This window comes from Pseudomonas putida group bacterium ESBL64 (genome assembly GCF_045277175.1).
In the GTDB taxonomy this organism is placed as follows: domain Bacteria; phylum Pseudomonadota; class Gammaproteobacteria; order Pseudomonadales; family Pseudomonadaceae; genus Aquipseudomonas; species Aquipseudomonas alloputida.
This window is the reverse complement of the sequence record NZ_CP145799.1, coordinates 687,311-744,668: the sequence shown is the minus strand read 5'-3', so window position 1 is coordinate 744,668 and position 57,358 is coordinate 687,311. Positions and strand designations below refer to the sequence as shown.

At 59.4% G+C, this 57,358-nt stretch carries 52 protein-coding genes and 1 pseudogene (2 of these 53 cut by a window edge); 11 read left to right on the top strand and 42 right to left on the bottom strand.

What is annotated here, in order from left to right:
• Positions 1-640, bottom strand: the 5' portion of a protein-coding gene (locus V6093_RS03360; protein ID WP_029380652.1) for a serine/threonine protein phosphatase. It extends 86 nt beyond the left edge of the window; only the first 640 of its 726 coding nucleotides appear in the window; the start codon lies at positions 638-640; its stop codon lies off the left edge, out of view.
• Positions 641-854: 214 nt separating this feature from the next.
• Between V6093_RS03360 and V6093_RS03355 the strand changes: the two genes are divergently transcribed.
• Together V6093_RS03355 and V6093_RS03350 are read left to right on the top strand one after the other, a co-directional pair.
• Positions 855-1,598, top strand: a complete 744-nt coding sequence (locus tag V6093_RS03355) for a carbon-nitrogen hydrolase family protein (protein WP_108078576.1) — start codon at positions 855-857, stop codon at positions 1,596-1,598.
• The gene (locus V6093_RS03350) at positions 1,595-1,837 is read left to right on the top strand and encodes a hypothetical protein (RefSeq protein ID WP_010953917.1); all 243 of its coding nucleotides are present in this window, start codon (positions 1,595-1,597) and stop codon (positions 1,835-1,837) included. The genes V6093_RS03355 and V6093_RS03350 overlap by 4 nt, the downstream gene beginning before the upstream one ends.
• A 4-nt stretch (positions 1,838-1,841) precedes the next feature.
• Here the strand turns inward: V6093_RS03350 and V6093_RS03345 are convergent, their stop codons facing one another.
• The 9 genes from V6093_RS03345 to V6093_RS03305 form a co-directional block, all read right to left on the bottom strand.
• Positions 1,842-2,342 carry a methylated-DNA--[protein]-cysteine S-methyltransferase gene (locus tag V6093_RS03345; RefSeq protein ID WP_004576657.1) on the bottom strand — a complete coding sequence of 167 codons (501 nt, stop codon included), beginning with the start codon at positions 2,340-2,342 and terminating at the stop codon, positions 1,842-1,844.
• 70 nt (positions 2,343-2,412) lie between these two features.
• Positions 2,413-3,213: a lipopolysaccharide biosynthesis protein gene (locus tag V6093_RS03340; protein WP_179053032.1), complete on the bottom strand. Its 801-nt coding sequence runs from the start codon at positions 3,211-3,213 to the stop codon at positions 2,413-2,415.
• Positions 3,214-3,419: 206 nt separating this feature from the next.
• Positions 3,420-5,060 (bottom strand): fatty acid--CoA ligase, encoded by a 1,641-nt coding sequence (locus V6093_RS03335; protein WP_406669703.1) that lies wholly within the window; start codon positions 5,058-5,060, stop codon positions 3,420-3,422.
• Positions 5,061-5,071: 11 nt separating this feature from the next.
• Positions 5,072-6,850 (bottom strand): acyl-CoA dehydrogenase C-terminal domain-containing protein, encoded by a 1,779-nt coding sequence (locus V6093_RS03330; protein WP_406669702.1) that lies wholly within the window; start codon positions 6,848-6,850, stop codon positions 5,072-5,074.
• Positions 6,843-9,308, bottom strand: a complete 2,466-nt coding sequence (locus V6093_RS03325) for an RND family transporter (protein ID WP_406669701.1) — start codon at positions 9,306-9,308, stop codon at positions 6,843-6,845. Before V6093_RS03325 ends, V6093_RS03330 begins: the two co-directional genes overlap by 8 nt.
• Before the next feature lie 15 nt (positions 9,309-9,323).
• On the bottom strand, positions 9,324-10,319 hold the full coding sequence (locus V6093_RS03320; protein WP_012052442.1) for a YCF48-related protein: 996 nt from the start codon (positions 10,317-10,319) through the stop codon (positions 9,324-9,326).
• A 21-nt stretch (positions 10,320-10,340) separates the two neighbouring features.
• Positions 10,341-11,699 (bottom strand): DUF1329 domain-containing protein, encoded by a 1,359-nt coding sequence (locus V6093_RS03315; RefSeq protein WP_406669700.1) that lies wholly within the window; start codon positions 11,697-11,699, stop codon positions 10,341-10,343.
• A 38-nt stretch (positions 11,700-11,737) separates the two neighbouring features.
• Positions 11,738-13,693, bottom strand: a complete 1,956-nt coding sequence (locus V6093_RS03310) for a DUF1302 domain-containing protein (protein WP_406669699.1) — start codon at positions 13,691-13,693, stop codon at positions 11,738-11,740.
• Between the two features lie 77 nt (positions 13,694-13,770).
• Entirely contained in the window at positions 13,771-14,346 is a 576-nt protein-coding gene (locus tag V6093_RS03305; RefSeq protein ID WP_014860235.1) for an alpha/beta hydrolase, read from the bottom strand.
• Positions 14,347-14,593: 247 nt separating this feature from the next.
• Between V6093_RS03305 and V6093_RS03300 the strand changes: the two genes are divergently transcribed.
• The gene (locus tag V6093_RS03300) at positions 14,594-15,625 is read left to right on the top strand and encodes an AraC family transcriptional regulator (RefSeq protein ID WP_014860237.1); all 1,032 of its coding nucleotides are present in this window, start codon (positions 14,594-14,596) and stop codon (positions 15,623-15,625) included.
• Here V6093_RS03300 and V6093_RS03295 read toward each other — a convergent pair.
• The 6 genes from V6093_RS03295 to V6093_RS03270 form a co-directional block, all read right to left on the bottom strand.
• Positions 15,588-15,920 (bottom strand): Rieske 2Fe-2S domain-containing protein, encoded by a 333-nt coding sequence (locus tag V6093_RS03295; RefSeq protein WP_012052447.1) that lies wholly within the window; start codon positions 15,918-15,920, stop codon positions 15,588-15,590. The genes V6093_RS03300 and V6093_RS03295 overlap by 38 nt on opposite strands.
• The gene (locus V6093_RS03290; RefSeq protein WP_047604891.1) at positions 15,917-16,570 is read right to left on the bottom strand and encodes a DsbA family protein; all 654 of its coding nucleotides are present in this window, start codon (positions 16,568-16,570) and stop codon (positions 15,917-15,919) included. Before V6093_RS03290 ends, V6093_RS03295 begins: the two co-directional genes overlap by 4 nt.
• A gap of 4 nt (positions 16,571-16,574) precedes the next feature.
• A complete protein-coding gene (locus tag V6093_RS03285; protein WP_047604892.1) occupies positions 16,575-17,855 on the bottom strand; it encodes an MFS transporter in 1,281 nt (426 codons plus the stop codon).
• A gap of 127 nt (positions 17,856-17,982) precedes the next feature.
• The gene (locus tag V6093_RS03280; protein ID WP_047604893.1) at positions 17,983-19,035 is read right to left on the bottom strand and encodes a 3-keto-5-aminohexanoate cleavage protein; all 1,053 of its coding nucleotides are present in this window, start codon (positions 19,033-19,035) and stop codon (positions 17,983-17,985) included.
• A gap of 54 nt (positions 19,036-19,089) precedes the next feature.
• On the bottom strand, positions 19,090-19,938 hold the full coding sequence (locus V6093_RS03275; protein ID WP_179053029.1) for a TauD/TfdA family dioxygenase: 849 nt from the start codon (positions 19,936-19,938) through the stop codon (positions 19,090-19,092).
• Positions 19,939-19,951: 13 nt separating this feature from the next.
• Positions 19,952-20,932 carry a quinone oxidoreductase gene (locus V6093_RS03270; protein ID WP_179053028.1) on the bottom strand — a complete coding sequence of 327 codons (981 nt, stop codon included), beginning with the start codon at positions 20,930-20,932 and terminating at the stop codon, positions 19,952-19,954.
• Between the two features lie 228 nt (positions 20,933-21,160).
• On the opposite strand from V6093_RS03270, the gene V6093_RS03265 reads away from it, so the two are divergent.
• Positions 21,161-21,367, top strand: coding sequence for a hypothetical protein (locus V6093_RS03265; RefSeq protein ID WP_003248274.1), 207 nt, complete (start codon positions 21,161-21,163; stop codon positions 21,365-21,367).
• A 42-nt stretch (positions 21,368-21,409) separates the two neighbouring features.
• On the opposite strand, the gene V6093_RS03260 is transcribed toward V6093_RS03265, so the two are convergent.
• Positions 21,410-21,769 carry a hypothetical protein gene (locus V6093_RS03260; protein WP_179053027.1) on the bottom strand — a complete coding sequence of 120 codons (360 nt, stop codon included), beginning with the start codon at positions 21,767-21,769 and terminating at the stop codon, positions 21,410-21,412.
• A gap of 167 nt (positions 21,770-21,936) precedes the next feature.
• Between V6093_RS03260 and V6093_RS03255 the strand changes: the two genes are divergently transcribed.
• Positions 21,937-22,137 (top strand): hypothetical protein, encoded by a 201-nt coding sequence (locus V6093_RS03255; RefSeq protein ID WP_003248269.1) that lies wholly within the window; start codon positions 21,937-21,939, stop codon positions 22,135-22,137.
• A 223-nt stretch (positions 22,138-22,360) separates the two neighbouring features.
• Here V6093_RS03255 and V6093_RS03250 read toward each other — a convergent pair whose 3' ends face one another.
• The 3 genes from V6093_RS03250 to V6093_RS03240 form a co-directional block, all read right to left on the bottom strand.
• A complete protein-coding gene (locus V6093_RS03250) occupies positions 22,361-22,669 on the bottom strand; it encodes a hypothetical protein (protein WP_003248263.1) in 309 nt (102 codons plus the stop codon).
• 199 nt (positions 22,670-22,868) lie between these two features.
• Positions 22,869-23,237 (bottom strand): hypothetical protein, encoded by a 369-nt coding sequence (locus V6093_RS03245; protein ID WP_010953909.1) that lies wholly within the window; start codon positions 23,235-23,237, stop codon positions 22,869-22,871.
• Positions 23,238-23,640: 403 nt separating this feature from the next.
• On the bottom strand, positions 23,641-23,928 hold the full coding sequence (locus V6093_RS03240) for a hypothetical protein (protein WP_012052457.1): 288 nt from the start codon (positions 23,926-23,928) through the stop codon (positions 23,641-23,643).
• Between the two features lie 217 nt (positions 23,929-24,145).
• Here V6093_RS03240 and V6093_RS03235 point away from each other — a divergent pair, with 217 nt between their 5' ends.
• From V6093_RS03235 to V6093_RS03225, 3 genes are all read left to right on the top strand, one after another.
• Positions 24,146-24,673, top strand: a complete 528-nt coding sequence (locus V6093_RS03235; protein ID WP_047604895.1) for a DUF3455 domain-containing protein — start codon at positions 24,146-24,148, stop codon at positions 24,671-24,673.
• 103 nt (positions 24,674-24,776) lie between these two features.
• Positions 24,777-25,325, top strand: a complete 549-nt coding sequence (locus V6093_RS03230; RefSeq protein WP_003248253.1) for a sigma-70 family RNA polymerase sigma factor — start codon at positions 24,777-24,779, stop codon at positions 25,323-25,325.
• The gene (locus tag V6093_RS03225) at positions 25,322-26,014 is read left to right on the top strand and encodes an anti-sigma factor domain-containing protein (protein WP_047604896.1); all 693 of its coding nucleotides are present in this window, start codon (positions 25,322-25,324) and stop codon (positions 26,012-26,014) included. The genes V6093_RS03230 and V6093_RS03225 overlap by 4 nt, the downstream gene beginning before the upstream one ends.
• A 53-nt stretch (positions 26,015-26,067) precedes the next feature.
• On the opposite strand, the gene V6093_RS03220 is transcribed toward V6093_RS03225, so the two are convergent.
• From V6093_RS03220 to V6093_RS03185, 8 genes are all read right to left on the bottom strand, one after another.
• Positions 26,068-26,325: a hypothetical protein gene (locus tag V6093_RS03220; RefSeq protein ID WP_003248248.1), complete on the bottom strand. Its 258-nt coding sequence runs from the start codon at positions 26,323-26,325 to the stop codon at positions 26,068-26,070.
• 390 nt (positions 26,326-26,715) lie between these two features.
• Positions 26,716-28,113 carry an MFS transporter gene (locus V6093_RS03215; RefSeq protein WP_070096537.1) on the bottom strand — a complete coding sequence of 466 codons (1,398 nt, stop codon included), beginning with the start codon at positions 28,111-28,113 and terminating at the stop codon, positions 26,716-26,718.
• Positions 28,114-28,253: 140 nt separating this feature from the next.
• Positions 28,254-28,691 carry a type II 3-dehydroquinate dehydratase gene (gene aroQ, locus V6093_RS03210; protein ID WP_003248245.1) on the bottom strand — a complete coding sequence of 146 codons (438 nt, stop codon included), beginning with the start codon at positions 28,689-28,691 and terminating at the stop codon, positions 28,254-28,256.
• A gap of 4 nt (positions 28,692-28,695) precedes the next feature.
• Positions 28,696-29,514, bottom strand: a complete 819-nt coding sequence (aroE, locus tag V6093_RS03205) for a shikimate dehydrogenase (protein WP_014756512.1) — start codon at positions 29,512-29,514, stop codon at positions 28,696-28,698.
• Positions 29,511-30,743, bottom strand: a complete 1,233-nt coding sequence (locus tag V6093_RS03200) for a CaiB/BaiF CoA-transferase family protein (RefSeq protein WP_047604899.1) — start codon at positions 30,741-30,743, stop codon at positions 29,511-29,513. The genes aroE and V6093_RS03200 overlap by 4 nt, the downstream gene beginning before the upstream one ends.
• Complete coding sequence (locus V6093_RS03195; RefSeq protein WP_019751728.1) at positions 30,740-31,195, bottom strand: MaoC/PaaZ C-terminal domain-containing protein; 456 nt, start codon at positions 31,193-31,195, stop codon at positions 30,740-30,742. The genes V6093_RS03200 and V6093_RS03195 overlap by 4 nt, the downstream gene beginning before the upstream one ends.
• Positions 31,192-31,590, bottom strand: coding sequence for a VOC family protein (locus tag V6093_RS03190; protein WP_060537965.1), 399 nt, complete (start codon positions 31,588-31,590; stop codon positions 31,192-31,194). The genes V6093_RS03195 and V6093_RS03190 overlap by 4 nt, the downstream gene beginning before the upstream one ends.
• Positions 31,587-32,534, bottom strand: coding sequence for a ketopantoate reductase family protein (locus tag V6093_RS03185; protein WP_104961800.1), 948 nt, complete (start codon positions 32,532-32,534; stop codon positions 31,587-31,589). Before V6093_RS03185 ends, V6093_RS03190 begins: the two co-directional genes overlap by 4 nt.
• A 93-nt stretch (positions 32,535-32,627) precedes the next feature.
• On the opposite strand from V6093_RS03185, the gene V6093_RS03180 reads away from it, so the two are divergent.
• From V6093_RS03180 to V6093_RS03170, 3 genes are all read left to right on the top strand, one after another.
• Entirely contained in the window at positions 32,628-33,527 is a 900-nt protein-coding gene (locus V6093_RS03180) for a LysR family transcriptional regulator (protein WP_041168429.1), read from the top strand.
• A gap of 733 nt (positions 33,528-34,260) precedes the next feature.
• Positions 34,261-35,334 (top strand): AAA family ATPase, encoded by a 1,074-nt coding sequence (locus tag V6093_RS03175; RefSeq protein WP_406669698.1) that lies wholly within the window; start codon positions 34,261-34,263, stop codon positions 35,332-35,334.
• 326 nt (positions 35,335-35,660) lie between these two features.
• Entirely contained in the window at positions 35,661-36,257 is a 597-nt protein-coding gene (locus V6093_RS03170) for a hypothetical protein (protein ID WP_265978821.1), read from the top strand.
• A gap of 502 nt (positions 36,258-36,759) precedes the next feature.
• Here V6093_RS03170 and V6093_RS03165 read toward each other — a convergent pair.
• The 14 genes and pseudogenes from V6093_RS03165 to V6093_RS03100 all read right to left on the bottom strand — a co-directional run.
• The gene (locus V6093_RS03165) at positions 36,760-40,566 is read right to left on the bottom strand and encodes an SIR2 family protein (RefSeq protein ID WP_265978823.1); all 3,807 of its coding nucleotides are present in this window, start codon (positions 40,564-40,566) and stop codon (positions 36,760-36,762) included.
• A gap of 370 nt (positions 40,567-40,936) precedes the next feature.
• On the bottom strand, positions 40,937-41,767 hold the full coding sequence (locus tag V6093_RS03160) for a hypothetical protein (RefSeq protein ID WP_265978825.1): 831 nt from the start codon (positions 41,765-41,767) through the stop codon (positions 40,937-40,939).
• Positions 41,768-41,920: 153 nt separating this feature from the next.
• Positions 41,921-42,961, bottom strand: a complete 1,041-nt coding sequence (locus V6093_RS03155; protein ID WP_265978827.1) for a DUF4238 domain-containing protein — start codon at positions 42,959-42,961, stop codon at positions 41,921-41,923.
• Positions 42,962-42,993: 32 nt separating this feature from the next.
• Positions 42,994-43,239 carry a hypothetical protein gene (locus V6093_RS03150; RefSeq protein WP_265978829.1) on the bottom strand — a complete coding sequence of 82 codons (246 nt, stop codon included), beginning with the start codon at positions 43,237-43,239 and terminating at the stop codon, positions 42,994-42,996.
• Positions 43,240-43,556: 317 nt separating this feature from the next.
• Positions 43,557-45,131: a diguanylate cyclase gene (locus tag V6093_RS03145; RefSeq protein ID WP_265978831.1), complete on the bottom strand. Its 1,575-nt coding sequence runs from the start codon at positions 45,129-45,131 to the stop codon at positions 43,557-43,559.
• Between the two features lie 644 nt (positions 45,132-45,775).
• On the bottom strand, positions 45,776-46,396 hold the full coding sequence (locus V6093_RS03140) for a glycoside hydrolase family 19 protein (protein WP_080756800.1): 621 nt from the start codon (positions 46,394-46,396) through the stop codon (positions 45,776-45,778).
• A gap of 47 nt (positions 46,397-46,443) precedes the next feature.
• The gene (locus V6093_RS03135) at positions 46,444-49,791 is read right to left on the bottom strand and encodes a hypothetical protein (RefSeq protein WP_406669697.1); all 3,348 of its coding nucleotides are present in this window, start codon (positions 49,789-49,791) and stop codon (positions 46,444-46,446) included.
• 248 nt (positions 49,792-50,039) lie between these two features.
• Complete coding sequence (locus V6093_RS03130; protein WP_047604904.1) at positions 50,040-50,654, bottom strand: M15 family metallopeptidase; 615 nt, start codon at positions 50,652-50,654, stop codon at positions 50,040-50,042.
• Positions 50,655-51,010: 356 nt separating this feature from the next.
• On the bottom strand, positions 51,011-51,358 hold the full coding sequence (locus V6093_RS03125; RefSeq protein WP_080756801.1) for an NUDIX domain-containing protein: 348 nt from the start codon (positions 51,356-51,358) through the stop codon (positions 51,011-51,013).
• A gap of 328 nt (positions 51,359-51,686) precedes the next feature.
• A pseudogene (locus V6093_RS03120) lies at positions 51,687-52,880 on the bottom strand (transposase); the annotation flags it as partial.
• Between the two features lie 122 nt (positions 52,881-53,002).
• Complete coding sequence (locus V6093_RS03115; protein WP_265978835.1) at positions 53,003-53,431, bottom strand: cupin domain-containing protein; 429 nt, start codon at positions 53,429-53,431, stop codon at positions 53,003-53,005.
• A gap of 100 nt (positions 53,432-53,531) precedes the next feature.
• Positions 53,532-55,916 carry a membrane-bound PQQ-dependent dehydrogenase, glucose/quinate/shikimate family gene (locus V6093_RS03110; protein ID WP_052196263.1) on the bottom strand — a complete coding sequence of 795 codons (2,385 nt, stop codon included), beginning with the start codon at positions 55,914-55,916 and terminating at the stop codon, positions 53,532-53,534.
• A gap of 118 nt (positions 55,917-56,034) precedes the next feature.
• On the bottom strand, positions 56,035-56,799 hold the full coding sequence (locus tag V6093_RS03105; RefSeq protein ID WP_047604905.1) for an SDR family NAD(P)-dependent oxidoreductase: 765 nt from the start codon (positions 56,797-56,799) through the stop codon (positions 56,035-56,037).
• Positions 56,800-56,841: 42 nt separating this feature from the next.
• Positions 56,842-57,358: the 3' portion of a multidrug effflux MFS transporter gene (locus tag V6093_RS03100; RefSeq protein ID WP_223817459.1), read on the bottom strand. Its footprint extends 734 nt past the window's final position; 517 of the gene's 1,251 nt are visible here — the last part of the coding sequence; its start codon lies off the right edge, out of view; it ends in the stop codon at positions 56,842-56,844.

Below are 57,358 nucleotides of genomic sequence, written 5' to 3'. Positions count from 1 at the left end.
AATGGCCGCTGGCCCAGCCCCCCGTGTCCAGGTGCCACACATTGCCTAGCAGCTTGGCCTCCAGCACCGGGGTGTGGCCGACCAGCAGGGCCCGCAGGCCCTGCACCGGTTGGGTGTCTCCCTCTTTAAGGCGCCGACGCGACCACTGGCACACTTGGCGCACCTCAGGGTCGTCATCCAGCTCCAGCCAGGAGCGTAATACCGCCCAGTCGGCAAACGGGCTGTCGGCATGCAGCAGGCCTACCAGCCCGTCCGCACTCTCCACTTCCATGGCAATCGGCAACTGCTCGAACCGCTCCACGAAACGCAGTTGCTCGCGCCGCGGCAAGTCGAGGAACCAGCCCCCCCCGGCGGCGCGGTACATGCCCAGGTCGAGCCGCCCACCGCGCACGCGGGTGATTGCCAAGGCCTCATGATTGCCCTGGACGGCATGGAACCAAGGCTGGGCCAGCCAGTCCAGCGCTGCCTCGCTGTGCGGCCCACGGTCGACCAGGTCACCCACGCTGAACAGGCGGTCCACCGCCGGATCGAACCCTACCGCATCCAGGCATTGTTGCAGGCGCTGGAAGTGGCCATGGATATCGCCCACGGCCAGATCCCGTCCCCGGATATTGGCGATCATCCGCCGAAACCGTGCCATTACAGTGTTCCTCCGCTGGTAGCACCCTGCCCACCTTGGCGCGGGCCGTGCGCATGGCGCTGTCACTGGACAGCATGGCACAAGGTACCGTGGCTGCGCAGGTCGGGGGGCGTTTTGCTGCGCATCCCAGGCTTCCTGAAAAACCCTTCACTGGAACAGGCGTTGGTGCCGATAGTATGCTCGGCACGTCAATCTTCACCAGGGAATGGTTCTGATGAAACTGTGCGCCGTACAACTGGCGTCGCTCAAGGGCGATTTGCCAGGCAACCTCCAGCGCCATCTGGTTTGCATCGAGCAGGCTGCGGCCCTGGGTGCCGAGCTGGTGGTGTTCCCCGAGCTGTCGCTGACCGGCTATGAGCCGAGTGTGGCGCGCCAGGCCGCCCTGCCCGTCACCTCCGCGCGCCTGGACCCGCTGCAGGCAGCCTGCGACCGGCTGGGCATTACGGTTGCCGTGGGCCTGCCATTGCCGACGCCCGACGGCATACGCATCGGCATGCCCATCTTCTGCCCTGAGGCGCCGCGCCAGGCCTATGCCAAGCAGCGCTTGCATGATGATGAGCTGCCTTACTTCACCCCAGGTGATCAGGCATTGCTGCTGGAGGTGGGTGAACACCGGGTGGCACCGGCGATCTGCTACGAATCGATGTTCCTGGCGCATGCCGCCGTGGCCCGCGAGCGCGGTGCTGACCTGTACCTGGTCAGCGTTGCGAAAACCGCCAAGGGTATCCGCGAGGGATACGCGCACTACCCAGAGGTGGCACGTGAGCTGGGCATACCGGTGTTGATGGCCAACTGTGTGGGGCCGGCCGACACCTTCATCGGTGCTGGCGGTTCTGCAGCATGGGACAGCCAGGGGCACTTGCTGGCCAGCCTGGATGACCACAGTGAAGGGCTGATCGTACTCGACACCCGCAGTGCCAGCGCGATCACCCTGCCCTTGGCCCCGTACCTTGCATGATCTATCTGTTTCTAGCGTTGCTGAGTTACGCCTGCACCTACTGCCTGGTCGGCTTGCTGATTCAGGGTCAACTTGCCGATGTGGCCGAGGGTTTGCGCCATCGGCCCGATGCGCCTACGCCCGGCGAGTACCTGCGTGAGGTCGGGCCCCGCGCACGTCAGGCCCGGCGGCAATACACCCTGATCGCCGGTTCGGTGCTGGCTGTGCTGGCCTGCCTGATCGCCAGCGGGTTCGGTTGACGCCTTACAGGTCCAGTGCCAGGCTTTGCCGCCCTTCCAGCGCCAGCAGATACTGCTTGGCCGCCAGGCCACCGGCAAAGCCGGTCAGGCTGCCCGACGCGCCGATTACCCGGTGACAGGGAGCAATGATCGAAATCGGGTTGCGGCCATTGGCAGCGCCAACCGCGCGTACCGCCCTGGGGTTGCCGAGCTGCCGGGCAATGTCGCTGTAGCTGCGGGTTTCGCCGAACGGTATCGCCAGCAACGCGGCCCACACCTGGCGCTGGAACTCAGTACCGGCAAAGTCCAGTGCCAGCTCGAAACGCTGGCGCTTGCCGTCAAAGTACTCGCCCAGCTGGCGCGCGGTTTCCCGCAGTACCGGGCACTGGTCGTCCCGGTGCAGTGCGCCCAGGCGTACGCGGTTTTCCCGCTCCTCTTCCCACAATACGGCTGCCAGGCAATTGCCACGGGCCACAAGGGTCAGCATGCCGACGGGCGATGGCATGATCGTGAATGCGCTGGACATAGCAGGCTCCTGCAAGTTGCGATCGGCCCACTGTACGCATCCACAGTCCTTGATGCACCCGCTTTCTTGCTCAGTTCATTGCGCAGCCGGCAATGTGCCGCGCCTGGCTGAGCGTGACCTTGGGTATCAGCTCAGCGGGAATGCGTGATGTTGCCGACAGGTTGTAGACGTGGAAATGCTCGCTGACCACTTCCCTGGCCATCAGCTTCAACGACGGCAGGATGCGGCTGTCCCAATGCTGATCGAGCCCGCACGGCGAAGACAGGCCTTGGCCGTCCTCGTAAAAGCGCCCGACGCTCTGGTCGAGGTCAACCCCCACCAGCAACACTTCCTCGAAGCCCAGGTGATAGGCCAACTGCAAGGCCACATAAGCCACCGTGCGGGCATCGAAAAAGCCATGGCCCATGTCTTTACTGAAGGCGATCGAGCGGCTGCGTTTGCTCCACAGTGCCCGGTTGCACACGCAACTGTCACCCTGGCCGCGCAAACCGTCCAGCAGGCTCGGCATGTCGGCTTTGTGCAAGGCATAACACTGGGTGTGAGCTGGCACATCGGTACGCGCATACTGCTCTGGCCACAAGGCCAGGCGTTCGCTGTCGCGCACGGCAGTGGCGAACAAGGCCGGCTGTTGCTGGCAAAAGCTTTTGTCGGTGCACACGTAGAAGAAGGGTTTGATGCCGTGTTCGGCGGTCATGGCGACCGAGCCATTCATGGCGATGATGGGCAAGTGCGCAAACTCGCCCAGCGGAAAATGTTTGGCAGAAGCGCCGGAGGCAAGGATTACCACGGGGCCCTGCTGGGAATTGCGACACGCCTCGAAACCGGAGAACGCCCCGCGTTCAGCGCTTGGCTGCGACGGAAGTGTGTTCATCAATGGCATCTTTAACTGGACAGTACAAACCACAATACTGATCCGTGTATATGCCGTGGCCGCTTTTACCTAACTTTACCTGGGTGAACTTACGTCAACCGCCATTCCCTTGTTTGGCGGGGTTTTGGAGCTGCTGAGCGCGCTGGCAAAGACCACGCCAGCAACAGGATGGGGCGCAAGGCGCCCCCAAGCATCGCAAGCCACTTCTATAATGCAGTCTGGCGAATGCGTTTCTTGTCGATCTTGCCGACACTGGTCTTGGGGATCTCGTCCACACACCGCACCTGCCGCGGTACGGCCCATTTGGCCAGGTGCCCGCTGTCAACATACGGCTGCAGGTGCCTGGCCAATGCCGACTGGTCCAACTGCACACCGTCATGACAGACCACCAGAGCCAAAGGTTGTTCCCCCCACTGTGGATCAGGAATACCGATTACCGCGACCGAGGCGACGGACGGGTGCTGGCTGATCAGGTTTTCCAGCGCCACTGAACTGACCCACTCGCCACCGGTCTTGATCACATCCTTGATGCGATCGCGGATGCGCACCACGCCCAGCGGGTCGATACAGGCCAGGTCACCGGTGTGCATCCAGCCCCCCAGCCACAGCGCCGCGCCTTGCTCCGGTTCGTGCAGGTAACCCTGGGTCAGCCAAGGCGCGCGCACCACGATTTCGCCCAGGCTCGCACCATCGTGCGGTACTTCCCTGCCCTCGCTATCGACGATGCGCAGGTCCACCAAGGCAATCGGCACACCGGCATCGATGCGCAGCGGCAGTTGCTGTGCCATGGGCTGTGCCAGCAAGTCGGTGCTCAGGTGGGTGATGCTGAGCAGCGGGCAGCTTTCCGACATGCCGTAGCCACAATGCACACTGATGCCGCGTGCGCTGGCACGCTGGGCCAGGCTCAGCGTCAGGGCGCTGCCGCCCAGCAGCATCTTCCAGCCGGTCAGGTCGGTGCAGCGCCCTTGCTCGCTGTCGAGCATCATCTGCAGCACCGTCGGTACGCAATGGGAGAACGTCACCCCCTCGTCATGGAACAGGCGCACCAGGCGGTTGGGCTCGTAGCGCCCGGGGTAGACCTGCTTGATGCCCAGCGCCGTGGCCACATAGGGCACGCCCCAGGCATGCACGTGGAACATGGGCGTGATCGGCATGTACACATCGCCGGTGCGCAGCAACGGTACCTCCCCACACGCGGCCAAGGTGCCCTGCTCGACCAGGGTATGCAGCACCAGTTGCCGGTGGCTGAAGTACACCCCCTTGGGGTTGCCGGTGGTACCGCTGGTGTAGAACAGTGTGGCCAGCGAGTTTTCGTCGAAGTCGGCAAATTCGAACTGTGGCGCTGCAGCCGCCAGCATGGCTTCGTATTCGCCCAGCAAAGGCACAGTCTGCGCGGCGGCAGCGCCGTCGCTGAGGCGGATGATGCCCTCGACGGTCGGCAGGTCGCCACGCAGCTGCTGTATCAATGGCAGGAAGTCGTCATGCACCAGTACCCACCGATCCTCGGCGTGGTTCATGGTGTAGCGCACCTGCTCGCTGGACAGCCGCAAGTTTACCGTATGCAAGACCGCGCCCAGCATCGGTACGGCAAAGAAACACTCCAGTGCCCGGTGGCTGTCCCAGTCGAGCAATGCCACCGTGTCGCCAGGCTTGACCCCGGCCGTGGTCAGCACGTTGGCCAGCCGTTGGATGCGTGCCAGCAACGTTGTGTAGGTGTAGCGCAGCTTGTCGGCGTAGACGATTTCCTGGTTGGGCTGGTAGCGCACACCCGACAGCAGCAGGCGCTTGATCAGCAGCGGATAGGCATAGGCCTGCTCGGCCCGGGGCATGACGCGAGTGGTGAGCATGTTGGCGGCCATCACAGTTGCACGGCCTCGAGCAGGTACAGGCTATCGCTGCCGGCCCTGACACTGGCGCTGAGCGAGTGGATGCGTGGTAGCAGGCGTGCAAAGTAGAAGCGCGCGGTACCGAGCTTGCTCAGGTGGAACGGCTCAGGTGCCGCTTGGCCCTGGCACACCACAGCCATGCGCGCCCACAGGTAGGCGTAGAAGGTGTAGCCAAACACGTGCAAGTACTCCACCGCCGCCGCGCCAAGCTCGCGTGGGTTGCCTTGGCTGCGGTCGAGCAGCCACGCACTCAGTTCGTCAAGGTTGTGCACGGCCGCCAGCAGTGGCGCACTGAACTCGGCGTGCGCCACTGGCAGCGCCTGGGCAAAGCTGACGATTTCGTCAGACAGGCCACGGTAGGCCTTGCCGCCATCACCAAATAGCTTGCGCCCTACCAGGTCGAGCGCCTGGATGCCATTGGTGCCTTCGTAGATCTGGGTAATGCGGCAGTCACGAATCAACTGCTCCTGGCCCCACTCGCGGATATAGCCGTGGCCACCCAGCACCTGCTGGCCGTGCAGGGTAGTCTCCAGTCCCATGTCGGTGAGGAAGGCTTTGGCTACCGGCGTAAGCAACGCCACCTTGGCCTCGGCTTTGGCGCGTGTAGCCGGGTCGTCGCTGTATTTGGCCAGGTCCAACTGCAACGCCACGTAGGTGGAAAATGCCCGCCCGCCTTCGTTCAGCGCTTTCATGGTCAGCAGCATGCGGCGTACGTCCGGGTGGACGATGATCGGGTCGGCAGACTGCGACGGCGCTTCGACACCCGACGGCGCGCGGCCTTGAAGACGATCACGGGCATAAGCGATGGCCCCCTGATAAGACCGCTCGCCCAGCGCCAGCCCCTGGATACCCACGCCCAGGCGCTCGTAGTTCATCATGGTGAACATGGCATTGAGGCCCTTGTTCGGCTCGCCGACCAGGTAGCCGATGGCGCCGTCGAAGTTCATCACGCAGGTGGCCGAGGCCTTGATGCCCATCTTGTGCTCGATCGAGCCGCAGCTCACTGCATTGGCCTCGCCAAGCACGCCGTCGGCGTCGACCAGCACCTTGGGCACCAGGAACAGCGAGATGCCTTTGGGGCCGGCCGGGGCATCCGGTAACCGCGCCAGCACCAGGTGGATGATGTTCTCGGTCAGGTCCTGCTCGCCGCCAGTAATGAAGACCTTGGTGCCGCTGATGCGGTAGCCGCCGTCGGCGAGGGGGTGTGCCCGGGTGCGGATCAGGCCCAAATCGGTGCCGGCGTGGGGCTCGGTCAGGCACATCGAACCGGCCCAACGCCCTTGGTACATGGGTGGCAAGTACAGCGCCTGCAAAGCCTCACTGGCATGGTTGAGCAGTGCCAGGCAGGCCCCGGCAGTCAGCATCGGGTACAGGCCAAACGACAGGTTGGCGGCATTGAGCATCTCTTCGAGTTGAGCGCCGATCACCTTCGGCATGCCCATGCCGCCGTAGGCCGGGTCGCCCGCCACACCGACCCAGCCGTCAGCGGCAAATGCCCGGTAGGCATCGGCGAAGCCGTCAGGCGTGCGTACCTGGCCAGCCTCCCAGCGGCAGCCCTGCTCGTCGCCACTGCGGTTGAGCGGCGCCACTCGCTCGGCAATCAGCTTGCCGGCCTGCTCGAGGATGGCCCGGGCAGTGTCACCATCGACCACCTCGGCCAGTTCGGGCGTTTGCGCCCACCAGGTGGGGATGTCGAACACTTCGTTGAACAGAAAATCCATGTCGCGCAGTGGCGCAAGGTAATCAGACATGAGGCGAGCACTCGGTTGCTTGGGTTTGCGAAAGCGCCGGCGCCTGGGCATCGGCAGCTGCCGGGGCGCCCTGGCCGCGCAGGAGGAAGTGCGACAGCGCGGGTATCAGCACCAGCGCGCCGAGCATGTTCCACAGGAACATGAAGGTCAGCAGCAGGCCCATGTCGGCCTGGAACTTGATTGGCGACCAGGCCCAGCCGGCTACGCCAGCGGCCAAGGTGATACCGACCAGCCCCACCACCCGACCGGTGAAGGCCAGGGCTTTCTGGTAGGCGTGGGCCAGGCTCAGGCCGGCGCGCTGATAGTGCAACTGCACGCTGAGCAGGTACAGCGCGTAGTCCACGCCAATGCCCACCCCCAGGGCGATCACCGGCAAGGTGGCGACTTTGACGCCGATGCCCATGGCCACCATCAACGCCTCGCACAGCACCGAGGTAAGCATCAGCGGCAGGATTGCCACCAGCGTCGCTCGCCAGCTGCGGAAGGTGACCAGGCAAAACAGGGTCACCGCCAGGTACACCAGCAACAGCATGCGGTGGTTGGCCTCGCGCACCACCTCGTTGGTGGCAGCCTCGATGCCGGCGCTGCCGGCGGCCAGCAGGAATTGGTGGTCAGCATTGCTGTTGGCCTGGGCGAAGCGCTCAGCCGCTACAGCCACCTGGGCCAGCGTGTCGGCGCGGTGGTCCTTGAGGTAGGCGATCACCGGCATCAGCGAACAGTCGTTGTTGAACAGCTCCGGGGCGTTGACCGAGGCTTGCTGGGCGGCGTAGTTGAGCACGTCCTGGTTGCGCTGCAGGCTGTTCAGGCGCGCGTTGCCTTCGTAGGTACCCGCAGTGATCTGGCGCACCGCGTTTGCCAGCGACACGGTGGTCTGCACACCCGGCAGTTGCTGCAGCTCCCAGGCCAGGCGGTCGGCGAGGATCAGTGTCTGGTATTGCAGGCAGCCTTCGGGGGCCGTCTTGACCATGACCGCGAAGGTATCGCTGGACAGTGCGTAATGCTGGGTGATGTAAGCGTTGTCGAGGTTGTAGCGCGAGTCCGCACGCAGCTCGGGGGCGCCACTGTCGAGGTCACCGATTTTCAGCTGGAGGCTACCCCAGGTGCCAAGGGCGGCCAGCACCAGGGCAGCCAGCAATGCAGCGCTGGCCCACTTGCGTTCGGTGAATCGGTCAAGCAGGGCCCACAGCCGGCCGAAGCCACGGTGCTGATCCGCGCGGGCATCGATACGTAGCGCTCGCTCGGCCGCCTTGCGGCCCACACCGACATAGGACAGTGCCACCGGCATCAACAGCAACGAGGTAAAAATCAGCACCGCCACACCAATGCTGGCGGTGATTGCCAGGTCCTGGATCACCGGAATATCGATCAGTATCAGCACCGCAAAGCCCACGGCATCGGCCAGCAGTGCGGTGACCCCGGCCACGAACAGGCGGCGGAAGGTATAGCGGCCGGCAATCTGCCGGTGCGTACCGCGGCCTATGTCCTGAAGGATGCCGTTCATCTTCTGCGCCGCGTGCGACACGCCGATGGCAAAGATCAGGAACGGCACCAGGATCGAATACGGGTCGATGGCATAGCCCAGCCAGGCAACGATACCCAGCTGCCATACCACCGCAGTCAGCGAGCACACCACCACCAGCAAGGTGCTGCGTACACAGCGGGTATAGCAGTAGATGATCACCAGGCTGGTCAGCACAGCCAGCGCAAAGAACGCCATCACCTGGATCAGGCCGTCGATCAGGTCGCCCATCAGCTTGGCGAAGCCGATCACATGAATGCGGTACTGGCCGCTGGCCTGGTACTGACTGCGCAATTGTTCGAGCTTTTGCGAAAAGGCATGGTAGTCCAGGCCTTTGCCGGTGGCTGAGTCCTGGTCCAGCAGCGGCACCACCAGCATGCTCGACTTGAAGTCGCGCGCTACCAGGCTGCCGACGATGTTGGCACGCTCGATGTTCTGCCTTAGCTGTTCGATATCACCGGCTGCGCCTTGATACCCGTCAGGCATGACCGGCCCGCCCTGGAAACCCTCCTCGGTAACCTCGGTCCATCGCACCGCCGGGCTCCACAAGGACTTCACCCATGCCCGGTCCACGCCTTGGCTGAGGAACAGTTCGTCGTTGATATGGCGCAGGGTCTGCAGGTAACCCGGGTCGAAGATGTCGCCGTGGGTGTTCTCTACCACCACCCGTACCGCATTGCCCAATCCGCGCAGCGAAGCGCGGTTTTCCAGGTAGTTCTGTATGTAGGGGTGGCTCTGCGGCAGCATTTTGTCAAAGCTGGGGCGCAGCTCCAGGCGCGTCGCCGCCATGAAGCCCAGCACCAACGTTGCCAGCAGCATGCACAGCAGAAATGGCCAGCGATGGTTGAACACCAGGCGTTCCAGGCAATTGCCCGAGCGTGGGTCGAAATCGGCGAGGTTGCGGATTACCGGAAGCGTATCTTGGCGGGTAGCGGCCATCAGGGTCTTCTCTTGTCAGGGGTGCAGCGTGGGGTTACCGGCCAGGTTGCGCGTGCCCCGCTCGCCCACCAGCACCAGGCCGTTACCGGCATCGCTGACGAGTGCGGTGACTGGGCTGCGGGGGCTGTGGGGTACCGGGCTGAAGCTGGCGCCGTCATCGCGGCTGAGCAGCAGGTCACCGGCCTGGCTGGCAAGCCAGAATTGCCCGTCACGGTCGATACCGGCGGCGGTGAGGCTGGCGTTGATCCCGGTGTCGATCAGTTGCCACTGCTGGCCGCCATCGGTACTGCGGTAGGCGTGGCCGCGCAGGCCGTATATCAGCAGCACGCCGGGCTTGCCGACAGCACCGAACAGGGTGCCGGCGTAGGGTGTGCCAACGCGAGCGAAGCGCTTGCCGTCCCACTTCAGCAACAGGCCCTGCTCGCCCGTGATGAACAACTCGTCGCCCACCGCGGCCAGGCTGGTCAGGTGCAGGCCTTGCGGGTTGTCGCTGTGGTCGAGCCACGGCTGCCAGTGCTTGCCGCCATCCGTGGTGCGAAGCAGCAGGTTGAACACCCCCACCGCGTAGCCCGTGCGGGCATCGCCGAACCACACGTCGAGCAAGGCATTGTCGGTGTCCGCGCCTGGCAGCTGTTCGGCCAGTACCCGGCCGTCCAGCTGTTTTTGCCAGTGCATGCCACCGTCACGGCTGTGCAGGACCACGCCGTCGTGGCCCACCGCCCAGCCCAGTTCGGGCGTGGCGAAGCTCACCGCATTCAGGTCGGCGCTGACCGGCACCTGGGCTTGCTGCCAGTGCCCGCCGTGGTCATCGGAATACAGAATGTGCCCGCGCGGGCCGACCGCGACCAGGCGCTGCCCGGCCAAGGTCACATCACGCAGGGCGCTGCTGCTGGCAAGGGCGCTGGGCATGGCGGGCACATCCAGCACATCGGTGAATGGCGCAGCCAAGGCTGCACCCTGCAGCGCAACCAGGGCCAGCATCACCACGCTGCATCGTTTGAAGACAGACATTGGAACCTCTGCTCCGTGCGTTCAGCGAATGCCGTTGCCGGCCAGCGAATCGGGCGACCATTGGGTTTTCGACAACGGGTCGATGTAACGGATGCCGCCGTAGGCACCGACCACGCCATTGAGGTTGTAGGTGCCGCCGATGAGGTCGTAGATCATGAACGGCGTGGCGTCCGGGGTCTGCTTGTCATAGCTCTGGGTGAGGAAGGCGAACGAACCCCTGTACAGCTGGCCACGGGCGTCGTACTGGTCCGAGGCCAGCGCGATCCAGCTGTCCTCATCAAGGTAGAAGCGGCGCTTGTGGTAGATGTGACGCGCGGCGTCCTTGAGCTTGCCTTCCACCACCCACACGCGGTGTTTTTCCCAGCGTACAAACTGCGGCGCCAGGTGGTTGGGGGTGATCAACTGCTTGACATCGGTGTTGTAGGTCAGCTGGTAGGTGTTGTAAGGCACGTACATCTCCTGCTTGCCGACCAGGGTCCAGTCGTAGCGGTCCAGCGCGCCGTTGAAGACAAACACGTCATCGTAAGTGCCAGAGCCGGAGGTGCCCGGGTTGGGCGTGTCGTAGGCCAGGTTAGGCGCCAGCTTGACCCGGCGCTGGCCCGGCAGGTACTGCCAGGCGCTGCGCGGCTGCACCTGCGGGTTGGCAGCGTCGCGCAGCATCATTGCTTCACCGGCACGGCGTGCGGGCCCGGTGTACACCAGTTTCATCTGGTAATAGGTGTCCTTGGCGCCGATCGGCTTGGCCATGTCCTCATAGATCGGGTAACTGATGTGCGCCTGGCCTGTGGTCGACAATGACGGTTTGCCGGCAGCATCGACGTTCCACGAGTCGTACTTGGCGGTCATGCTCACCCCCTGGTAGCGCAGCAGGAAGTTCCACATGGCCTCGGCGCCGTTCTGCGGAATGGGGAACGGAATGCCCGGCAGCACATTGTCCACGGCAGTGCCGCCCTCCTGGCTTCTGGCGCCGGTGGCGTTCTTGCGGGTGTTGTCCAGCACCGCCTGCGGCAGCGCAACGCTGCGGTGCGTCGGGTACACGTCAACGTGGTAGGTGGGGTAGCGCTTGAGCAGTTCGAGGGTAGTGGCGGTCAGTTGCCCCTTGTACTGATCGGCATTCCTGCCATCGATAACCAGCAACGGCTTCTCGCTGGCAAACGGGTCGGGGCGCATGCTGGCGCCGCTCTGATAGCTGGCCGGCGGGGTAAGCAGGCCGCCTTGGTAGGCCGGGATAGAGCCGTCGGCATTGCCGGCCTTTTCGGCGCCGAGGGTGGTCAGGTTGGTGCCCAGGTGTGCAGCCTGGTCAGGGGAAACGGCAGCCTGGGCGGCGTTGAGCGCGGCCAGCGACAGGCACGAGGCCAGCAGGGTACGTACGAAGGTCATGATGGTTGTCTTCCTGTGTAGGCGGTAGGAAACAGGGCTCAGAAGGTCGTCTTGACGGTCAGGTACAGCGCGCCACGGTCTTCGGTGGTGGCGCCACCGCCGGAGAAGGAGGCGTAGCCGCCGCCGTAGCAGGTGTAATCCTGTTCGCCGTCCAGGGCATTGGGGGTGCTGCCGTCGGTCTGGCCGTCCTTGCAGGCCTTGGTCTCACCGAAGCTGTCGACGTACTTGAGGTCGACGAAGTACTGGTTGTAGATCGCAGCGCTCAAGCCCACCGCGTAATTGCCGGTGTTTTCGGCGCCGCCGCCTTGCACCGGCGATACACCGTCCAGGCCGACGTTGACCGACAACGGCATGCTCAAGTCCATGCCCGGCAACACCTGGTACCAGGTGGGGGTGAAGTTGACGGCGATACCCCAGTTGTCGCGGGTCGCCTTGTCGATGCCGCGGTAGCTGCCCTTGCCTTTGTACAAAGCCTCGTTGTGGCTATCGAGCTTGAGCAGGTTGCTGTAGAACAGCTCACCCAGCAGGGTTGCCGAGTCGAACAGCGGCGTGTCACCCATCGTCATCAGGCCGTTGACGGTGAAATGCAGGGTGTCGCCAGTGGCGCTCAGGCTGTCACCATCCTTGGGCACGTCGTAGACCACCCCGCTGCTGGGCAGGCGCGCCGGCAGTAAACCGAAGCCCCCACCCAGGCCACCTTGGCCGGGGGCACTGACGATTGCCGGGATACTCGCCAGCGGCATGTTGTGGCGGATGTTGAGGTCGCTGCCGACGCTGATGCCGGCCACATCCTTGGACAGGCTCAGGCCATAGATGTCGATGTTATCGGCGTAGGCGAACTGGTAAGTGGTGCTTTGCAGCGAGTTGTACAGGTTACCGACCGCCCCTTGGCGGCTGCCCGGCGGGTTGCCGAAAGGGCCACTGGCCACGGTCATGCCGCGCGCATCGAGCCAGGCCTGAGGCAGAATCTCGGAAGTCTTGCGGTAGTAGAAACCGAGGGTGCCGCCCAGCCATTGCGGCGACCACCTGGCCATGATGCCCCAGTCGCCGCTCTTGCCGGGCGTCAGGTCATGACCGCGACGGAGGGTGGTCAGCGCTCCGCGCACCGGGATCAAGCCCGGGGTGCCGGTGTGGCCGAGCAGGAAGCTCTGCGCGCCCTCGCCTACCACATCGGCGCCGCCATAGTAGGTACCCGCTTCGGGCAAGCGGGCAGCATCCCAGTCGAAGAAGTACTGGGCCCCCAGGGTGAGTTCGGAGTTGACCAGGAACGAGGTCGACAGTTGGTTGCGAGGGACGAACAGCTCCTTGGCCTCGGTGCCTGGCGATGCCGCCAGCTTGGCCAGGTCCAGGCCGGACTGGCCATAGCTCAGCGAATGCACGGGGTTGAGCAGGGTTTCCCCCCAGAACAGGTTGTGCTGGCCCAGCTTGGCGCTGACCTGCGACGCTTCGCCCACGTCACGGCTCATGAATACGAACGCATCCAGCACTTCGCCTGATGGGCCGCTGTAGTATCGCTGGGCGTAGTTGCTCAGGTGCGGGCTGCCCAGGGGTATGCCAGTACCCGGCAGGCCATTGAGGCTGGGGCTGATGCCCGACTGATCACCGTTGCCATTGACGAACGGGTTGCTGTTGGAACCGGTGTTGTCGTAGGCCTTGTCGTACCAGCTGGCAGTGCTGACGCGAAAACCGGTGTTGCCCTGATACACCACATCCAGCTCGGTCAGCAGGTCGACCCGGTTGGTGATGTTGGTGCCGGCCTTGCGGAAGTTGTAGTCACCGTCGTTGCTGTTGGGCGTGCCCAGCATGCGCTTGTCGGCGCTTTCCGTGCGCACGCCATAATTGTATTTGACGGTATTGTCCAAGCGCACGGCCCAGTCTTCATTGCCGGTCTGGACTTCAACGGCCTGGGCGGCGGGCAGCGTGAGCAGGGCGACGGCGCAGGCGAGCAGGCAGCGCTGTGGCTTCACGGCAGGGTGAATGCGGTGTTCTGGCATTACGATGGCTCCACGTATTGTTATTGTTTTTTACGCCGCCCGTCTGTTGCGGGCGTGGCTGGGGCGTCCATGCGTTACTACAGGGTTTCGGCGTCCAGACGGCGGATCAGGGCCTCGGCCAAAGGCCAAGGGCCGAAACCGGAAGCCGGGTTGAGATGGCCGACGGCCCCCAGGTTGACCAGTTCACTGCCCCAACGGTGGGCAAGTTCGCTAACGGCGGCGTAGCTGGCCAGGTGGTCATTGCTGCTGGCCGCGACAATGCTCGGGAACGGCAGCGCCGTGGTTGGCAACGGCGACCAGCCCTGGGCGGCCAGGCTGGCTGGGCTTGGGTAGTGCGCCGGCCATTGGGCGTTGAGGTCTGGCGGTGCAGCCAGCAAAGCCCCCTTGATCGGCCACCGGTAACGTGCGGCCCAGTGGGCGACCATCAGTACGCCGGCACTGTGCGCCACCAGCAGCACCTGGCCGTCGATCTGCTCCAGTTCGCGCTGGATCGCCTCTACCCGGGCGTTGCAGCAAAGGCCGTCAAGCTTCAGCGGCGGTACGCTGCGCACCTTCGCCAGGCGGCTGGCAAGCAGCGTCTGCCAATGATCGGCAACGTGGTCGCGCAGGCCAGGGACGATCAACACGGTGGCAGTGGTTTGCAGTTTTTCCACGGTGAACCTCGTGTGCGGTGTAGCTGTTGAGGTTCACAGTAAACAGCCCTCCCCCCGGGTGCTTCACATTGGGCGTCAGGTACTTTTCATTTGATGACAATGGCCCGAACAGGGCTTTGCTTTTCAATTGATGACACGCAGGCTATAAAACCCGTGCACCTGCAAGCCAAGTGCTTTTTGTCGCAACAGCCTTGTGCTGCTGCCTGAAAGCGCCAGGTTGCCTGAACAATAGGGATAACAATAAAAAATGCCTGCCCTCGTCCGCGCCGCCAGCTTGACCAACTACCTGGAGGTGTCTCGCCACCTGGGTCTGAACCCCCACAAACTGCTGGCACAGGTGGGCCTCAGCGCGGCGTTGCTTGACGACCCCAACCGGCGTATCCCGGTGGCCAGCGTGATCAACCTGCTGGAAGCTTCCGCCAGCGCCAGCCAATGCGAGAGCTTCGGCTTGCGCATGGCCGAACTGCGCCAGTTGTCGGACTTCGGCGAAATCAGCCTGCTGCTCAGCCACCAACGCAACCTGCGCGATGCGCTGCAGGTGATCGTGCAGTACCGCCATCTGCTCAATGACGCGCTGGCCATTCATATCGAAGAAGCTGGCAAGACCGTGGTCATTCGCGAAGAGGTGATCAGCGAGCGCGCGCCCTGTAGCCGCCAGGCCACCGAGCTGGCTATCGGCGTGATGATGCGCTTGTGCGCGGCGCTGCTAGGCACGCACTGGCACCCGATCAGCGCCAATTTCACCCATGCGGCCCCCGCCGACCCCGCCATTCACCGGCGCATTTTCGGCTGCACGCTGGTGTTTGGCAGCGAGTTCAACGGCATCGTCTGCCCTGCCGCCGACCTCGACAGTGCCAGCCCGCAAGCCAACGAAGCCATGGCCCGCCTGGCGCGGCGCTACCTGGACACGCTGCCAGCAGGCAGCGAACCATCGCTGGAGCTGGAGTTGCGCAAGACCATCTACCTGCTGCTGCCCATGGGGCGGGCCACCCTCGAGCAAGTGGCGCAAACCCAGGGCATGAACGTACGCACCCTGCAGCGGCGGCTGGAAGACAGCGGCTTGACCTTCAAGGACCTGATCAACAGCGTGCGACGTGACCTGGTGATGCGCTACCTGGAGAACCCCAGCTATTCGCTGGGTCGCATTGCCGATATGCTCGGCTACTCGATGCCCAGTTCGTTCACCCGCTGGTTCATCGCCCAGTACGGCATGCCGCCGGCCAGCTGGCGGGCAAGCAGTGTCAGCCCTGCTCCCCAAACCCGTCACTATCGAGGGTGATGAATACCGCATCACCCTCCTGCTGCACCGGGTAGCAGGTAACTTTCAACGCCTTGGAATTGACCAGGTAGCCGCTGGCCAGGTCGAAGCGCAGGCCGTGGGCACAGCACTGAATCACCCGCCCTTCCAGGCGCCCACCACACAGCGACGCCCCTTGGTGCGGGCAGCTATCGTCGATGGCATAGAGTGCACCGGCGACATTGAACAACGCTACGCTGCGGCCCTCGCAAGCCAGCAGCACTCGGCCATTGCGCTCCGGCAGTTGGCTGGGGTTCAGGGCGATACGCAGGCTCATGCCTGCACCCCCTCTGACAAGGCGTCGGTCATCGCCGCAAACAGCGCCTCGGCTGGCCGCACCCCGGCAATCAGAGGGCCCAGGTTGAAGCGATAACGTGGCACGGCACTGCCTGCACGCCCTGCACCGTCGAGAAACGGGCTGCCATCATCACGCAAACAATCGATTACCTGCGCGGCCTTGAGCCCGCAACTCTCGGCAATGCCGAGCAATGTGCGGCCATCGCCGAGGTCGCGGCCTTGGTGGAAATAGGCAATGAACAGCCGCTCCAGCAACGCTTGCTGTTGCGACGCGCCAAGCAGACTGCCGGCGCGCTGCATCAACCGGTGGGCGTTGCCGGTGTTTGGCATGCGGCAGATGCGCGAGAAGTCGATGTCCTCGCCCACCACACGGGCAGCGGCGCGCACCTGAGCCTGGCGCTCGCGCACTGCCTGCTCGCTGCCCAGGCGTTGAAGGTAGAACTGCTTGAAGGGTACCCCATTGGCTGGCAGCCCCGGCAGCAACTGCACGCCCTGCCTGTGAACCTGCACTTGCACGTGTGGCTGCTCACGCTGCAACAGCAACAGCGCAGCTTGCAAGTGCCGCTGGCCAATCAGGCACCAGGGGCAGACGAAATCGAAGAACACCTCGACGGACAATTGCTGTTTCACAGTTTCAACTCCTGCAGCGCAGACGATCCATGTCGCGGTGGTAGTGACGCTTGGCAACCAAGAACACAGCCGCCGCTGCAATGCTTGTGAGTGGCACCAACTGCAGCGCCGCCTGAAGCCCGATCAGGTCAGACACCCGACCGGTGATCAGCGGCCCGGTGGCCAGGCCCAGCAGGTTGTTGGCCAAGGTCAGGGTGGCGAATGCCGTGCCATGCACAGCAGCGTGGGTCAGGTTGGCGACCATGGCACTGGACGGGCCATTGGTGCCGGCGGCTATCATCATGCCCAGGCAGATCAGCACCAGTTGCGCGGTACCGGCAGGCAACGCAAAGGCTATGCTCAGCAGCGCGCAACTGCCCAGGCAATAGCCGATGGCCAGGCTGATCTTGCGGTCGGGGCGCTGCCGCCCAAGGCGATCGCAGAGCATGGCGCAGAGAATCATGCCGATACCACTGCACAGCACGATGACGGCGGCGATCGCCCCCGCGCGGTCGGTGCCCATGGCGTAATAGCGGTTCAGGTAGCTGGGCATCCACACGATCAGGGTGCCGCCGACAAACAACTGCAGGCCACTGCCGACATAGGCGGCGATGACCGAACGGCTGCTGTACAGGGTGCGCAGCGGGTGGCTGGCCTTGTCCAGCGCCTGCTGCGCGCACTTGGGCGCAATGCGCCCCTCTTTGACGATGACCGGGTAGAGCATCGCCAGCACCAGGCCGAACAATGCCATGCCGGCGAATGCCCAGCGCCAGCCCAGGTGCTGGGCCAACACCCCGCCCAAGGCCATGCCCAGCACCGAGCCGAACATGCCGCCCGCCATGAACGCCCCGGCCAGCGTCGAGCGCATGTCGCGGGGGAATACCGCGACCACCACGGCAATGCCGACACTGCCATAGGCAGCCTCGCCGACCCCGACCAGAAAGCGCGCAATGAACATTTGCGGGTAGTTTTCCGCCAGGGCACAGCCGAGCGTGGCCAGGCTCCACAGCACGGCCATCAGCACCAGGCTGCGTACCCTGCCGAAACGGTCGGCCAGCAGCGACAACGGGAAGGTCAGCAGGCCGACCATCAGCGCGACGATGCCGCTGAGCAAGCCCAACTGGCTGTCGGTCAATGCCCATTCACCCTTGAGCAGCGGAAACACCGCATTGAGCACCTGGCGCGACATGTAGTCGGAGATCAACAGGCCGAAGGTCAAGGCGAAGACGACCCAGGCATAGCGCCGGGGGATGCTGTTGGCAGTGTCGGTGCCGGAGTCTTCGGCGCTGACGAGATAGGTGGCCATGTTGCCTCCTTGGGTGTGAAACGTGGGTGTTGTTTTTGTTGTTATGGGTAACCGCCAGAACTCACGTTGCTTTTTGTGGCCTCTTCGCAGGTATGCCCGCGAAGAGACCGGGCCTGCCATAACCGCATCAAATGCGCTGCGGCACGCCCTTCTCACCCGCCTGGCGGTTCGGCGCCATGCCATTGGCTTTCAGCGTCTGCTCGATGCTGTCGTACTGCTGCCCGATGCGGTAAATGGCGCGGGCCTCCTTGCCGCTGGCAATCTCGCGCCCCAGCTCATGGGCCACGCGCACGGTCTGCTGGATCTGCTGCACCGAGGTAAAGCGTTTGCCGTGCTGGTCGATGAGGGTGTCTTCATTGCCGCAGCGCGGGTGCAGGCCCATGGCCAGTGCCATGGTGTTGAACGGCAGCACGTTCTTGAGCAACGATTCGGCAGTCAGGGTGCAGCCGTCCGGCGCGCGGTGGATGAAGTTGAAGAAGTTGAACGGGTTGGGGCCGTCGAAACCGCCGCCAATGCCGATCCAGGTCAAATTCAGCGGCCCCATGTAGTCACCTCGGCGCACGATGCGTTCGAGGGTTTCCAGGGCATGCATGCCGGTCAGCTGGAAATGCGGCTGGATATGGCTGGCCTGCAGGCGGCGCAAGTGCTCGCGGACCCAGGCCGGGCCGGCCGGCACGGTCATTTCGCTGTAGGCGGCATGGATTGCGGGGCTGGCCAGCGAGGTGCCTTCAAGGTACTCGGGGTACAGCAACTCCATGATGTTCATCTGCGTGGTGTTGATGGCCACGGTCACCTGATCGGGGCGCGGCGTCAGCTCGGCAAGCATGTGCCGGGTGTCATCCGACAGCCATTTGGCCGCCTCGCCTTCACCTTCCGGGGCGAAGGAAATCGAACCGCCAACTTGAATGATCATCTCCGGCACAGCTTCACGTACCCCGGCGATCAGCTCGTTGAACTTGGACAGGCGCTTGGAGCCTTTGCCGTCCAGCTCACGCACATGCAAGTGCAGCACGGTGGCACCTGCCTCGTAGCAGTCGACGGCCTTCTGCACCTGCTCGTCCATGGTCAGCGGAATGTCTTCAGGGAAGTCTTCGGGCATCCACTCCGGGCCATAAGGGGCGACGGTGATGACCACCTTTTCCATGTTTTCCGGGTGCAACGAATCGTCGAAGAATTGCATGCTGTAGTCCTCGCTATTGTTATTGTGCGGTTACCGCCAGGGACGGCGGCAGGCTTAGAACGTGCGGCTGCCCTTGATCCCGGCACGCTCCATCTTGCGATGGCATGGCGGGTAGTCCATGACGGCGTAATGCTGGGTGCTGCGGTTGTCCCAAATCGCCACGCTGTTGGGCTTCCAGCGCCAGCGCACCTGGTATTCGGGCAGGTAGGCCTGGCTGATCAGGTAACGCAGCAGGTCGCCGGCGCCCGGGTTTGCATCCTGGCCGAAGCGCACCCGCTGCGGGGTGTGGTAGTTGCTGAAGTGGGTGGTGAAGGCGTTGACGAACAGCACCTGCTCGCCCGTTTCCGGGTGGGTGCGTACGACCGGGTGCTCGGCGTCGGGGAACTGCGCCTTGAGTGCCAGCCGTTTGTCCAGCGGCATTGCGGCGCCGAAGCTGGCCTCGATGCTGTGGCGGGCGCGCAGGTCTTCGATTCTGGCCTTTACATCGTTTGGCAGGTTCTCATAGGCCATCACCATGTTCGCCCACAGGGTATCGCCGCCAACCGGCGGGCATTCCACACAGCGCAGCACACACCCCATGGGCGGAGCCTCACGCCAGGTGGCATCGGTGTGCCAGGCATTTTCATAGCGGTCGTTGGGCTGGTCCGGGCGCTTGTAGATCTGCACCAGCCCCGGGTGCTCCGGGTCGCTCCCGGCCACCGGGTGGTCCTCCAGCTCGCCGAAGCGGCGGGCGAAGGCCACGTGCTCGGCACGGCTGAAGTGCTGGTCGCGCAGGAACAGCACACGGTGCTGGAGCAACTGCTGGCGCAACTGGGCGAACAGTTCGTCATCGTGAATCGCATCGGCCAGGTTGACGCCACTCACCTCGGCACCGATCGCGCAGGTCAGTTGTTCAATGTGCATGCTGTTGCCCTCTTCAGATGACGAAGATCGACGAGCCCGTGGTTTTGCGGGCTTCCAGGTCACGGTGGGCCTGTACCGCGTCCTGCAGGGCGTAGTGCTGATTGATTTCGATACGAATGCGCCCGCTGCTGACGTGGTCGAACAATTCGCCGGCCAGGTCAGCCTTTTCTGCCGGATCGGCGATGAAGTCGGCCAGTGCCGGGCGGGTAAGCTGCAGCGAACCCTTGATTGCCAGCAACTGCGGGTCGAACGGCGGGATGGTGCCCGACGCCGTGCCGACGCAAACCATCAGCCCGCGGCGCTTGAGCGAATCGAGCGAGCCGGTGAAGGTGCTCTTGCCGACACTGTCGAACACGACGTTCACCCCTACCCCGTCGGTCAGTTCGCGCACGCGGCTGGCGACGTCTTCGACGCTGTAGTTGATGACGTGGTTGCAGCCATGAGCGCGGGCCACCTCGGCCTTGGCCTCGGTGGATACTGTGCCGATCACGTTCAGCCCAAGCAGCCGCGCCCACTGCGCGACAATCAGGCCCACCCCGCCAGCAGCCGCATGCAGAAGCACGCTGTCACCGGGTTTGAAGTCATACAGCCGGCGTAACAGGTAGGCCGAGGTCAGGCCGCGCATGGTCATGGCGGCAGCAGTCTCGAAGGCAATGGTTTCCGGCAGCTTGATCAGCGCCGCAGCGGGGATCAGGCGCTCGGTGCAATAGGCACCCAAGGTATTGAGGAAACCGGTATAGGTGACCCGGTCACCGACCACCACCTGGGTCACGCCTTCGCCCACCGCCTCCACCACCCCGGCAGCTTCAACGCCGATGCCATTGGGCAGCGCGATTGGGTAAGTGCCGTTACGAAAGTAGGTGTCGGCATAGTTCAGGCCCACCGCCACCTGGCGCAAACGAACCTGCCCGGGGCCGGGCTCGCCAACCTCGGCGTCCTCGTAGCGCAATACCTCGGGGCCACCGGTCTGATGGAAACGTACCACTTTGGACATGCTTGTCTCTCCAATCATCGATCTGGACGTCAGGCGTCAGTGTTGGGTGATTGGACTGTATGCCCTTGGCTTGCGGGGTGCTTCGCATCGGACGACAGCGGGTTTTCATTTGATGACAGCACGTGTCGACGCACCGGTGTTCGGACCAGCGCCTTTATTCATGAGGCTGCTTGATGGTTACCTCTTGCGAGACTAATACTTAAATCTCTGCCTGGGGAGGCACGAAAAATGCAACCAAGATTCGTTATCGTTCCCGCTGTGCCGATCGAAAAGGAATCGTTCCGCGTTGGCAGCCGCTACTACGCCGCTACCGTGTGTGGAGGGTTCGACATTTATGACAATCAGGCAAAGGAACGGCTCAAGCCGAGCTATCCGAGCCGCACGGAGGCGCAGGTGAAATGCGAGCATTTGAACAAGCGGGATGAGTTGGGGTAACTGCAGGAGATCGGGGCGGCTCAACCCGCTCGGGGCACGGGTTCAATCCAGGCATTGCTTGGCAGCCTGGCGTAATTTGTCGCCAGACAGAAAGCTGCCCTTGTAGAAAGTCGCGCGGCTGCCCTCGTGAGCGTCAACCACATCAAGCACATCGTCGCTTGCCACGGCGCTTGGCGCCGTGAGCCGGTAGCCGTGGGCTATCGACTTCTGCGTGGCCTGTGGGGCCAGCGCCTGCCATTTTGGCAGGACACAGGCGGCGTACTGCTGCGGCGATTTTTGGGTCAGTTTGCTGGCAGTGGGTTTGCCGGGGCTTGCGCAACCGGCGAGGCTGGCAACCAACACAGTGGCGATAAAAATACGAATGTCAGGCATTTGCAATCGACCGTTATGGATACGCTGCATTCTAACGGGCGTGACGCCGCGTTACTAATCAACCAAAGTCTTGCTGCAGGACGACGCCCAAGCGGGATCAGTGTAGCGCACCTGATATTTCTGCCAGTAGCCGGGGCACGCCGCAACAGTGAAACTCCCGAGGGACATCACACCACGACTCGGCAGGGCTTCATACCATGCAAACGAACGCCAACCACACTCAGTTCTTCTATCAGAACGGCAAACTCGTCACCCTTAAAACCGGTGAACAGGGCCATAGTATCTTTCGCTCGCCGGACGTCCCCCTTGCCGAGCGACAATCAGACGACACCGACGCCATCGGATTGCTGGCAACTGACGACAAAGGTTCGGTGCTGCAGGTACAGGAGAAAAGCTGAAGCCCTGAGGATACTCCGGCGCCATTGCGAGCCAAACCCGGGGTCAGGGCTTGGCTCCCCTGTACAATACGATGGCTGCTATATCCAGGACCAACACACTGCCGACAACCAGGAACATGATGTACAGATCTTCAGAGAGCATTGCAGTGTCCCCCAGATGCGCCGGTTTCAAAGGGGTATGCAATTACTGATCCCGTCAGCGCATCCGCTAGCGAACTGCGACTCAGCTGAACTTTAACTTGACCACTTTGCTCAGCGCCCAGCCACTGAAGACATAGAACGCATCCAGGTAGAAGCGCCCTGCGTAGTTGGGCAACGGCGTTTGATTCAACAGCACATCTGGCTCGGGCGCAGGAGGAAACAGTGCATAAAAGCCGTTGGGCAGCACTGCCAGTGCCAGCAGCAACAGGTAAGTCGAGGCTTGTAGCAGGGTGGCACGATTACTGGATCTGGCGGACCACTTCAGCCCGTAGTAGGCAACCAGGCCGGCAACAGGCAAAACCCAGAAATGCGTCGGCATCCCAATGAACATTTCGGCGACTACGCTTCTTGCTTCCACCTGCGACTCTCCATCCAAATACAACGATTATTACGGGCGGGGCCGGCAAATGCAAAGCAACGCTGCTCAGGCCATACCGGCTCCACCCGCCCTTTTTGAACGTTGCCGGGCAGGCGATCGGCAGACAAAAAGCCCGCTCTCGACGGCGGGCTATTGGTGTGGGGTTGGATGATTACGCTTTTGAACACATCAGTGCAGCATCCAGCAACCTGCCATGGTCGTACCAGGCATCACGTTGATAGGCCGTGAAGTGGCGCTCGCTTCCCGTGCCCCGCAACTCTACAAGACCTTCTGCCTTGTCGGGGTCAGTGCTTTCGACGAAAAGCCTGACCGCGTTATCACCCTCGACTTCATAGGTTTTCACATTCCCTTGTAGCTCGCCTTTGACGCAGCCCAGATAGGCGGGTGGGCTTTTCACGGTAGTGCCAGCGGTATAATCGTGGCTGTCACGCACATCCGGGTTTTGTGCGCAGCCTGCGACGAACAACGAGGCTGCCCCGATTACCAGTATTGCACCTGCCAGCGATCTTGAGTTTTTCACGCGACACGCTCCTGCAGCCCCATCGAAAACTGGGAAATGTTGCCAAGCAGCCTGCCCTTTTTTGGTTTTTGTCCTGCCCATGTTACTGCGCAACGACAACAGGGCATCAGGTTTGTTTGCTATATAGGGTTCGGGGCGTTTTCCTCACACCCTGCGTTGGCCCCGATTACGCGTAAGGCCTGACCCATAACCGGGGTCAGGGAATGGCATTGAGAAACACATATGTCGCCGCCAGATCCAGTACCAGCACAGCAACCACGCTGAAAATCATGTAATAGCGGTCATCCTGAGTCATCTCTGCGTACTCCGCATGATCAATGTCTCAGGGGTCACAGCAATTCTCGTTCCAGCGCCCAGGTGCAGCCCGCTGACACCGCGCCCGCCAAACAGCGCAATCGCGCAGTCAGTCCTTGATCTGGCATACGCCATTGGCTTTGTTCTTACCGGTATACGAGACGTCAGGCGAGCCGTCCGGGTTGATCGACAACGATACCGTTACCCCGCCACCTTTGGCCTCGAAATAGTTGTCATTGAATTTTTTCAGCGTGGCTTCCTTGCCATTGATGTAGACAGGCCCACCTTTATCGGCATGGACCTCGATATTGCCGGGGCATGTTGCGTTCAACAGCGGAATACCGGCGTGGGCAGCGCCCGATGCGGCAAGCAACAGGCCCAGTAACAAACGCTTCATTTGCAGTGTCCTCGTGGGGTTGTCGGGGGTGCGCGCGTTAAAGCAGTCCTGCGATAGCAAAGAGGCTCATCGCGCGTTCGAGATGGTAGGCAAGCACATGCAGGCTCATCTCGCTACGCATTTTTTTTCATTCAGTGCATCCAGTCCGCCCGTTGGCGGGTATTGCTAGTGGGCGGCCTTTGACTGCCCAGCCCAATGACTTTCAGGAGCACTGTCCATGAACTTCAAATACTCCGCCTGCCTGCTCGCCTGCAGCCTCGCCCTTGCGCTGCAGCCCGCCCACGCCCAGACCACGCTGCCAGAAGCGGTCAAAGTCCCTGATGGCCATCGCGTCCTGCTCGAAACCGTCGGCGTCGGCGAGATCACCTACGAGTGCCGCGACAAGGCCAACACCCCCGGTCAGACCGAATGGACTTTCGTCGGCCCCAAGGCAGTGCTCAATGACCGTGGCGGTAAACAGGTGGGCGACTACTTTGGCCCACCCGCTACCTGGCAGGCCAAGGATGGCTCGAAAGTCACTGGCACCCAGTTGGCAGTGGCACCGGCGGACAAAGGCGCCATCCCCTATCAACTGGTCAAGGCCAACCCGGCCGAAGGCAAAGGCGCCATGCAGGGGGTCAGCTACATCCAGCGCCTGGCCACCCACGGCGGTGTGGCGCCGTCAGTCGACTGCACGGCGCAGAACAAAGGTGCCAGGCAGGTCGTCCAGTACCAGGCTGACTATGTGTTCTGGACAGCCAAGTGACACGCACCTGACCCAACGCCCTGCGAGTGATGATCTACGCTCGATGGCAAGCCCCCCGGCTGGATGGCCGGGGTACTTGCCTTACACAAGGAAGCCACACACGTTGAACTCGCCGGCCACTCCCTTCGACTTCCACCGCTGCCTGTTAGCCTGTGCACAGGGTGACCGGCGGGCCCTGCAGGCGCTCTACGATCACGAAGGCGCGCGCCTGCTGGGTGTTGCCCGGCGTATCGCACGTGACGACGCCACCGCAGAAGACATCGTCCACGATGCGATCATCCGCATCTGGACCCGCGCTGCCAGCTACGACCCGGCGCGCGGCTCGGCTCGAGGCTGGATCTACAGCATTACCCGCCACCTGGCGCTGAATTCGATACGTGATACCCGCCGTGAAACTGTACTGACCGATGCCGACACCGAAACTGCGTCAACATTGCACGGGAGAATTGATGACCTTGACCTCTGGTCCGGCTCAGCAAAGATTTACCGCTGTCTTGAACAACTGCAGCCCGCACCGCAACGCTGCATCCTGCACGCCTACGTGGACGGCTGCAGCCACGCCGAGATAGCCGGTTTATTGGGCGCGCCACTGGGCACTGTCAAGGCCTGGATCAAACGCAGCCTCAAAGCGCTACGGGAGTGCCTGGAATGAAGCCCGATTCTGCCGAAGAACTGGACAGCCTCGCCGGGGAATATGTGCTGGGGACCTTGTCGCCGGAGCAATATGCCGCGGCGGCCGAACGCCTGCGTACCGACCCCGCGCTTCGCGCCGCCGTGGATGCCTGGGAGGCCCGGCTGCTGGAGCTGACCGCGCTGTCTACCCCGCAGCCACCGAGCCCCCGCCTGTGGCGCCGCATCCAGCGCAGCCTCGATGAGCTACCCGCACCGCGCACGCAGGCTCGCTGGTGGCAACGCCTCGGCCTGTGGCAAGGGCTCAGCGCCGCAGGGCTGGCTGCAAGCCTGCTGCTGGCGTTTACCTTGCTGACAACGCCCCCCTCTACCACGCAATACCTGGTGGTGCTGGTGGCGCCGAACAGCCAGGCCCCCGGCTGGGTGGTGCAGGCCAGCGACAGCCACATGATCGAACTGCTGCCGCTGGGCCGGGACACGGTCCCCGACGGCATGGCCCTGCAGTTCTGGACCAAGGGCGAGCAATGGCGTGCTCCGGTTTCGCTTGGCCTGGTCAAACCGGGCGAACCCTATCGAGTTCCGCTGGAAAGTTTGCCACCCTTGGAGGCCAATCAATTGTTCGAGCTGACGCTGGAGAAAGCCGGTGGCTCGCCGACCGGTCTGCCGACAGGGCCGGTGAAGTTCATTGGTCGCGCGGTGAAAGTGATATGACAAGAAAGGGCCGCAGAACGTGACTGCGGCCTTCGCAAGGCTGGAAGCCAGGGTCAGCCGCGGATCACCTCAAGGCGATCCCGCCCAGCCTCTGTGATGGCGTTCTCCCCTTCATCGCTGATGCGATAACGTCCTGACACCATTTTGGTAATTGAGAACCTGACCAGCCCGCTTTGGGACAAGGCTTGGCCTGCTTCGAAGCGCATTGCCTGCTCCAGGTCGAAGATCTTGATCTCTCCGATTTTGTAGCGTGCAAACGCGACCAAGGCGTTATCCAGTTCTTGTTGACTGATCGTTGTAGCGACTTCCATTCGACCTCCCAGGTCATGAGAGCCCCGGTCCGTGGGGGGTGAAGGCAACGAACCGGGTGGCTTGTTGAAGGCGGACCGTACTATGCAGTCACGGAAGTCGCTACTGGCTTTCCATCCATGCTGGATGGGTAGGCAGCACGACACCCACCACACCTACGGTCACTTCAGGCGCCGTCGCTGGCGGCGGAACGCTTACGGCCTTGATCTGCGTCGTCCTGTTCAGTGCCCGCTGCCCTTTACGCCCGTGCGCTTTGGGGCGAAAAGCTGCCGATCGTGAATGACCGCCATCGACCCGTTATCGGTTGTCCGTTCGCTGTAGGTCGTTCATGGCCTAAAGGAACCCGATTCCAACACCTGTCCCCTGATGACGTGGCCGTGAACCCAACACAGCTAAGTACGCAATACCTGTTCACCAGCATTGGCCGGCAGGCGTACTGCATCAACCAACGCGGCGCAAGCAATCAGGCCGATACCGACAAGCGCCCAGCGGAAGTCGCCCACTGTCATCTCGCTTTCACCCCCCCGCAGCATCGTCGAGACCCTCAGCAGCAGGGCCGCAATCGCAACCCCGAGCGCCATCGCCAGTTGGAAGAACATGCTGAACAGCGTCGACGCCTGGCCCATCTGTGCTTTTGGCACCTCGGCAAACCCGATGGCGTTGTAGGTGGTGAACTGCATGGAACGAGACAGCCCGCCAATGAACAGCACCAGCGCCATCCAGTACCACGGCATGTCCTGCTGCAGGAGCAAGCACGCGAGAATGCAACCGACGCCGATCAAGCCATTGACCAGCAGCACTCGACGAAAGCCGTGGCGGCGCAGCAGCCCGGTGGTGAACGGTTTCATCGCGAGGTTGCCGACGAAGATCGCCAGCACCAGCAACCCGGCATCCACCGGCGAATAGCCGAAACCGATCTGCAGCAACAGCGGAATCAGGAACGGCAAGGCGCTGATCGACAGGCGGAACAACGTGCCGCCGATGATGCTGGCGCGGAACGTGGCGATGCCTAGGGTAGCCAGCGGTAGCAGCGGCGCCGGGTGACGCTGGCAATGGCGAATCGACAGCCAGGTCAGCAGAGCCCCCACGGCCACCAGTGCAGCGCCTGTGCCGAGGCCGTCGCCCGACAGCGAGCCGAGCATCTCCAGGCCCAGCAACCAGGTCGCGCAGGCCGAAGCGAGGAAGACGAAGCCGAGCCAGTCGAAACGGCGCGCTTCACTGGCACGCGTGTTGGGGACCAGCCACCATGCCGCTGCGATGGCCAGCAGGCCGAGCGGGATGTTCAGGTAGAAGATCCACGGCCACGACAGGTGGGTGACGATCAACCCGCCAATCGGTGGGCCGAGCACCGGCGCCACCAACCCGGGCCAGGTGATCACCGCAAGCACCTTCACCAGGTCCTGCTTCTCGGTGGTGCGCAGCACCACCAGACGCCCGACCGGTACCATCAGCGCGCCACCGATGCCTTGCAGCACCCGTGCGGCGACGAAAGTTTCCAAGGTTTGTGCCAATCCGCACAGCCACGAGGCCAGGGTGAACAGGCCAATGGCCCCGGCGAACACCTGGCGCGCGCCGAAGCGATCGGCGACCCAGCCGCTGAGCGGGATGAACACCGCCACCGCCAGCAGGTAGGCGCTGATGCCGATGTTCAGGCTGACCGGGTTCTCGGCGAAGTCACGGGCCATCTGCGGCAGCGCGGTGGCGATGACGGTGGCGTCGAGGTTTTCCATGAAGAAGGTGACGGCGACCAGCAAGGCGATGCCGGTGTTGGGGACTGCGGGGGTGGCCAAGGGTTCAGTTCCTTCTGCAAAAGGAGAGTCTCGATTGTAGGAGCGGGTTTACCCGCGAACACCGGCGCAGCCGGTGCCATGCCCCGCTTCACCTGCTTCGCGGGTAAACCCGCTCAGAGCGCCGAGCCATGCGGCCCTGCTCAGACCATGCTCATCGCCGCACGCAGCGCCAGCAGGTAGGTTTCGACACCAAACCCGCAGATCTGCCCGCGCACCACCTCGGCAAATACCGAGTGATGGCGGAACGGCTCCCTGGCATGGATGTTGGACATGTGCACTTCTACCACCGGCACTTCGATAATGGCCAATGCATCACGAATGCCGTAGCTGTAATGCGTCCAGGCACCGGCATTGATCAGCACCGCATCCACCCGGTCCTCATAGGCCTGATGGATGCGTTCGCACAGGGCGCCCTCGAAGTTGCTCTGGAAGCTCACGACCTGCGCCCCCAGCTCTTCGCCCAGGGCTTGCAACGCCTGGTCGATGTCGGCCAGGGTCGCTGTGCCGTACTGGCGCGGGTCGCGCTTGCCGAACATGTTGTGGTTGATGCCATGCAGCATCAGTACATTGGCGACCATCGACCTACTCCAGGGGAATCGTCAGCTGATTGATCACGGCACGTGTGTCGGGCCGCACCCCGCGCCACCAGGCGAACGCCTCGGCGGCCTGCTCCACCAGCATGCCGACGCCATCGGCCAGGCGCGCCTGGCCCTGCTCGCGGGCCAGGCGCAGGAAAGGCGTGAGGCCTTTGCCATAGGCCAGCTCGTAGGCCAAGGCCGCCTCACCCAGCACATCAGCCGGCAGTGGCGGCAAGTCAGCGGTCAGGCTCGCCGAGGTGGCGTTGACCACGATGTCGAACGATTGCCCTTCCAGCGCTTCGTAGCGGCTGATGCGCAGACGCGGGTGATCGAGCTCGTTACGCAGCGCCAGCGCCTTGGCCATGTCCCGGTTGGCGATCACCAGCTCGCGTGGGCCCGCCTGCAGGAACGGCAGCAACGCCCCGCGCACCGCGCCGCCAGCGCCCAGCAGCAGCACACGGCGGTTGCGCAGCGGCTCGCCAAGGTTCTCTTCGATGTCCCGCAGCAAACCGATGCCATCGAAGTTCTCGGCGACGATGCAGCCATCCTCGAACTTCAGCGCATTGGCCGCCCGTGCCAATTGCGCCCGCTCGCTGCGCCGGTCGGCCAGCTCGAAAGCACGCAGCTTGAACGGGGCAGTGATGTTCATGCCCTTCCCGCCTTCGCTACGAAACTGCAGTACCTGGGCTTCGAAGTCGTCCAGCGAGCCCTCGATAGCCCCGTATTCCAGCTGCTGGTTGCTGGCCTGGGCGAACAGGCCATGAATCAGCGGGGACTTGGTGTGGTTGATCGGTCGGCCGATCACTGCGTAGCGGTCGCTCATCGTGCATCTCCGTGGGTAAACAACACGCCATCCGCCTGCAAGGCAATGATTTCTTCAGTGCTGAAGCCAAGCCCAGCGGCCACTTCGGCGTTGTGCTGGCCAAGGTCCGGGGCTACTTGGTGAATCGTGGTGTCGCAGTCGGAAAAGCGGAACGGCAGGTTGGCCAGGCGCAGCGTGCCGTAGCGTGGGTGCTGCTGCTCGATGACCATGTTGCGTGCCTGGATCTGCGGGTCGGCCAGCACTTCGTCGATGCGTTGAACCTTGGCACTGGGGATGTCGATGCCATCGAGCAACGCGAGGATCTCGGCCACCCGACGCGCGCCAACCCAGTCGCGGACCACCGCCAGGATCGCCTCGCGGTGGGCATTGCGGCCGTTGAGGCTGTGGTAGCGGCGGTCGCTGCCGAACCCGGGCGGGCCGCCGTTGGCTTCGAGCATGGCCGCGAAGCGCTGCCAGGCATCGTCGACCTGGGCGGCGATCACCAGGTCGCCGTCGGTGGCGCGGAACACGCCGTACAGGGTCGAAGTGGGCATGTCGTGGCCGGTCTGCTGGGGCAACACAGTGCCACCGGACAGCGTGTAACACTGCACCGCGTATTCGTGCATCGACACCAGGGTGTCGTACAGCGCCATGTCGATGTGCTGGCCTCGGCCACTGCTCATCCGGCCGAGCAGCGCGGCATTGATCGCCGCCACCGCGTGGATGCCGGTGTACATGTCGCCCAGGGAAATACGCAGCAGCGGCGGTGCCTCGCCCGGCACGCCCACCATCTGCATGATCCCGCTCTTGGCCTCGGCGATCAGGCCGAAGCCGGCGCGGTGGGCGTCCGGCCCGGTATGGCCGTAGGCGGAAATCGAGCAGTACACCAGGCGCGGGTTGCGCGCCGACAGCTCGGCGTAGCCCAGGCCCAGCTTGTCCAGGGCGCCGGGGCGGTAGTTCTCGATGAACACGTCGGCCGAATCGGTCAGGCGCTGCATGAACGCCTTGCCGCGCGGGTCTTTCATGTTGACGCTGACGCCCTGCTTGCCCATGTTCAGCTGCAGGAAATAGCCGCTCTGCTGGTCGTCCAGGGTGAACGCATGCTGGCGGCCAGCGTCGCCGCTACCCGGCCGCTCGACCTTGATCACCTCTGCGCCGAGCGCCGCCAGGCAACGGCCGACATAGGGGCCGGCGAGGAAGTGGCTGTAGTCAATGACGCGGATACCCGCCAATGGCAATGCCTGGCTCATGCTACTGCCCTCCGCGGCACCATCAACCGGTGCTCGCCACGTTGCACGACTTCGCCGTGCTGGTTGATCAGTTCCGAAGGCAGCACCACGATGCCCCAGCCAGGTCGGCTGTTGCTCGGGCGCATCGCCCCCACCCGCATGCGCACGTGGAGCACGTCGTTGACCTTGATCGGCAGCACGAAGTCCCAGGTCCAGCCCAGCGACATGCCCGGTAGGAAGCGGTACTCGCACTGGGTCTTCAGGCCGTCGGCGATCGACAGCCCGAACAGGCCGTGGGCGACCAGGCAGCCAAAGTGGCTGGCGTTGGCGTAGGCCTCATCGACATGTACCGGGGTGTGGTCGCCGGTGAGGTCGGCGTAGGCCAGGATGCGTTCGCGGGTCACGGTGTAGGTCGGGCTGATGCACTCATCGCCTTCGCGGGCATCGTCCCAGTACTTTTCAATCACGCTCATGCCTGCACCTCCGCGCGCGGGTCGATGGCCAGTGCCTGGGCTACGCATTTGGCCGGCAGCGCCTGGATGAACTCCACCGCCAGGCCATCAGGCAGGCGCAGCCAGTTTCGGCCCTGGGGCATCTCACTGACGCCAAAGCGTTGGGCGGCGGCCAGCACCACTTCCAGGTCTTCGCACATGATGCCCAGGTGCGCCAGGCGCCCTTCCGGGCCAGCGAAGTCCGGCTGATGAATGAACTGCAGGCCGCCGAGGGTCCAGTACTGTGCCGGCTGCTCGACGTCACCCTGCACTTCACGCATGGTCATGCCGCACACCTCGCTGAAAAAGCGGATATGCCACTGAATGTCCTGCACCCAGAACGCCACGTGTTCGAGGTAGGCTTTTGACTGGCTCATGGGGTTTCCCTCTTCTGGTGATCGGCCATGGCGCGCTCGATACCCTTGATGCAGGCCACCAGGGTTGCGTTGACCGGCGTGGCCACGCCATGGCGCTGGCCCCAGCGCACGACGGAGCCGTTGATGAAGTCGATTTCGGTGATCGAGTTTTTTTCCAGGCTCTGCAGCATCGAGGTGCGGAAGCTCGCCGGCAGGCCCTCGGCGGCCAGTGACCAGGCAGCCTCGGGGCTGGTCAGGCTCAAGCGGATGCCGGCGCGCTCGGCCACGGCAATGGCCTCGGCCACGGCGGCCTTGGCGGTGCTTTCCAGCAGCGGCTCGCTGTACAGCTGGCCGTAGCTGAGCATGGTGATGCCGCTCAATGCACCGGTGGCGACGTTGACCAGCAGCTTGTCCCACATGGTGCCGAGGATGTTGTCGCTGACCGTGGTGGCCAGCCCGGCATTGTTGAACGCTTCGGCGATGGCCTGCACGCGGGGCGTCAGCTGGCCGTCGAGCTCACCGATGAAAGTCTGTTTGCCGGCCACACCGGCGCGGATCGAGCCCGGTGCGAGGAGCACGCCGCCGACATAGGTCTTGCCAGCCAGCACCCGCTGGCGACCCACCACTTCGGCCAGGATGTCCTCGTGGCCGAGGCCGTTTTGCAGCGACAGCACCAGCGTCTGTGGGCCTATCAGCGCGAGGGCACCGGCGATGGCCTCGGCAGTGTGAAACGACTTCACCAGCACCACCACCAAGTCGGTCACGCCAACGTCTTCGGCTTCGATGGCCGCGTTGACCGGTACATAGCGCTCGCCCCGTTCGTCCTGCACCCGCAGACCATGCTGGTTCATCGCCTCGACATGCGCGCGGCCGCGGTTCAGCAGCCAGGTTTCATGCCCTGCCTCGCTCAGGGCCGCGCCAATGGCGCAACCCAGTGCACCGGCGCCCAGAATGCAGATTTTCACGTCGCAGACCTCCTGTGATTTGCGATCACCTTATGCAGCGGGGTTTATTTGCGCTATACAATGACCTCAATACAGCTATTGAGTATTTCAATAATGACTACCCTGGAGCCCCTGCCCGAACCCAAGCTGCTGCAGCTGTTCGACGTGCTGTACCAATGCCGCAGCGTGACCCGTGCCGCCGAACAGTTAGGGCAGAGCCAGCCGACCATCAGCATCTGGCTGGCGCGCCTGCGCGAGCAATTGAACGACCCGCTGTTCGTGCGTACGCCGGGCGGCATGGCCCCTACCCCCCGCGCCGATCAGCTGATAGGGCCGTGCCGCGAGGTGCTGGAATCGCTGCGCCGGCTGACCGCCTGGGAGCCGCAGTTCATCGCCGCCACAGCGCAGCGGCGTTTTCGCCTGTGTGTCAGCGATGCCAGCCACATCACCTTGCTGCCCAGCATCCTCAACCATCTGCGCAGCCATGCACCGGGCATCCGCCTGGAGGCGGCGCGGATCGACGGCAATACCGAGAGCGCGCTGGAGTCGGGCGAAGCGGACCTGGCCATCGGCTTCGTGCCCTGGCTGGGAGGGGGGATGTATCAGCAGGTGCTGTTCGAGCAGGACTGGGTGTGCCTGAGCAACCCGCAGCATCCGCGCCTGGGCGATGGCATGAGCCTGGAGCGGTATCGGGCCGAGGGGCATGTGCAGATCAGTTTCGGCACCGGGCAGAAGCTGCTGGAAGCGGGATTGGCGCGGGCCGGGATAGAACGGCGGATCATGCTCGAGCTGCCAGCGTTTCTCGGGTTAGGGATGATAATCGGGACTACCGATCTCCTGGGCACCTTGCCGCGGCATATCGGGCAGACACTGGCCGATATGCATGGGCTACAGGTCCATGACTGCCCGTTCGAAGTGGAGGGGTTCACGGTCAAACAGCATTGGCATGCCCGCTATCATCAGGACAATGGAAATCGATGGTTGAGGGAAGTCGTTCGCGGATTGTTTCAGTAAGCCCGCCAAGCAGGCTCCCGTTTCGACTTGGATAGCAGGTCTGATTCAAGCCATCCGCTCTGGCCGCGCGCCTATCTTCGCGAAGGATGGGCTTGGGTCGTAAATTGACATTCACGACCGGCCGCTTTCGACCCATTGCCGCCTTTCGCGACAGGCAGCTAACGGCCAGAAGCGGACGTTCGGGTAGGACGAGGTCCCGACTGAAAACGGCTATACAATCTGATACCAGCGCTGTCAGGGCGAAATTCCTTTACTTGATTCCCATCCTCGCTCTACTGCTCAAAGGTATCGGACGGCCACTAGCGGGCCACTCTATGAAATGCTGGCGTCAGTGGGTTTTATTGATAACCGGAGGTTTCCAGCTGCCGTCGATGATGCCCTGCTTACCCCAGTAGGCACGGATGTCCGCCAGGAGTCATCAGAAGCATTGATTACAGCAGGGCGAAGGGCCACCATAGGGCCAGTCGAGGAAGCACATGAAATCTGCAGGAAGCTCACATGCAAAGCATGTACACCTTTTTCGGGCTCCGTCCGGAAGTCCTTTCTGTATCAGATAGGCAGGTAAAAATCCGTCTCGAATTCTATCCCAGAGGTTATAGATCAACGTTTGCGAAGATTGCACTTTAGCTTTCATGGTGGGGCTTCAACCTTTATTAGTTATCTTATCCGTCCTATCGCCTCACCTTTACTTAGGCTTAATAGATAACTCAAGGAAATGGCAAAAGGTATTCATATGCAGCTCTGTTTTGTAGTGGGACGTAACGGCATAGGAAAAAGTCAGTATTTGATTGAACAAGCTCAAAAAAATGAAGCCTCTGGTACAATTTTGGTTTGCAACACAATCCATGACAAATCGCAAAAACTAAAACTTACCAAACGATTTTCTGCCAAAAACCCCGCATCTCGCCCCAATACCATAATTAAGTCCATACTCAAAAAAATGTTATCGGAAGGTTCACATCGACTGAACCAAATGGCAAGAGTTCTCAACTATTGTGGCTACGCGCCATACCTGCGCGTGCGAGTCACAGCGACTAGCAGCTACTTGACGGCTTTCTCTTCCCCTTACAAGCAAGATCACCGCTTGGATATTTTAAAGGTCGCGTCAGGGATATTTCGCCAAGATCATTCAGCAGAATTTCATATAAACTTTGATGAAGACTTTAAAGTTTCCGACCTTTCCATCTTAGAAGTCTTACTCAATGAGGAGTCCGAACTCAGAAAAAACAGAATTATTAACCCGATAGAGATAAGTCTAATCAACCAAGATAGGATGTACATCCCGCTTCAGCATGCTAGTTCCGGTCAATTGAGCCTAATCACCTCATTCATGTTCATTCTGAGTGAAGTTAAAGATGCAAAGCACGTCTTTATTGACGAGCCCGAGAACAGTCTGCACCCTCTATGGCAACGAGAATATGTATCAATGTTATTGGGGTTGCTGGGGTATCATGAAGTCGAGGTCACGATCGCCACTCACTCGCCCTTGATCGTCACCGGCGCGCAACTTAACACCGATATCGGATGCGTGTTTTACCATCCCGAAAATGATAGCTTTAGCAACTCTGATGCCATCAACATTGAGGAAACGCTCTGGGAGCAATTTGAAACCGTTCCTCCGGAAAGCCGATACTTGAGCGAGAAAATTTCGTCGGTACTTGGGAAGCTAGCATCACGCAAAGCGACGTTGGAAGATACGTTATCTTTCCTGAAAAATGCGGAAAGCTCTTCATTTGACCCCCGTCAACACGACGTGTTTGAAGCCGCACGAAAGTTAGCCTTTCAAATTCAGGAAAATAACAATTGATATACGACGCGCACACTCCCGCACTCTCCACATTTCTTCTCTCAAAAGAAGAGCAAGATGCGATTGAGTACGTACTCACTCTCAAGGACTCCTGGACGCTAGAGCAGGATGAAATGAAACCAGTTCTAGCGGTAATAAAATCTCTTCGGGGAAGAATAAAATCTTTCCACTTGGATCGACAGCATAATCTCTGCTGCTACTGTCGTACAAATTTATGGGGTGGCAGTAACTTTATGGTAGATCGAGAACACATCGTACCGAAAAGTCACTGCAAAGCACTTACCTATGTAATTTCGAATTTATCCGTTGCTTGCAAAAGATGCAACATGGAAATAAAGAAAGACAAGGTCGCCATATTAAAAGATGCTAAAACCATCCATGCCCACCACGCAGACAAAGATGCATATCGTATTATTCATCCAAATTACGAGCGTTACGAAGATTTTATATTAAGACTTCAAGAGCAGGAAGGCACAGCCATGCTTGTCCAGTTTTCTCTTTTGAATGATGATCCTAAGGCATTATATACTTACGAATTTTTCAAATTAAATGATCTTGAAGTCGACACTATTGATCAGGCTCAAGGCATAGCTCCGCCGGCACCCCCAGATAAATTGATGCTGGATGCATTGATGGCGAAGTTGAACAACCAGCCTGAGGTTGTTAAGGCTTTACTTGCAATGCTACCCGATTCACCCATCGATAAGTCTGGGGGTACGCTAGCCACGCTTAAGAACACCTCAGGTACTATGCTAACCGCCCTGTCCGAAGAGCTGAAACAGGATGATGACCCGCTTAGTCTGATTGATCCTTTTCTACACGAGCTTATAACGTCGATGCGACTACCTGCTCCAGACCCCAAGCCCATGTTGGCCCTGCCGTCGCCCAGCAGTCCGGACAGCGACACAGATGCTCAAGGCTGAGCATCCACGTATTGATGAAGTGCGCGACGCGCCCAACAAGCCTGGCCAGAGAGAACCCGTGCATGGGCATCGTAAATTGCCCCAAGTTTCTTAGAGATCTACCAACCTCTTTGCCACCCCTCATGCTGGGCCGCACCAACCTGTTTTTGGCGGGCGTCGCATCTGAGGCAATGGTAGTTTCTGGTCGATTTTTGCCTGTCGCCACCGTCAGCTTTGGGTCGAGCAGTCAGTCGCGAACGGCTGCAATCGACCCATTATAGATAGTCCGTTCCACCTTCAACGATACTGGTAACGGCCACAAGTGGTTGAGCAACTGCGCTTCACACCTCACTAGCCAAAGGGATTGCCCAACCATAAAGTGTTGAAGGAATGAAAGGCTGACTACGGGATCAATGCAGTAGAGTGCTGATTGGCGCAGAAATGCAGATCGGTTGAAACTGGAGCCTAACCCCCAGGGTCGAAAGCCCCCTTGCTTCCGACCCTTGGTTATTTATCTGGTTTCTCAGCTTGCCTCTACAAGTTCAATTAGGCGCAAATAGCGTGTATCCGATTGAAGGCTGGGCGCACTCTCAACTACCAATGCAAGTATGCTCGGTAATTCGTAAGGAGGTCGGGTCAGCACGCATGGAGTAACTGCGTCCATCAGATCGAGCGTAACTTCAGGATGAAGAACGGCAATCGGTTTTTCATTACCAATAACCTGGGTAAATCGGTAAAACGGATGGTCACTTATCTCCACCGGCACCAAAAATTTCTTAACCGCCTCATACACCTTCGGAAAATATTCGCCCGTGTCATCGAGTAGGCCGATCCATGCTTTTATCGAAGCGGAGGTCCTATATCGGCGTTCCCTTGGCCAATCCATATTAATGAAAGGAATCACGTGCTCCACCCAACCGTTCTTATTCTGCTTCCCAACTAGCCCCAACCAGAAAATGAACTGATTTCGCTCATCATCGGACATATCCCGAATCACCGAGCGCATTTCGATTCGCGTAAGCCCGCTTGGGCTGTCCGGATGAAAAATCCTCATCAACCCCAACCATTGAGAGGCTACCTGAGATAGATTGCGCTCCCAAGACAAACCGTTGATCCAAGGAATTAAATTAAGCAATAGCGGCTTAATGACCTCTGCCAACTCAGGTGCGGGCATATCTGCATGAAGAAATCCATTCCAAGCAGGCTCTGAGACTGGATGATCGAAGGACAACATCGGGATAAGTTTATGCTTAGTCCAAACCGGATCGACAAACATAAGCCAATTCAATTCACGAGCCACGATAGAAACAGCGTGATCTGCGCCCTCTCCCTGGGCAGAAAAGAGCCTTTCAACACGAGATTTTATGTTGACTAGAATTAACGAATTCGCGCCCTGCCGACTACCTGGAACTGCATGAAGAAGAGCGGCTGCGCACATACCAACGGGACCATTGATCGCATAGCTGTAAGTTCGACGTGATCGCTCGACAACCTTTCCACCACAGCGAACCTCACCCACCCCGCTCTCAGTAGCACCAGCATCACCACTAAAAATTCCGTCAACAACATTATCATACACAGCCCAAGCGAGGGCACTATCAAAATCCAAGGCAGCCCTAATATTTTGCTCTAGCCATCTTGTCAATACGTATCGCAGCTCGACAACAGCCACGTTCGGAAGGCGCGCCAGTCTATTTATAAATAACCGCTTCATTCTGGGGGAAATATCCGCTGGAATATCGCTGATCATGGAGTTCCAGAACGCAGTTGGGTATTCACCTCTCTTACCTTCAAATGTTAATGCAGAAAGCGCCTTCCTAGGGTTAGTCTTCACCAACCCTGCAAAAGGTCGCTTATCAGTAAAGCTGTCGAAGTCTCGCTGATGGTCTTCTTTAGCCTTGGAGATCACTTCGTTAACGGGAATATTCATAAGTTTGTCGGGAGTTTCGTCAGTACCCACCCAACCTACCCTCGAACCATGTATGGTTACTGTAGAGGTTGCCCAACCGTCGCTCCACTCAGGAATCCCGCCAATGATTTCCTTAAGCCGCTGACTGAGTTCGCAATCCAAATTGCAGCCCTGAATTTCGAGATATCGAGCATACTTGGCCGCAATCCTATCTCTGGCTTCATGAAACTCTTCATCAGACCAGTGAGATTGCTGATCAGGACCGGCGATAATCCGCTCCGCAATTCTTCTCTGGTAATCATTTGGAAACTGTGCCCACCGATCAGTAAGCAAAAAAAGCAATTCACGAACCACGTCAGTGTCCCACAATGCCTCCTGACTCAAGCCCAAAACCGCCTGCGCCACATGATCCGCATCAAAGACATCAACCTTACTAAATGCGTATAACTTTAACTTCCTAAAGAAAAATTGATCATTCATAGACCAGGTAGTTGCGTGCGCTCTTGCAATCTCTGGCCATATGGAAGCCATTCTATCAAAAAGCTGAACGAACCAAATCATAGGCTCAGCTGTACTTGTGACCCGCTCGCGCCCACCTATATCACGCCCTGGATAACAGGTGGGTGTGTCGAAAAATTTAACATCGACATCTTCCAGCAAACTGGATACAACAGTCAACTGTTGCTCCAAAATCCCAAATACCTGGCTTAACTGACTATCTGGAACCTGTAACTCTTCATTATGTCGATCAAGGAACGAGACCTCAAACCGTCCCAAGTCGTCATAATCTATTTCCTCCCAAGATGCTGATGGAGGCATTGACTTCCCTAAGCCAGATGGGAGGCTAATCTGCAATTTTGGCGTCGCGAACCTCCGAAACTCTCGTAGGGCATTAGGAGTCCAACCTTCTGCGTCAATCAAGTTTTTAAAGTCAAACCACTCACCATTCCATCGACGATTGCGAGGATCTTGATGATGCTCAACAATTAGCCGCCATAAATGACGAGCACGTTCGTTGAGGGGGTTGGAATGCCTCAGATGCCACTGAATTTGGTGAAGCAACCTAGGATGCAGTCCATTCTGGCGAACTGCCCACCAAGCCAAAACAGGACTATTGATAGACTTGCAAATCCAAGATATAAGGTGACCAAGCCTTTTGGGCGTACTCTCTAAGCCCTCTACCTGCCGCCCACCTAAACGATGGGAGTCGTGTGGGTTATCATCCTCCTCTCGCCACACAAGAATATTGTCATTATTGACCCCTTGCCTGCGCTCATTTTCAGAGATGTCTATCAGGTCATCATCAATCCCATAATGGATAACAGGATCAAATATTTCTCTTTTACTCCCATAACCGCTACTCTTCTCGGCTGATCGGACATTAGCATCCATCACGCATATCCACTCTGGATGTGGTACAGGCTCAGCCTCTGAAAACGCTCTCGCACCCTGTACAGTGCGAAGCACATGAGCAACTTGACCTCGCTCATGTGGCATCAACTCCTTTGGGTCCCTCTGACTCTTAGCAATCGTGGATAAACGCCACTTGCGCGGATCATCGGACCTCTCAGCCCAAGCCTCCATGCTTTTCCACAAGTCTGAGTGATCGGCATAAGCGATACCAGTAACACCTCGATCACGCCATTTGACTTCGACGTCTTCAACTGCCCCCCGGTCAAAGGCATAGAGCTTGGATCGATCATATTGGCCATCATGATTCAGCCCCTGAAGCAGATACTTTACCGGCGGATCTTCGGCCTTGTAACCAACCAGAACAACCGTATAACGCTCAAGGAGATGCCTAATGAAGTTTGTCGCCCACCCCTCTGAAAGATAGGCCCGCCCGAAATCGGCGCTACTTAAAACATAAGGGTGACTTTCTGCGGCTGTTTCTACTAGCCTTCCGTGTAGATAGGTAATACCTTCTATATTCAAACCAAAATTCAGATTTGGGAAAGCAGGAGGAACATGCAACTTCAGTTGCCCAGAGCTCCCCGGCAACTCAAATAACCTATCAAAATTTGTCGTTACAATCTGTGGCATTCCACTCTGACTAGAAGAAATGCGTTTTATAAGGTTGTGTTCCCGCCCAAAATTATGACCTTCCAAAGAAACACTTAACCGCTCTGTGACCAGGGCATTAACCTCATCCTTGCCATACTCTAAATGAAGAAGGTTAAAAATTTGGTCCAGCGGCACGTTCGAATCGGACTCACTAATCAACCACGGTAGAAACGAAGTCATAATTTCCGAATCGTCAGGCGGACCGAAGAAATCGATGACGTATTGAGTCAGCCCGATAAATGTGGGCATTCCAGACGGAATTGATACTCCTGCACCACATAGAAACACCACGCGACCGGCATCGCAACGTTCTAGTAAAACATCTGGTATCGAGGGACCACTGGCGTAAAATCTCATAAGTCAACACACCACTAAAATATATAGCGCCTCTTAGGGAGGGCTGTTAGGGATCGTTAGCGGTCATTCATGACCGCCCCTCCCGCCCCAGAGATTCCTTTCGTGGAGGCTGTCGGACGGGCATAAGCTAAAATTTTGACTCTGTTTCAGAGCGAATTAGTTCGAGTCAAACCGAGACTCAACCCGTTCGGAAGATTTTCAATCGCAATAAGTGCTAGATTGTCAGTAATGATCCTATCGTCATTTAGCAGAACAAACGAAGGCACCCAGAGAGTTGCTTCTTTGTCGAACTCATAGACTATTTGACGGCTTACCTTTCCTTGAGCTTTGAGCCGCGAAATTAATCGGGCTGCTTGAGCCCCCGCACCAGCTAAAGCATCCATGGCCTCATGAAGTTTTTTCTCATCTTTCCCCCTGAACAGAAATGAAACCTGACAACATTCTGATATGAATGGAAATCGAGTATAGGATTCCGTCTGTCGGCCATTCGACTGAGTAATTTCCGGAGCCACGCATGAATTTCAGCGTAGGAAGCTTTACCTGCCTCAGAAGCAACCGCAGTCACAAAGGGATTCCAAACAATTAGTACGTAGGGGAGCCCAATCCTAATCAGGTCTATGAATGAGTCGGCTGCATTGTGGGACAGTTGAGAGCGCTCGACTATGATAGGCGAGTCAATCGTCACCTCATCCACCCAATCGTCAGCCACCTCTCTTGCATCCGTCGCAATTTCGATCCACACATCATCAGGCAAACTCGGAAGTTCCAAAGGTGACGGAGCGGGCGTACTAATATCCACACCCAGGTCAAGAAAATTCAAAACCTCGCCACCTGCATAGTATCCAATGACTGCGACGACAAATTTTCTGCCTTCCCTGCTTTCAAATAGTGCGCCTTCTAGTAGTTGCCCCTTTGGCCGACCAGGATCATGATTCTCAAGAAGAGTAAAAGGTTCGCTGTTTATTTTAGTAACTAGTCTTACTGGATCGACAGCAACTAATAGCTGACCATTTTCATCGCACTCATCCGTCCAAATAACGGCGCGGACAATTTTTCCGAATTTCCCTCCTTGGTATCGCTGCTCAGCCTCTGCTGTCCACTTGAGTGCAGCAGGTGTTTCTCGGATAAAATCAGACATGGATTTCTCGCTTCCTGATGTAATGCACAAAAAGGCAATATAGGCTATTTCATCATCGATCACCTCTTCGCGGTCTTCGCTGGGCGTCTGCTTTGGGTCGTTAGCGGTCAGAGGTGACTGGCCGCTGTCGCCATTAGACGCCCTTGACGGAAGGTTACTAGCGGCCAATTGCAGGCCGAATTGCAGCCGAGAAGCAACTTCCCAAGCCAGAATGGTTCATGATCCGCCAGAGAATCTCCTTTCAACCTGGTCCTGCTCACGTCCCCAATTTTTCCAGCCTCGGAGTTCTTCAGCGTATCGCTGAGAATCAACAACACGCGGCCGCAGCTCGGCAATGTCGGCTGTATCAACCGAAAAGACGTATTGATCTGCGTGCTGGACGATCATGCGCCGAATCGTCTGAGCAAGTCTCCTGTCAACGACAGATCCGCGTACAGCGGGCCGCTGGCCTACAGTGCAGTGCAGGAGGTGCTTTGGACTGATGGGCAACAGAAGGTCTGCTTTATCAGACTTCCACCCGGTCCCGAACTTATAGCTTCCATCGTCGCACACCCCAACACGGATTAATGGGTTGTCCGAGGTAGGCCAAGTCATGCCTGGAGGAGCATGAAGAACCGTCCACCCTTTGGGCTCAATCTTTTGGATGGTTTCTGTCAACAGCATACGCATTTGCCAAAGCCATGTGCGCCTTCCAACAACCGCCTCGGCTTTGAGAGTATGCGTCCCATCGGGCTCCGGGATAGATGTAAGCCTAAAAGGACAATCATCAAATGATGAAGGTTTGAGGGCTTTTGGATTGCTCTCCAAAGGAGTGCCGTGAACAGCCGCGTTCCTAAGACGAGTAATGCTCCGTTCGATGGTTTGATCAATCATTTCAGGGAGCATTCTTTGCAGGCGCTCTAGAAATTGCCGCATGTGAGCAGGAGTGCGAAGATCCTGGCACAACGCAAAGCTAATCAGCCTCCTCCAGTCGTCTCTGGAGAGCCGCTGCTCTTGGACTACGCGCTGAATTGCCTCAGCAGCAGGAGACTCAAACTCCGAATCTAGCCAGCGCTCAAACTCATCAGTGACCTTGTCACCTTGGGTGTATGTGTAGAGATGCTGATGGAAAGCTATCCCTTTGATGGGGTGCGCCTTCCATAGGGGGACCTTCTGGTGCGGTACCAGCAGACGGTAAGAAAGTATCTTTCCATCTTGAGCCCAGTTTTTTAGATAGAGCTTGGGGATAAAATGGTTGTCGCGACGTAGCTCGCTCACCTCTGCCTCCATAAAAAAAGTGAAGCGTCACCCTATTCAACCAACGCACGTACTTGTTGAGCCATCTCATTGGCGTTATCAAATACACATACTGAAATGCCTAAATAGTGCTCAAGATGCAGGGTGAGCGTCTGCTCGCCCACCATCAGATCCCAGTAGCGCTGATCCAGCCCATCAATTTTTTTCTTCCAGTAACCGCCTAGGAAACGCTCAAGCCACTGAGCCACGCTCTCGAAAAGCTTCCAGTCAGCGTGTTCTGATATTTCTATGATCGCCATGCGTCATCTCACCAAGCGAACGCAAATTGTCGTGTTTCTTGCGAGCGTCAGCAATGGGTCGAAAGCTGCCGGTCGGGATGACCGCTTTCGACCCACAGCGGACGTTCAGCAGTGGGCAGACGTCCATTCAACATCGATAGCGCTAGGCGGGACATCTGGTCTCTATTACGCATCTATCCACAGCACCACTCAAACGTCCGGCCCTGTCCTATGAGTAATAAAAACGACGCTCTGCGAATCATGACGTAGACCTCACAGCCTGGTGTTTGAAACGGTCAAGCACAGGGGCGGCGCATCTGCACTATAGCGCCTTCTCGTCAGCCTGCTACTTGTAAGTTTAAGTTTTCAGAAACGACACGATTACGGCCTAGAGACTTGGCTCGGTAAAGAAGTTGATCTGCCTTTTCAAAGGTGGCCGTCACTGGCTCACCCGTTCTCCAGAGGGCGACGCCTAGCGATATTGTTATATGGCCAACAGTTTCGAACTGCGCCGATGCTACGACTGCTCGCAGTCTTTCCGCAACATTTGTCGCAACAGAGGCTGGGCTATTTGGGAGTAATAACACAAATTCTTCGCCCCCTACTCGACAGACCAAATCATCTGGTCGCGAAGCTTGTTTCATCAGCCGGGCCACCTCGAGTAAAGTTTCATCACCAACCCCGTGGCCATAAGTATCGTTGACGGCTTTGAAGTGATCTATGTCTACTGAGATGACTGCGAATGACTTGAGGGTTTCTTGCCATAAACCTATCGCTTCATCCATTCCCCTGCGATTCGTCAGGCCGGTCAAGGGGTCGCTTTGAGCTTGGAGATTAAGCCTGCCAATCTTCTCCTGAAGGAGATTGGCTGCTAAGAGCAATGCACGGCGAATCTGCCAGCTTTCAATATAATCGGCTGGTATCGCAATGATGCGTTCGTAGCACTCCGGTGCGTCCAGGCGCTTGGCGTTCTCGGCCAAGCGGGAAAGGGGTACAGAAATTTTCCGCCCAATCCACCAGACCATTAGGAGGCCAAACAGACCGAGTGGCGCAACACCTTTTGCGACTTTCTTCGCGGTGCTCTCCAAGCTCGCCTGTATACTGGCGAGCGGCTGCTGGGATACTACCCCCCAGTGGCTGCTAGGGATTGTGGCGTATCCGGCCAGCACTTCATTCCCACTTTCATTGATCGCCTGCATCGATCCGTTGGTGTGATCGAGCGCGGCATCAACAAGACGGTTAGCCACCAAGACCTCTCCAATTTTTTTCGGGTCAGGGTGGAACAGTATTCGGCGCTGGCTATCAACGAGAAAAATATAAGCACCATCTTCGCGTACGTTCAGGTCCATCAGCGCTTGGATAGTATTCTTTTGCTCGAGTCTGAGGCTTCCGCCCACCATACCGAGATATTGCTTGTTGCGGTTGAAAACGGGGTGTGAAACGAACACTACCAGATGATCAGTCAATGATTGGAAGGCATCACTGATCATAGGCTCCCGCTTGGATAGAGGTAATCGATTTTGCAGCAGTTGCCCGTCCAGGCGCATGCTGCGCGGAGCGGACGCGATGACTTTTCCTTCGGCATCTGCGATGAGCACCGAGTTGAAGCTACGGTCCTGGTTCAGAAGGCGATGCGCTTCTTTTGTTAAAGCGCTTTGGTCGGAGAAATTTTCTCCAATCGAGGTAGCTGCGTAACGCAAGCGATCGAGGTCGGACGTTAAAACCCCCTCCAGGCTATCTGCGATCCGAGAGGCGTAGGCTTCGTTGGTTTGAAGTGCGTTTTCAACCAGTTCAGCTCTTTGAGTCGTGAGCATGACCCAGAATGTGTTAGCTAACGTTGAGAAAGCCGCGATGAGCACGAACGCCAGGAGGAGGATGCGTAGGTTGAGCTTGGGGCATGGCCGAGTAGGCATTGGGTGTGTCCGGATGCTGAAGGCATGCGGTTTGGTGAAGCGGCGTCGCCATTGGGCTAAACACGCTTTCCTTGCGTCTGATGGCGTATCCGGTAGGGCCCCTACGTCAAACCACAGAAGGTTTCGATCCTATGATCTCACGTTTTTTCATCGGCCACCATTCTGACATCATTGGTGGTATGCGGCTGGTGCTGCCAAACATTCGCCAGATGCGCTGCTTCTCTACTTGTAATTTATGTCAACGAACAGATTGGGAGCTACTACGGGGCCACCCAGAAGGTGAATGAGAGTGTTAAGAGGACTTGGACAATAACCTCGACAAAATCTTCAGACCTGCAAGGCGCTTTGAAAGCGACTGTAACGGTCCGACATTCGCCAGCGGCACTTGATGATCCGCGCGGCGCAACCCATTTCGTAAGAGCGCCTGCTTTCCGATACTTCTTCCCAGACTGCTGTGACCGGCACACTATAGCGTGCAGTCATAGCCAGAATTGGCTTACGATGGAGACTCCTAGGCAGGCCCCTGAACACCGCCGACTCCATGCTCAGCGGACGCTGCCTCCCGTGCATCAGGTAATGAATAAGCTTTGAGGCGGCGGCACTGAAGGAAGAACGGCGTCCACCACAACCTCTCGCTCGGCGAGTCAGCCAACCGTATAACTGATCGCTGCATAATAGGCCTTCGCGTAACTCGACACCTTATCGGCACTTTCCAACCCATTGATGATCTTGCGCGCTTGCACCCAATCCTCTCTGGTTTTATTGAAGAAATCAGCGAGCTTGACTGAGGTGAACAGACCGTTTCGCATACCCACGAACATGATTTTCAAGGCTGTATCTACCTCCATCGCCTGGTCTGGGTCAGCGGTGAGATCGACTTTGATAGCCTTGCCAAGCCTTTCATAATTTGACTTGTGGGTGATCTGAACGAACCCTCTTCCAAACCACGACTTACCCGCCGCGTCAGGATTCCAATAGGGTGTTTTCACCCACGCCAACTTGCCGGCTATCCAAGCTTTTTCGAGCCGTTTGATGGCATCTGCGTCGGTGGGCGCAAAGGTTTCTCGCACCGGCTGCATCGTTCGGCCGGTCTCATGGTGAGCAGTGCCCAGCATGTAGGCGAGCCAACGATCATCGTCTTTGGGTGATTCCGCCTCCCATTTGTCGAGAATCGCAACGATCCCTTCAAGTTGATGTTGGCGAATAGAACCTTCAAACAGTGCGCCCCGGATATGCTCGAAGAAAAAATCTCTGTTAATACTCATCATCGCTCCTACGCAGGTGCTGTACCCGCATAACGTTTCTGCGCGCTTCAACCTCCTTTGTTGGTAGGTGGCAGCCAGACTTCGATGACACCTTTCACTGCCGTCATCGCACTGGATAACGGCAGCACGTTCCATTCAGGGTTTGAATCAGGAGGCTGTAGGGCCAAGGCGCATTGCAACGAGGCCTGATCATGGTAGATAACAGTGGGTACCGAATAAGGTTTTGGTGGACGACGCCCTGCCCTTCGTGCGGTATCCCAGACGTCTTCCACAGGCGGCACCGACGCCTTCAATGCGTGCCAGGGGGCGCGCAGCAATCGCGCATCGTCGCGTAGCTCCGGCCCGTAGATTTGCAAGTAGATCGTTTGGCCCTTGCAAACGGCAGCCTGCTGACCAGAGCCCTGAAGCGCCGTCGTTTCACCCGTCGCAGCGCGTGCCGCTGCGCTCACCATTCCCCCAGCATGTGCTTGCGGGAGACTATCTGAAACAGGCGCGGACGACGCCATCTCAAGGGATTGCGTCGCATCCGAATCTTGTCCAGGGGGCCAGCAATTAGCCACTTGAGAGGTCGCTGACGCATAGTCGCGAGTCCAGTACATGGGGAAGCACACCGTGCGCGGAAGCGCTTGCAAGCAGGGCGAGATCTTGTCGTCATCAAGCAGCGCTTCACAGGAAGCGTGAAGTGTTCCCGACGCCAGGCAAGCTTTCTTGGTCTTGGTGACCATCAGCCCCATTAGGCTGGAATGCCTGAAGGCCGCCACGTTATGCGGGTTGCAGGAAGCATCGCCGACGCGAAGCAGCGCTGTCGCCATTTGCCCTAGCGTGCTGTCCGGTGGTGCCGGGGCGGCCGGGACAGTGGTGGGTAGCGTGCCAAAGATATCGGACAGTTCCTTGAGCACTGCAGGCTCGATGCGCGATGCTTGCAGTCGATGATCCAGTTCGCTGTTGAACGCTTGCCAACCTGCCAAGCCGATGGAGGCGAACGCGCCCAGGCTGATCGATGCCGAGACTGCGCCCGTGGATGCAATGCGCGAAGACAAGCGTTTGGCCGAAAAATGCAGGGATTGCTTGCCGGCTGAATCCTTGACCAGGATTGCGCCGTCATCGTCGACGAAGTAAGTCGTGGCGAACCCGTGCACGTCTGCCAGTTGTTGCAAGCGGATGTTGCTGCCCAGCGTTTGCCCAAGCTGGAAGTAACTTTCCCACTGAGACTCGCTGAACAGCTGGTCAGTCGTAGGTTCCTGGGGAAACAGCGGGTTGTCGGCCTTGAAGTTGACGAGGTCGACAGGCGTTCCGTTGCACATGTTCGGCTTCACGATGAGCATATGACCGACGCGCTTACTGTGTCGGTAATTGATCCGGGCGATGGCAAGACACGCCTCGCTTTCGGATGAGGCCAATTCGTTGAGCGACCCAAACGCAATGGGGAGGTTGGCATCAGGTTTTTTCGGGCGCAGGAAGGTGATGTCCGCTTGCAGGTCAATGCGTGCCTTGCGTACCAGGTTCTCCAGGTCGCCGAAGGCATAACGGGGGTCCGCCCCGCAGTCGGCGACGACAATCAACTCACATTCCTCGCGCAACAGCGCATAAGCGCCCGTATTTTCGAAGTGGCCACCGTCACTGAGAAACCAGTCACGCTTGCTGTCGCCTTCGAAACGGCCGCGTAACTCGCTCAAGAACTGGCTGTATTTGCCAACCGTCTTCTTCGCCTCCTTGGCATCACTTGCAAGGTTGATACTGTCCCACCAGTAACCGAGGCGAATACCTGACATCATCAGCAGCGCCGATACGCCTGAGCGCGTCGAAGCCCCCAGGCCCGGTGCAACGGCTGCGCCGGAAATCGCCATCCAGGACCCAAGGCTCAAGGCTGCGTCTTTCGCGCAGCGGTACCACTTGTTGCGGGCGACAGACACCTGTGCATTGGGCCCCACAGTCAGCAAGAGCCCCTTGCGGTCCCTGTTGAACAGCCCGCCTTTGGGGTCATGTGTTTGATTGACGCACACATTGATCAAATGCACCGGCCCGCCGCTGAGATGGGGTTGATAGTCACTCATCGGGATATCGTCACCGGCCCGCACCTCGGTGACATCCGTCAGTGAGCGCTGATCGTCTACCGCTGAAAGGCAACTCGCGGAGCCATCTGCCGGCACCTTGAAACGTTGCGAATTGGCCGCGCCCAGGTAACTGCGCACCAGGCGCGCGCGATAAAAGGTATAGAGCGAAGATCGATTGAGAAATTCGCGGTTGCGTGAAGAGACAGCAACCAGTAACAGCGGCGGGATGACCAGCCAGCCGAGCCACTGCCATGCCGAATCGAACAGCAGCGCCGATGGCCTTTGCGAGAACAGCACGCCCGAGGTCGCGCGGTGGACAACGCTCATCCAGAAAACAACGACCAAGCCCAGCACCAACAGGCCGACAATGTTCATGACGCCCATGACCACACGGCGTGTTCCCGGTATCAGGCTCTTGGGCAAGTCTGCGATTTTGGGAAGTGCCGCTCTTAGCGCCACGGTGGCAAGGGCCAGGACGACACCGAGGGTACCTTGGGAGGCTGCATCGAAGTTGCCGAGCGACCAAGCAAGGTAATCCCCTACGCCGACCAGCAGTACCAGCAGTGCAAGGCGAAGCACCAGCGAAAGCAGTGCCGTCAGCCGGTTGCGTGCCCAGTCCAGATCCTTGTTGCGCCTCAGGCAAAGCGCGATCGCCAGCAAGATGCCGAAGAACCAGGCCGCGCACAGCGCAACCACTACGGCAACCAACTCACCGGGCAACGCCAGCCCACCTGTCAGTTTGGGAATCGGTGTGTCGTCGAGCATATCGGTGGCGTGGCGCACAAGGATGAGCGCCCCCAGCACGGCAAGAATTGCCGTCAAGCCGCGCTGAATGCCGATCGGCTGTTCCTTGCACGTCGGCAAGGCCCAATAGGCGCATGACAGCAACGAGCTGATCCACGCCAGCGGTATCAATAACATCCACACCGTGGGCCACTGGGATGCCAATGCGAGTAGCGCGTTGACATCCCAGCCAGGCTGCCAACAATTACCTTGTGTGAATATGCAATCCGCCCACTGCCAGACGGCCAGGTCGATGCCCACCAGCACACCACCCAGCAACAGCGAGAGAAAGGCGAGTTCAACATGCACGGCAAGCAGATTGCGACCGAAGTTGGCGGCCGCAAAAAGCATGTCTTTCATGCCTCTGGGTATCAGGTAGCGGCCGTTGGCCCTGAGCCATGCGGCGAACCAGCGCGTATCGGCCTCGCCAAGCGCTTTCTCTACCGCAAGCGGGTCTGGTTTTGGTTCTCGTTGCGCATCTTGGAACAACTTGCCAACTGTCGAACCGATATAGCCGCCACCCGAAACCGTCGACAGCAGATCGAACCGATGGAACATCCGGCTCCTGGCGAGTGCTTTTATCAACCCAAAGCAGAAAGTCGCACTGCGCACGCCGCCACCGGAAAGCGCCAAACCCCAAGGCCGAGTGGAAAGCGTTGCCCTAACCTCCTCGGGCAGCGCTTGACGTCGATCAGAATAGTGTTTGGCTATCGTCGGGGCCACTCGGGGCCCATTCGCGTCAGTTGACATGGCGTCATACCTCCAGCGTGATCAAGTTCATGGCTTCTCTGCACCATTACCTCGGCTCAGGCATAGACGGGTATGCCTTCCTGAACGCGCCTCCTCAGTTCAGCCAACATGTTCCGTTCGCTCCCCGTCGCCCAGGTTGGCCTGAGTTGAAAATGCGGTTGGTCGACAATGGTTTTCCAATTCCCGCCCCACTCCAGCCCGAGTTCCTCGCCCAGCACACCCACGGCTTTGTACTTGGCCGAATCGCTCAAATACTTACTGCCTTCAAAAACCCCAATATCGAAGGCAATGGCGAAGTTGTGGTTGGAGTAACCACCTTTAGCATTCGTGACTATGTCGCCAGGGGTCGTGCGACCTTGGGCATAGAGCTTGTCCTGTTCGGCATAGGTCCTGAATCCATTGATAATCTTTATTTGAATGCCCGCCAGGGCTGCTTTCTGGACGAGGGCGCGGGCATAAGGCTGAACTTCCACCAGTAAGGTCGCGATGTTCTTTTCGCTGCGCGTATCGACGGTGGCTATGGCGGTTGGCATGGCGTCGGTGACAGCCTTGGCAGGTGTCGAGCCCACGATAGCGGTGTAGATAGCGCCCCAGGTTTGCGGCCCGGCACGGCCGTCTACGTCGATCGCCAAGGTACGCTGAACCGCGCGAATCATGTCTTCAATAGTCATGAGCGGTGCTCCTGAGCAACGTCAAGAGGGACATCCCTTGCATAACTCAGGCGCGCTACGAACTTGCGTTAACAAGCGCGCAGAACACGTGCGTTGATCCTTGATGGCGCACACCGGTCAACGGATTCTTACTGCCCGATGTCACTGCTGGATAATGGTCGAAGGCGTGGCCATTGGGCTACCCGCGCAGGGTAGCTATCTAAAGTTCTAGTTCCCATTACTTAATTTTGCCAGATGCTCAGCTATTTATTGTTGAGGGGCGCCGTGCGATGCGTCCATGACCATTTCATGCCAGGCCATGCCACCGTGGTCGGAGGGCGACGGCCGTACATACGGATAGCCGATACCGCGCCACGCTACATCGGATCATCTAGCGGAGCCCAGTAGAACTGGAACATATGACCGTGGTCATCCATTGCTGATGAGCCCAGCGCTCTAGCAGGCGTCGCCCCGCTCGACAAAGATGAAATGACCATATCTGATTTTGATGTTCCGCATTTCAGTATGCCTAGGTCTATCTCAGCCATAGCGTCATCGATACCTGACTCCTCCGTCAGCTCACGCAAGGCAGCCTCGCGGGTTGTTTCTCCGTTTTCGAAGGTGCCTTTCATTAACTGGGTGTGTGCCAAGGGGTACCGAAACAGGAGAAGCCTAACCGGCAGCGAAGACGATAGGACTACAGGGCAGGCTTTGTTAGGAAGCATTGCACACTCCATATGCAGCTCAGTGAGCTGGTCATGATAGGCCTTCAGTTGTGCTAATACCCGCAACTCAGTGCATGGCACGGAACTATGACAGACAAGACGTTCGCGAACTGCTAGCTGAACGCTGTTTTCTCCAGCGTCTGCTTTGGGTCCAGGCTGTGTGAAAACGCAAATAAGTACGTCGAGTAGCGAAAGATGCTGGCCCCCCCTGTAAATTCAGCAGATGCAAGTGCAGATCTACCTCAGTCGGGCGCCAGGCGCGACATGTGCTATCTGGGCCGCGGCGGCGGCCCAGATAGCCGAATACGGACGCATAAAACGCTTGGACTCATGTCCTGATCGCTTCAATCAGCCCAGCGATGCCAACGATGCTCATCATTCGTTTGAGATTGTAAGCAAGTACGTGAAGGCTCATCTCGGTGCTTACCCTCGGTAGGGTTTTGGTCAGGAAGTGAGTGCTTCCCATCCAGTATTTGAGCGTTCCGAAGGGATGCTCCACCGTCTGCCGGCGAACCTTCATCTTTCCTGGGTCATGTTCCAATCGGATCTGCACCGCTTCGACTACCGTTTCATGCTCCCAGCGCTTCAACCGGCGTTCCTTACCCGTCGTACACTGCTTCTGCATGGAGCAACTTTGGCAGCCAGAGAACCCGTAGGAGTGCAGCAACATGCCGTCCTCGATCGAAGAGTGCCTGCGGGTCAGTAGCCGACCCGCAGGGCATCGGTATTCATCCGATGCAGCAAGGTAGATGAAGTCCTGCTTACCGAATCGGCCTTGCGCTTTGCTGCTTGATGTCAGCGGCTTCGGGACAAAAGTGGTGATCCCGGCCTGCTCGCAAGCAAGGATTTCCGGACCTTTGTAATAGCCTCGGTCGGCTACCACTGTCAGCGACTCAGCGCCGATCTCTTCGTCGGCCACTCGTGGCCATTGAGCGTGCATCAGGATCGGTAAGAGAGATTTGCTGATCTGGGCTGGCGTGAAGCTGCGCTTCAATGTCCTTGAGCTTCGTCATCTGCTGTTTCAGCTTTTCTATTTTTTCGCTCAGCCGTTCAGCCTTGGCCTCGGCGACCTCGGGCGCTGCCCGATCCGCCGAATCCATTGCCGCAAGATAGCGGTCAATGCTCTGCTCGATCTGCTGCATGCGCGCCTTGATCTTGCCCTGTGTGAAGTTGCGATCGCGGTTATTCACGGCTTTGAATTTGCTGCCGTCAATGGCGATGATCGACTGGGTGAAGAGATTGAGGTTGCGGCAAAGCACTACGAATTGCCGGCAGACGCTGCGAATGGCTTTACCGTTGTCTCGGCGAAAGTCGGCAATCGTTTTGAAGTTTGCGCTATGCCTCACGCTCAAGCCGGCGGCTGCTGAACCCGGTTGAGATAGCCGTAGATGTAGATTTTCAGCAGCACTTCTGGATAGTACGCCGGACGACCCGTTGCCGCAGGATCGACCCCCTCGAAACCGAGTGTCCCAAAGTCAAGTTCATCGACAAAAACATCGACTACCCGAACTGGGTTTTCTTCGGGTTGCGAGGATCGGTCAGCGGTGTAGCAGGACTACGTCCTGAATACCAAGGCTTAGCCAAATGGGGCCGAATGCAATCAATCAGTGATCATGACTAAATGTTAAATAGCTGACCAACGCTTCAGTGGCTATGGTCATGAGGCGCAACAGCAGGACCAACGCCGTATTCCTCGTCCGTAACCTTTTCCAACCATTCAACGTTTTTGCCATTCAACGCTTCTTGCACCGCAATGTGAGTCATTGAGGTGGTAGCGGTTGCGCCGTGCCAGTGTTTGTGGCCGGGCGGGCACCAGATGACGTCGCCTGCACGAATCTCGACGATGGGCTCGCCTTCGCACTGTGTCCAGCCGCAGCCGGCGGTGACGATCAGGGTCTGTCCGAGCGGGTGGGTGTGCCAGGCCGTGCGTGCTCCGGGCTCGAAGGTGACACTGGCAACGGACACTCGGGCCGGTTCCGGCGGGAAGTTCAGGGGGTCGATTCTCACAGTTCCGGTGAACCACTCCTCCGGGCCTTTGATAGAGGGCTGCAAACCTGGGCGTTTGAGTTCCATGACTTTTCCTTTCGTTTCGATGTTGGGTTTGAGGTGTGCATGCAGCGGTGACCTGGGTCAGGGCCGCTGCAATGCCGACGGATATTAGCGATGTCCGCCATCAGGTTTGATCAGGCAGCGCGTACGCCACGATGTAGTCTCCTTTTTGCGTAGTGGCGGAGTTGCCGCCCGCGCTGATGAGCACGAATTGCCTGCCGGTCTTGGGCGAGACGTAGGTCATTGGCGTCGCCTCGGCGCCGACCGGCAAACGTCCTTTCCAGAGTTCTTTGCCCGTGCGCACATTGAAGGCACGAAGGTAGAAGTCCTGGGTACCGGCCATGAACACCAATCCCGTCGAGGTCGTGATCGGGCCACCCCGAGTAGGCATACCGATTGGCATCGGCAAATGGGTTGCGATACCCAACGGACCGGTTTGCTCGGTCGTACCCAAGGGCATTGACCAAGCGATCTTGCGCGTCGCCAGATCGATGGCGGTGAGGGTGCCGTAAGGCGGTTCCTGACACGGGATGCCCAGCGGCGAGAGGAATCGGCCCTGCTCGATACCCCATGGGGTGCCCGCCTGCGGCGCGTTGCCTTCATGGCCACCGCCACTTAGGGTGTTCTCATCGTAGGCGGCGCGTGGAATCATGCGATTCCAGATGGCAACGCGGGTGTCGTTGACGATCATGTAGCCAAGGTTTTCAGCGATGGAAACCGAACCCCAGTTCATGCCTCCCAACCAGCTCGGATACTGAATCGTCAGACGCTCGCTCGGAGGCGTGAATTCACCCTCATAGCGCGCCTTGCGAAAATCGATTCGGCATATCAACTGATCCAGCGGCGTGAGACCCCACATGCGTTTTTCACTGAGCGGCTCGGTGCCAATGGACGGCATGCCCACGGAGTAAGGCTGCGTCGGCTCCGTGTGGTCGTCTGCCACGCCGCCCTGTGGAACCGGTCGTTCCTCGACCTGCGCTATCGGGGTGCCGGTGCGACGGTCAAGCATGAAAATCTGGCCGCGCTTGGTGGTCTGGATCAGCGCCGGGAGCATGCTGCCATGGCCATCCGGAACGTCGTAAAGCGCCGGTTGCGAAGGTACATCGTAGTCCCACAGATCATGATGAACGGTCTGGAAACGCCAGCGTTCGCGGCCGGTCGCAATGTCCAGCGCGACGATGGAAGATGAATAGCGATCATCGGCTTCGGTGCGATGGCCGCCCCAAAAATCCGGCGTCGCGTTGCCGGTGGGCAGGTAGATCAAACCCAGCGCATCGTCGAAGGCGGGTGTGGACCAGACATTAGGGGTGCCAGGGGTGTAGGTTTGACCTTCTGGCGGCTCACGTGTAATCGCCGGATTACCCAGATCCCAGGCCCAAGCGAGTTGCCCGGTTTGCGCATTGAACGCGCGGACTACGCCAGACGGTTCGCCGGTTTTCTGGTTGTCCCACACCAGCCCGCCGACAACGATCAGATCACGAACCACTGTGGGTGCCGCAGTCGGAAAATACAGATCCTGATCTTGGTCCCCCATGCCAATGCGCAAACTCACGCTGCCATGGTCGCCAAAATCAGTGCAGGCCTGCCCGGTCTGCGCATCCACTGCGACCAGTCGTGCATCGACGGTGGTGGCGATGATCCGTCGTGTACAGGCTTGTGGGCCAGCAGCCGTGGCAGAGGCGGCTTGCTCAGGTGTCGCGTCGTAGTAACCCACGCCGCGACAGCGCGGGTAGGTGTTGTTGGCTTTCACCTTGGGATCGTGATGCCAGATTTCTTTACCCGTGTCGGCGTCCAGCGCGAACAACTGACTGGACTGGGTGCAGCCGTAGACCATGCCATTGACATGAAGCGGCGTTACGACATGGCCTTGGCTGCCTGCGGGAATTTCGCCTGTCCGGTAGGTCCACGCCACCTTCAGACCCGATACGTTCTGCGGTGTGATCTGGTCGACCACAGCATGGCGTGTGCCCGAAGGTGTGTGGCCGAAATAGCGCCAGTCGGTCGCAGGCTCCACCGTGCCGACCGCGTGGCCCGGTACAGGTGTGGGCATCCCTTCCGCCGTCTGAATGGGCTGTGGTTGTAGCGCCGTGTAAAAGGTTAGGCCCAGCCCAACCGCCACTACGGCCGCCGCCAGGTATGCCAGCGGTACCGAGACGGGACGGGCGCAAGTGCGAAGATGCGGAGTCGCCAGCAGTACGAGAACCGCCGCCACACCCAACGTGAACAGCCGGGAAAAAAGTGGCCAGAATGCCAGACCCACATCCCACACCGACCAGACGACAGATGCCGCGAACACCAGCAGATACACCACCGCACCCGGTAACCGCTGCCGTATCAGAAACAGGCCGCTAACCAACAGTCCCGCTCCTGCCAACGCGAAATACCACGACCCGCCCAGCACGACGAGATACCCGCCACCCACAAGCAGCGCCAAGCCAACGAGTAAGACGACGATACCGAGGATGATCAGCAGTGCAGCAGTTAACCTGGAAGTGCTCGATGACGGCATGGATCTGGGCTCCTTTCAGATGATGTTCAGGCAAAGCCTGACCATGACTTCAACAAGGTTGAAATCTGAAGTCTGGGGTTTTGTCGTGAGGCGTCAGGTGTATGTGGTTGCAATCACATCAGCGCATGATGAATCCGCCGTCCACCGAGATGGACTGGCCAGTGACGTAGCTTGAGGTCGAACTGCTCAGCCAGAGCACGGCATCGGCGATCTCTTCAGGTTTGCCGTGACGGCCCATCGGGATCATCTGGGTCATGCCGGCCAGCGCCTCGCCTTGACCGCTTGCGACCATCTGATCTGCCATCGGGGTCCAGATCAGGCCAGGGCACACGGCGTTGACACGAATGTTGCGAGCGGCATATTCCAGAGCTGCGCTCTTGGTCAGGCCGATCACGCCATGCTTCGCCGCGTGATAATTGGCACGTTCGGCACCACCCACCAGGCCACCCAAAGATGAGCAATTGACGATGGTACCGCTGCCCTGGCGGCGCATGTGTTCCAGCTCGAACTTCATGCAACTCCAGACGCCGCGCAGGTTGACCGACATGACCTTGTCATAGTCCTCAACCGTCGCATCGGCGATTTCCGCCAGTTTGTTCTGGATACCGGCGTTGTTGAACGCTGCGTCCAGACGGCCAAAAGCGGCGATGGTCTCCTTGACCATGGCTTCGACCTGATCCATGTCAGATACGTCGCAACGAATCCCGATGGCGCGATGACCTTCGGCGATCAAAGCCTCGGCAGCCGCCTGCGCGGCTTCGCCGTTGACGTCGGCCAATGCTACAGCGGCACCTGCACGGGCAAAGGCCTGCGCGGTTGCCAGACCGATACCGGACGCAGCGCCGGTCACCAGCGCGACCTGGTGTTCGAATGAAAAGCTCATGGGGGCGTTCCTCGGTTTCAATGGTTCACGTTCTAAATTGGTTCAACGATCGTCAGGGGCGCGCAGCACCCATACCGCGCTGACAAGGCACCCCACTCCGCAAACGGCCAGTACCAACCCCATCGGCCAGGGTGTGCCGTCAGCGAAAATCGCCACAAGCGCCGAGCCGAAAATGCCCGCGCCGTATTGCAGAGCACCGGCCAGCGCGGAGGCTGAGCCTGCGAACTCAGGCATACAGCCCAGCGCGCCCGATATCGAGTTCGCCAACACCAGCCCCGTAGCCGATACGAATAAAAGGCACCCGCAGATCATCAGAGGCAGTCCGCCCAGATCGGCCCACGTATTGATGGCGAGCACCAGTCCGGCCACGCCAGAGACCAACCCTCCCACGGTCATCAGCGTGTCGCTGGTGTAGCGGTTGAGGAGCCTGGCGTTGATCTGGTTGGTAAGCATCAGCCCGACGATCCCAGCGCCGAACAAGGCGCCGTACCATTGGGGAGTGACGTGGTGGTAGGTGATGTAGGCAAACGGAGAGCCGGCGATGTACGCGAATGTTCCG

What these genes read in the sequence shown, in the direction of transcription:
- V6093_RS03190 (WP_060537965.1), bottom strand. Translation starts at nt 31,590, where the DNA reads ATGAGCCAGTCAAAAGCCTACCTCGAACACGTGGCGTTCTGGGTGCAG.
- V6093_RS03250 (WP_003248263.1), bottom strand. Translation starts at nt 22,669, where the DNA reads ATGTTCATTGGGATGCCGACGCATTTCTGGGTTTTGCCTGTTGCCGGC.
- V6093_RS03280 (WP_047604893.1), bottom strand. Translation starts at nt 19,035, where the DNA reads ATGCAATTCTTCGACGATTCGTTGCACCCGGAAAACATGGAAAAGGTG.
- V6093_RS03170 (WP_265978821.1), top strand. Translation starts at nt 35,661, where the DNA reads ATGGAAATAAAGAAAGACAAGGTCGCCATATTAAAAGATGCTAAAACC.
- V6093_RS03135 (WP_406669697.1), bottom strand. Translation starts at nt 49,791, where the DNA reads ATGTTCCATCGGTTCGATCTGCTGTCGACGGTTTCGGGTGGCGGCTAT.
- V6093_RS03320 (WP_012052442.1), bottom strand. Translation starts at nt 10,319, where the DNA reads ATGTCTGTCTTCAAACGATGCAGCGTGGTGATGCTGGCCCTGGTTGCG.
- V6093_RS03270 (WP_179053028.1), bottom strand. Translation starts at nt 20,932, where the DNA reads ATGTCCAAAGTGGTACGTTTCCATCAGACCGGTGGCCCCGAGGTATTG.
- V6093_RS03265 (WP_003248274.1), top strand. Translation starts at nt 21,161, where the DNA reads ATGCAACCAAGATTCGTTATCGTTCCCGCTGTGCCGATCGAAAAGGAA.
- V6093_RS03335 (WP_406669703.1), bottom strand. Translation starts at nt 5,060, where the DNA reads ATGCTCACCACTCGCGTCATGCCCCGGGCCGAGCAGGCCTATGCCTAT.
- V6093_RS03315 (WP_406669700.1), bottom strand. Translation starts at nt 11,699, where the DNA reads ATGACCTTCGTACGTACCCTGCTGGCCTCGTGCCTGTCGCTGGCCGCG.
- V6093_RS03260 (WP_179053027.1), bottom strand. Translation starts at nt 21,769, where the DNA reads ATGCAGCGTATCCATAACGGTCGATTGCAAATGCCTGACATTCGTATT.
- V6093_RS03180 (WP_041168429.1), top strand. Translation starts at nt 32,628, where the DNA reads ATGACTACCCTGGAGCCCCTGCCCGAACCCAAGCTGCTGCAGCTGTTC.
- V6093_RS03295 (WP_012052447.1), bottom strand. Translation starts at nt 15,920, where the DNA reads ATGAGCCTGCGTATCGCCCTGAACCCCAGCCAACTGCCGGAGCGCAAT.
- V6093_RS03125 (WP_080756801.1), bottom strand. Translation starts at nt 51,358, where the DNA reads ATGCTTCCTAACAAAGCCTGCCCTGTAGTCCTATCGTCTTCGCTGCCG.
- V6093_RS03220 (WP_003248248.1), bottom strand. Translation starts at nt 26,325, where the DNA reads ATGGAAGTCGCTACAACGATCAGTCAACAAGAACTGGATAACGCCTTG.
- V6093_RS03325 (WP_406669701.1), bottom strand. Translation starts at nt 9,308, where the DNA reads ATGGCCGCTACCCGCCAAGATACGCTTCCGGTAATCCGCAACCTCGCC.
- V6093_RS03275 (WP_179053029.1), bottom strand. Translation starts at nt 19,938, where the DNA reads ATGCACATTGAACAACTGACCTGCGCGATCGGTGCCGAGGTGAGTGGC.
- aroQ (WP_003248245.1), bottom strand. Translation starts at nt 28,691, where the DNA reads ATGGTCGCCAATGTACTGATGCTGCATGGCATCAACCACAACATGTTC.
- V6093_RS03200 (WP_047604899.1), bottom strand. Translation starts at nt 30,743, where the DNA reads ATGAGCCAGGCATTGCCATTGGCGGGTATCCGCGTCATTGACTACAGC.
- V6093_RS03115 (WP_265978835.1), bottom strand. Translation starts at nt 53,431, where the DNA reads ATGGAACTCAAACGCCCAGGTTTGCAGCCCTCTATCAAAGGCCCGGAG.
- V6093_RS03175 (WP_406669698.1), top strand. Translation starts at nt 34,261, where the DNA reads ATGCAGCTCTGTTTTGTAGTGGGACGTAACGGCATAGGAAAAAGTCAG.
- V6093_RS03340 (WP_179053032.1), bottom strand. Translation starts at nt 3,213, where the DNA reads ATGAACACACTTCCGTCGCAGCCAAGCGCTGAACGCGGGGCGTTCTCC.
- V6093_RS03330 (WP_406669702.1), bottom strand. Translation starts at nt 6,850, where the DNA reads ATGTCTGATTACCTTGCGCCACTGCGCGACATGGATTTTCTGTTCAAC.
- V6093_RS03165 (WP_265978823.1), bottom strand. Translation starts at nt 40,566, where the DNA reads ATGAGATTTTACGCCAGTGGTCCCTCGATACCAGATGTTTTACTAGAA.
- V6093_RS03285 (WP_047604892.1), bottom strand. Translation starts at nt 17,855, where the DNA reads ATGGCCACCTATCTCGTCAGCGCCGAAGACTCCGGCACCGACACTGCC.
- V6093_RS03110 (WP_052196263.1), bottom strand. Translation starts at nt 55,916, where the DNA reads ATGCCGTCATCGAGCACTTCCAGGTTAACTGCTGCACTGCTGATCATC.
- V6093_RS03225 (WP_047604896.1), top strand. Translation starts at nt 25,322, where the DNA reads ATGAAGCCCGATTCTGCCGAAGAACTGGACAGCCTCGCCGGGGAATAT.
- V6093_RS03145 (WP_265978831.1), bottom strand. Translation starts at nt 45,131, where the DNA reads ATGCCTACTCGGCCATGCCCCAAGCTCAACCTACGCATCCTCCTCCTG.
- V6093_RS03195 (WP_019751728.1), bottom strand. Translation starts at nt 31,195, where the DNA reads ATGAGCGTGATTGAAAAGTACTGGGACGATGCCCGCGAAGGCGATGAG.
- V6093_RS03255 (WP_003248269.1), top strand. Translation starts at nt 21,937, where the DNA reads ATGCAAACGAACGCCAACCACACTCAGTTCTTCTATCAGAACGGCAAA.
- V6093_RS03140 (WP_080756800.1), bottom strand. Translation starts at nt 46,396, where the DNA reads ATGAGTATTAACAGAGATTTTTTCTTCGAGCATATCCGGGGCGCACTG.
- aroE (WP_014756512.1), bottom strand. Translation starts at nt 29,514, where the DNA reads ATGAGCGACCGCTACGCAGTGATCGGCCGACCGATCAACCACACCAAG.
- V6093_RS03350 (WP_010953917.1), top strand. Translation starts at nt 1,595, where the DNA reads ATGATCTATCTGTTTCTAGCGTTGCTGAGTTACGCCTGCACCTACTGC.
- V6093_RS03300 (WP_014860237.1), top strand. Translation starts at nt 14,594, where the DNA reads ATGCCTGCCCTCGTCCGCGCCGCCAGCTTGACCAACTACCTGGAGGTG.
- V6093_RS03105 (WP_047604905.1), bottom strand. Translation starts at nt 56,799, where the DNA reads ATGAGCTTTTCATTCGAACACCAGGTCGCGCTGGTGACCGGCGCTGCG.
- V6093_RS03130 (WP_047604904.1), bottom strand. Translation starts at nt 50,654, where the DNA reads ATGACTATTGAAGACATGATTCGCGCGGTTCAGCGTACCTTGGCGATC.
- V6093_RS03150 (WP_265978829.1), bottom strand. Translation starts at nt 43,239, where the DNA reads ATGGCGATCATAGAAATATCAGAACACGCTGACTGGAAGCTTTTCGAG.
- V6093_RS03310 (WP_406669699.1), bottom strand. Translation starts at nt 13,693, where the DNA reads ATGCCAGAACACCGCATTCACCCTGCCGTGAAGCCACAGCGCTGCCTG.
- V6093_RS03345 (WP_004576657.1), bottom strand. Translation starts at nt 2,342, where the DNA reads ATGTCCAGCGCATTCACGATCATGCCATCGCCCGTCGGCATGCTGACC.
- V6093_RS03235 (WP_047604895.1), top strand. Translation starts at nt 24,146, where the DNA reads ATGAACTTCAAATACTCCGCCTGCCTGCTCGCCTGCAGCCTCGCCCTT.
- V6093_RS03355 (WP_108078576.1), top strand. Translation starts at nt 855, where the DNA reads ATGAAACTGTGCGCCGTACAACTGGCGTCGCTCAAGGGCGATTTGCCA.
- V6093_RS03240 (WP_012052457.1), bottom strand. Translation starts at nt 23,928, where the DNA reads ATGAAGCGTTTGTTACTGGGCCTGTTGCTTGCCGCATCGGGCGCTGCC.